Origin of the sequence: Clavibacter sp. VKM Ac-2873, from assembly GCF_015351075.1 — a bacterium.
Lineage (GTDB): Bacteria > Actinomycetota > Actinomycetes > Actinomycetales > Microbacteriaceae > Clavibacter.
Window position 1 is genome coordinate 439,712 of the sequence record NZ_JADKRS010000002.1, and the last position, 54,691, is coordinate 494,402.

General features: G+C 70.3%; 66 protein-coding genes (2 of these 66 cut by a window edge). 58 read left to right on the top strand and 8 right to left on the bottom strand.

All coding sequences use genetic code 11. The features are described from left to right. Together ITJ44_RS09405 and ITJ44_RS09410 are read left to right on the top strand one after the other, a co-directional pair. Positions 1-143, top strand: partial view of a 2-phosphosulfolactate phosphatase gene (locus ITJ44_RS09405; protein WP_194634878.1) — the 3' portion only. It extends 448 nt beyond the left edge of the window; 143 of the gene's 591 nt are visible here — the last part of the coding sequence; its start codon lies beyond the left edge, outside the window; its stop codon occupies positions 141-143. Between the two features lie 112 nt (positions 144-255). Continuing rightward, positions 256-558, top strand: coding sequence for a DUF427 domain-containing protein (locus tag ITJ44_RS09410; protein WP_194634881.1), 303 nt, complete (start codon positions 256-258; stop codon positions 556-558). A gap of 28 nt (positions 559-586) precedes the next feature. Here ITJ44_RS09410 and ITJ44_RS09415 read toward each other — a convergent pair whose 3' ends face one another. Genes ITJ44_RS09415 through ITJ44_RS09440 form a run of 6 tightly spaced genes read right to left on the bottom strand, consistent with a single transcriptional unit; the run spans position 587 to position 5,133 of the window. Continuing rightward, positions 587-1,255, bottom strand: coding sequence for a CGNR zinc finger domain-containing protein (locus ITJ44_RS09415; protein WP_194634883.1), 669 nt, complete (start codon positions 1,253-1,255; stop codon positions 587-589). After that, complete coding sequence (locus ITJ44_RS09420; protein ID WP_194634885.1) at positions 1,252-1,749, bottom strand: SprT-like domain-containing protein; 498 nt, start codon at positions 1,747-1,749, stop codon at positions 1,252-1,254. The genes ITJ44_RS09415 and ITJ44_RS09420 overlap by 4 nt, the downstream gene beginning before the upstream one ends. Positions 1,750-1,785: 36 nt before the next feature. Continuing rightward, positions 1,786-2,316 carry a hypothetical protein gene (locus ITJ44_RS09425; RefSeq protein WP_012297872.1) on the bottom strand — a complete coding sequence of 177 codons (531 nt, stop codon included), beginning with the start codon at positions 2,314-2,316 and terminating at the stop codon, positions 1,786-1,788. A gap of 10 nt (positions 2,317-2,326) precedes the next feature. Next, entirely contained in the window at positions 2,327-3,511 is a 1,185-nt protein-coding gene (locus ITJ44_RS09430; RefSeq protein WP_194634887.1) for a sorbosone dehydrogenase family protein, read from the bottom strand. Positions 3,512-3,553: 42 nt separating this feature from the next. Continuing rightward, a complete protein-coding gene (locus ITJ44_RS09435; RefSeq protein WP_194634889.1) occupies positions 3,554-4,411 on the bottom strand; it encodes a spermidine synthase in 858 nt (285 codons plus the stop codon). Positions 4,412-4,464: 53 nt separating this feature from the next. Beyond that, the gene (locus ITJ44_RS09440) at positions 4,465-5,133 is read right to left on the bottom strand and encodes an MBL fold metallo-hydrolase (protein WP_194634891.1); all 669 of its coding nucleotides are present in this window, start codon (positions 5,131-5,133) and stop codon (positions 4,465-4,467) included. Between the two features lie 305 nt (positions 5,134-5,438). Between ITJ44_RS09440 and rpoB the strand changes: the two genes are divergently transcribed. The 36 genes from rpoB to map all read left to right on the top strand — a co-directional run bounded on the left by rpoB (position 5,439) and on the right by map (position 36,289). Further along, positions 5,439-8,927, top strand: a complete 3,489-nt coding sequence (rpoB, locus tag ITJ44_RS09445) for a DNA-directed RNA polymerase subunit beta (RefSeq protein WP_194634894.1) — start codon at positions 5,439-5,441, stop codon at positions 8,925-8,927. 48 nt (positions 8,928-8,975) lie between these two features. After that, positions 8,976-12,875, top strand: coding sequence for a DNA-directed RNA polymerase subunit beta' (locus ITJ44_RS09450; RefSeq protein WP_045929308.1), 3,900 nt, complete (start codon positions 8,976-8,978; stop codon positions 12,873-12,875). 192 nt (positions 12,876-13,067) lie between these two features. Next, positions 13,068-13,547, top strand: a complete 480-nt coding sequence (locus ITJ44_RS09455; protein ID WP_228494955.1) for a hypothetical protein — start codon at positions 13,068-13,070, stop codon at positions 13,545-13,547. 193 nt (positions 13,548-13,740) lie between these two features. Further along, on the top strand, positions 13,741-14,589 hold the full coding sequence (locus tag ITJ44_RS09460) for an amino acid ABC transporter substrate-binding protein (protein ID WP_194634898.1): 849 nt from the start codon (positions 13,741-13,743) through the stop codon (positions 14,587-14,589). Between the two features lie 44 nt (positions 14,590-14,633). After that, positions 14,634-15,299 carry an amino acid ABC transporter permease gene (locus ITJ44_RS09465; RefSeq protein ID WP_194634900.1) on the top strand — a complete coding sequence of 222 codons (666 nt, stop codon included), beginning with the start codon at positions 14,634-14,636 and terminating at the stop codon, positions 15,297-15,299. Continuing rightward, positions 15,286-16,131, top strand: a complete 846-nt coding sequence (locus ITJ44_RS09470) for an amino acid ABC transporter ATP-binding protein (RefSeq protein ID WP_228494862.1) — start codon at positions 15,286-15,288, stop codon at positions 16,129-16,131. Before ITJ44_RS09465 ends, ITJ44_RS09470 begins: the two co-directional genes overlap by 14 nt. Positions 16,132-16,204: 73 nt before the next feature. Next, on the top strand, positions 16,205-17,188 hold the full coding sequence (locus tag ITJ44_RS09475; RefSeq protein WP_194634902.1) for a hypothetical protein: 984 nt from the start codon (positions 16,205-16,207) through the stop codon (positions 17,186-17,188). Positions 17,189-17,207: 19 nt separating this feature from the next. Then, positions 17,208-17,633: a DUF6121 family protein gene (locus tag ITJ44_RS09480; protein ID WP_370551661.1), complete on the top strand. Its 426-nt coding sequence runs from the start codon at positions 17,208-17,210 to the stop codon at positions 17,631-17,633. Positions 17,634-17,897: 264 nt separating this feature from the next. Continuing rightward, a complete protein-coding gene (rpsL, locus tag ITJ44_RS09485) occupies positions 17,898-18,272 on the top strand; it encodes a 30S ribosomal protein S12 (RefSeq protein ID WP_012039312.1) in 375 nt (124 codons plus the stop codon). Further along, positions 18,272-18,742 (top strand): 30S ribosomal protein S7, encoded by a 471-nt coding sequence (rpsG, locus tag ITJ44_RS09490; RefSeq protein ID WP_012039311.1) that lies wholly within the window; start codon positions 18,272-18,274, stop codon positions 18,740-18,742. The genes rpsL and rpsG overlap by 1 nt, the downstream gene beginning before the upstream one ends. 47 nt (positions 18,743-18,789) lie before the next feature. Then, the gene (gene fusA / locus ITJ44_RS09495; RefSeq protein ID WP_194634904.1) at positions 18,790-20,904 is read left to right on the top strand and encodes an elongation factor G; all 2,115 of its coding nucleotides are present in this window, start codon (positions 18,790-18,792) and stop codon (positions 20,902-20,904) included. 113 nt (positions 20,905-21,017) lie between these two features. Continuing rightward, a complete protein-coding gene (gene tuf / locus ITJ44_RS09500; RefSeq protein ID WP_043584326.1) occupies positions 21,018-22,211 on the top strand; it encodes an elongation factor Tu in 1,194 nt (397 codons plus the stop codon). A 147-nt stretch (positions 22,212-22,358) separates the two neighbouring features. After that, positions 22,359-23,327, top strand: a complete 969-nt coding sequence (locus ITJ44_RS09505) for a DNA topoisomerase IB (protein ID WP_194634906.1) — start codon at positions 22,359-22,361, stop codon at positions 23,325-23,327. 440 nt (positions 23,328-23,767) lie between these two features. Then, on the top strand, positions 23,768-24,076 hold the full coding sequence (gene rpsJ / locus ITJ44_RS09510) for a 30S ribosomal protein S10 (protein ID WP_012039307.1): 309 nt from the start codon (positions 23,768-23,770) through the stop codon (positions 24,074-24,076). A gap of 8 nt (positions 24,077-24,084) precedes the next feature. After that, the gene (rplC, locus tag ITJ44_RS09515) at positions 24,085-24,738 is read left to right on the top strand and encodes a 50S ribosomal protein L3 (protein ID WP_194634908.1); all 654 of its coding nucleotides are present in this window, start codon (positions 24,085-24,087) and stop codon (positions 24,736-24,738) included. A 2-nt stretch (positions 24,739-24,740) separates the two neighbouring features. Beyond that, complete coding sequence (rplD, locus tag ITJ44_RS09520) at positions 24,741-25,397, top strand: 50S ribosomal protein L4 (RefSeq protein WP_015491190.1); 657 nt, start codon at positions 24,741-24,743, stop codon at positions 25,395-25,397. After that, positions 25,394-25,693: a 50S ribosomal protein L23 gene (gene rplW / locus ITJ44_RS09525; protein ID WP_012039304.1), complete on the top strand. Its 300-nt coding sequence runs from the start codon at positions 25,394-25,396 to the stop codon at positions 25,691-25,693. The genes rplD and rplW overlap by 4 nt, the downstream gene beginning before the upstream one ends. Positions 25,694-25,715: 22 nt before the next feature. Next, positions 25,716-26,555, top strand: coding sequence for a 50S ribosomal protein L2 (rplB, locus tag ITJ44_RS09530; RefSeq protein ID WP_194634910.1), 840 nt, complete (start codon positions 25,716-25,718; stop codon positions 26,553-26,555). A 12-nt stretch (positions 26,556-26,567) separates the two neighbouring features. Further along, on the top strand, positions 26,568-26,849 hold the full coding sequence (gene rpsS / locus ITJ44_RS09535) for a 30S ribosomal protein S19 (protein WP_012039302.1): 282 nt from the start codon (positions 26,568-26,570) through the stop codon (positions 26,847-26,849). A 25-nt stretch (positions 26,850-26,874) separates the two neighbouring features. Continuing rightward, a complete protein-coding gene (rplV, locus tag ITJ44_RS09540) occupies positions 26,875-27,267 on the top strand; it encodes a 50S ribosomal protein L22 (RefSeq protein WP_012039301.1) in 393 nt (130 codons plus the stop codon). Continuing rightward, entirely contained in the window at positions 27,267-28,064 is a 798-nt protein-coding gene (gene rpsC, locus ITJ44_RS09545; RefSeq protein WP_012039300.1) for a 30S ribosomal protein S3, read from the top strand. Before rplV ends, rpsC begins: the two co-directional genes overlap by 1 nt. A gap of 2 nt (positions 28,065-28,066) precedes the next feature. Further along, positions 28,067-28,486 (top strand): 50S ribosomal protein L16, encoded by a 420-nt coding sequence (gene rplP, locus ITJ44_RS09550; protein WP_012039299.1) that lies wholly within the window; start codon positions 28,067-28,069, stop codon positions 28,484-28,486. After that, on the top strand, positions 28,486-28,812 hold the full coding sequence (gene rpmC, locus ITJ44_RS09555) for a 50S ribosomal protein L29 (protein WP_012039298.1): 327 nt from the start codon (positions 28,486-28,488) through the stop codon (positions 28,810-28,812). Before rplP ends, rpmC begins: the two co-directional genes overlap by 1 nt. Before the next feature lie 2 nt (positions 28,813-28,814). Then, positions 28,815-29,111 carry a 30S ribosomal protein S17 gene (gene rpsQ, locus ITJ44_RS09560; RefSeq protein ID WP_012039297.1) on the top strand — a complete coding sequence of 99 codons (297 nt, stop codon included), beginning with the start codon at positions 28,815-28,817 and terminating at the stop codon, positions 29,109-29,111. A gap of 27 nt (positions 29,112-29,138) precedes the next feature. Further along, positions 29,139-29,507 (top strand): 50S ribosomal protein L14, encoded by a 369-nt coding sequence (gene rplN, locus ITJ44_RS09565; RefSeq protein WP_012039296.1) that lies wholly within the window; start codon positions 29,139-29,141, stop codon positions 29,505-29,507. Positions 29,508-29,509: 2 nt separating this feature from the next. Continuing rightward, positions 29,510-29,869, top strand: coding sequence for a 50S ribosomal protein L24 (gene rplX, locus ITJ44_RS09570; protein ID WP_086507724.1), 360 nt, complete (start codon positions 29,510-29,512; stop codon positions 29,867-29,869). A gap of 2 nt (positions 29,870-29,871) precedes the next feature. Next, positions 29,872-30,468: a 50S ribosomal protein L5 gene (gene rplE, locus ITJ44_RS09575; protein ID WP_194634912.1), complete on the top strand. Its 597-nt coding sequence runs from the start codon at positions 29,872-29,874 to the stop codon at positions 30,466-30,468. A gap of 158 nt (positions 30,469-30,626) precedes the next feature. Further along, positions 30,627-31,025 carry a 30S ribosomal protein S8 gene (rpsH, locus tag ITJ44_RS09580; RefSeq protein WP_012039293.1) on the top strand — a complete coding sequence of 133 codons (399 nt, stop codon included), beginning with the start codon at positions 30,627-30,629 and terminating at the stop codon, positions 31,023-31,025. Between the two features lie 4 nt (positions 31,026-31,029). Then, positions 31,030-31,566 (top strand): 50S ribosomal protein L6, encoded by a 537-nt coding sequence (gene rplF / locus ITJ44_RS09585; protein WP_194634914.1) that lies wholly within the window; start codon positions 31,030-31,032, stop codon positions 31,564-31,566. A gap of 2 nt (positions 31,567-31,568) precedes the next feature. Next, positions 31,569-31,940: a 50S ribosomal protein L18 gene (gene rplR / locus ITJ44_RS09590; RefSeq protein WP_012039291.1), complete on the top strand. Its 372-nt coding sequence runs from the start codon at positions 31,569-31,571 to the stop codon at positions 31,938-31,940. 35 nt (positions 31,941-31,975) lie between these two features. Continuing rightward, a complete protein-coding gene (gene rpsE / locus ITJ44_RS09595) occupies positions 31,976-32,641 on the top strand; it encodes a 30S ribosomal protein S5 (protein WP_012039290.1) in 666 nt (221 codons plus the stop codon). Next, a complete protein-coding gene (gene rpmD / locus ITJ44_RS09600; protein ID WP_012039289.1) occupies positions 32,641-32,823 on the top strand; it encodes a 50S ribosomal protein L30 in 183 nt (60 codons plus the stop codon). Before rpsE ends, rpmD begins: the two co-directional genes overlap by 1 nt. Next, positions 32,823-33,401 carry a 50S ribosomal protein L15 gene (gene rplO, locus ITJ44_RS09605; protein WP_194634916.1) on the top strand — a complete coding sequence of 193 codons (579 nt, stop codon included), beginning with the start codon at positions 32,823-32,825 and terminating at the stop codon, positions 33,399-33,401. Before rpmD ends, rplO begins: the two co-directional genes overlap by 1 nt. Before the next feature lie 125 nt (positions 33,402-33,526). Then, on the top strand, positions 33,527-34,849 hold the full coding sequence (gene secY / locus ITJ44_RS09610) for a preprotein translocase subunit SecY (protein WP_194634919.1): 1,323 nt from the start codon (positions 33,527-33,529) through the stop codon (positions 34,847-34,849). Then, positions 34,846-35,448, top strand: a complete 603-nt coding sequence (locus ITJ44_RS09615) for an adenylate kinase (protein WP_194634921.1) — start codon at positions 34,846-34,848, stop codon at positions 35,446-35,448. Before secY ends, ITJ44_RS09615 begins: the two co-directional genes overlap by 4 nt. Before the next feature lie 4 nt (positions 35,449-35,452). Continuing rightward, entirely contained in the window at positions 35,453-36,289 is an 837-nt protein-coding gene (gene map / locus ITJ44_RS09620) for a type I methionyl aminopeptidase (protein ID WP_194634923.1), read from the top strand. A gap of 42 nt (positions 36,290-36,331) precedes the next feature. Here map and ITJ44_RS09625 read toward each other — a convergent pair whose 3' ends face one another. After that, entirely contained in the window at positions 36,332-38,332 is a 2,001-nt protein-coding gene (locus ITJ44_RS09625) for a transcription antiterminator (RefSeq protein WP_194634925.1), read from the bottom strand. 210 nt (positions 38,333-38,542) lie between these two features. On the opposite strand from ITJ44_RS09625, the gene ITJ44_RS09630 reads away from it, so the two are divergent. From ITJ44_RS09630 to ITJ44_RS09720, 19 genes are all read left to right on the top strand, one after another. Further along, positions 38,543-38,923, top strand: coding sequence for a PTS sugar transporter subunit IIB (locus ITJ44_RS09630; protein WP_194634927.1), 381 nt, complete (start codon positions 38,543-38,545; stop codon positions 38,921-38,923). A gap of 94 nt (positions 38,924-39,017) precedes the next feature. Beyond that, positions 39,018-39,284 carry an HPr family phosphocarrier protein gene (locus ITJ44_RS09635; RefSeq protein WP_012039282.1) on the top strand — a complete coding sequence of 89 codons (267 nt, stop codon included), beginning with the start codon at positions 39,018-39,020 and terminating at the stop codon, positions 39,282-39,284. Continuing rightward, on the top strand, positions 39,281-40,951 hold the full coding sequence (gene ptsP / locus ITJ44_RS09640; protein ID WP_194634929.1) for a phosphoenolpyruvate--protein phosphotransferase: 1,671 nt from the start codon (positions 39,281-39,283) through the stop codon (positions 40,949-40,951). The genes ITJ44_RS09635 and ptsP overlap by 4 nt, the downstream gene beginning before the upstream one ends. 114 nt (positions 40,952-41,065) lie before the next feature. Further along, positions 41,066-42,595 (top strand): PTS mannitol transporter subunit IICB, encoded by a 1,530-nt coding sequence (locus ITJ44_RS09645; protein WP_194634931.1) that lies wholly within the window; start codon positions 41,066-41,068, stop codon positions 42,593-42,595. A 112-nt stretch (positions 42,596-42,707) separates the two neighbouring features. Continuing rightward, positions 42,708-43,145: a PTS sugar transporter subunit IIA gene (locus ITJ44_RS09650; protein WP_194634933.1), complete on the top strand. Its 438-nt coding sequence runs from the start codon at positions 42,708-42,710 to the stop codon at positions 43,143-43,145. Beyond that, positions 43,142-44,311 (top strand): mannitol-1-phosphate 5-dehydrogenase, encoded by a 1,170-nt coding sequence (locus ITJ44_RS09655; RefSeq protein WP_194634936.1) that lies wholly within the window; start codon positions 43,142-43,144, stop codon positions 44,309-44,311. Before ITJ44_RS09650 ends, ITJ44_RS09655 begins: the two co-directional genes overlap by 4 nt. A 256-nt stretch (positions 44,312-44,567) precedes the next feature. Continuing rightward, complete coding sequence (gene infA / locus ITJ44_RS09660; protein WP_012039277.1) at positions 44,568-44,789, top strand: translation initiation factor IF-1; 222 nt, start codon at positions 44,568-44,570, stop codon at positions 44,787-44,789. Positions 44,790-44,861: 72 nt separating this feature from the next. Further along, positions 44,862-44,975 carry a 50S ribosomal protein L36 gene (rpmJ, locus tag ITJ44_RS09665; RefSeq protein WP_012039276.1) on the top strand — a complete coding sequence of 38 codons (114 nt, stop codon included), beginning with the start codon at positions 44,862-44,864 and terminating at the stop codon, positions 44,973-44,975. Positions 44,976-45,129: 154 nt separating this feature from the next. Further along, positions 45,130-45,504, top strand: coding sequence for a 30S ribosomal protein S13 (gene rpsM / locus ITJ44_RS09670; RefSeq protein WP_053775246.1), 375 nt, complete (start codon positions 45,130-45,132; stop codon positions 45,502-45,504). Positions 45,505-45,548: 44 nt separating this feature from the next. Further along, positions 45,549-45,947, top strand: a complete 399-nt coding sequence (gene rpsK, locus ITJ44_RS09675; RefSeq protein ID WP_012039274.1) for a 30S ribosomal protein S11 — start codon at positions 45,549-45,551, stop codon at positions 45,945-45,947. A gap of 161 nt (positions 45,948-46,108) precedes the next feature. After that, entirely contained in the window at positions 46,109-47,104 is a 996-nt protein-coding gene (locus ITJ44_RS09680; protein ID WP_012039273.1) for a DNA-directed RNA polymerase subunit alpha, read from the top strand. A gap of 52 nt (positions 47,105-47,156) precedes the next feature. Next, positions 47,157-47,714, top strand: coding sequence for a 50S ribosomal protein L17 (rplQ, locus tag ITJ44_RS09685; protein WP_194634938.1), 558 nt, complete (start codon positions 47,157-47,159; stop codon positions 47,712-47,714). Positions 47,715-47,823: 109 nt separating this feature from the next. Further along, entirely contained in the window at positions 47,824-48,912 is a 1,089-nt protein-coding gene (locus tag ITJ44_RS09690) for a GNAT family N-acetyltransferase (protein ID WP_228494863.1), read from the top strand. Then, positions 48,909-49,913, top strand: coding sequence for a tRNA pseudouridine(38-40) synthase TruA (locus ITJ44_RS09695; protein WP_194634940.1), 1,005 nt, complete (start codon positions 48,909-48,911; stop codon positions 49,911-49,913). Before ITJ44_RS09690 ends, ITJ44_RS09695 begins: the two co-directional genes overlap by 4 nt. 151 nt (positions 49,914-50,064) lie before the next feature. Next, positions 50,065-50,511 carry a 50S ribosomal protein L13 gene (gene rplM / locus ITJ44_RS09700; RefSeq protein ID WP_012039269.1) on the top strand — a complete coding sequence of 149 codons (447 nt, stop codon included), beginning with the start codon at positions 50,065-50,067 and terminating at the stop codon, positions 50,509-50,511. Between the two features lie 50 nt (positions 50,512-50,561). Then, complete coding sequence (gene rpsI / locus ITJ44_RS09705) at positions 50,562-51,047, top strand: 30S ribosomal protein S9 (RefSeq protein WP_194634942.1); 486 nt, start codon at positions 50,562-50,564, stop codon at positions 51,045-51,047. A gap of 22 nt (positions 51,048-51,069) precedes the next feature. Beyond that, the gene (gene glmM, locus ITJ44_RS09710) at positions 51,070-52,419 is read left to right on the top strand and encodes a phosphoglucosamine mutase (RefSeq protein ID WP_194634943.1); all 1,350 of its coding nucleotides are present in this window, start codon (positions 51,070-51,072) and stop codon (positions 52,417-52,419) included. Positions 52,420-52,535: 116 nt separating this feature from the next. Continuing rightward, positions 52,536-53,105 (top strand): hypothetical protein, encoded by a 570-nt coding sequence (locus tag ITJ44_RS09715; RefSeq protein WP_194634945.1) that lies wholly within the window; start codon positions 52,536-52,538, stop codon positions 53,103-53,105. Continuing rightward, the gene (locus ITJ44_RS09720; protein ID WP_045529589.1) at positions 53,102-53,482 is read left to right on the top strand and encodes a hypothetical protein; all 381 of its coding nucleotides are present in this window, start codon (positions 53,102-53,104) and stop codon (positions 53,480-53,482) included. The genes ITJ44_RS09715 and ITJ44_RS09720 overlap by 4 nt, the downstream gene beginning before the upstream one ends. Position 53,483: 1 nt before the next feature. On the opposite strand, the gene coaA is transcribed toward ITJ44_RS09720, so the two are convergent. Continuing rightward, positions 53,484-54,443, bottom strand: coding sequence for a type I pantothenate kinase (coaA, locus tag ITJ44_RS09725; RefSeq protein WP_194634947.1), 960 nt, complete (start codon positions 54,441-54,443; stop codon positions 53,484-53,486). Positions 54,444-54,549: 106 nt separating this feature from the next. On the opposite strand from coaA, the gene glmS reads away from it, so the two are divergent. Then, positions 54,550-54,691: the 5' end (the start) of a glutamine--fructose-6-phosphate transaminase (isomerizing) gene (glmS, locus tag ITJ44_RS09730; protein ID WP_194634949.1), read on the top strand. 1,709 nt of this gene lie beyond the right edge of the window; the window shows 142 of its 1,851 coding nt (coding positions 1-142); its start codon is at positions 54,550-54,552; its stop codon lies off the right edge, out of view.

A 54,691-nucleotide genomic window follows, 5' to 3' on the forward strand; every position in this document is an offset into this window, starting at 1 on the left:
TCCGACCGGCCGTCGGGCACCTGGTCACCGCGAGCGTCTCCGCGCGCCGGCTCGACGCCGCGGGACACGACGACCGGGTGGCCGAGGCGCTCGCCGCGGGCCCCGCCGACGTGGTCGTGCACCGCCTCCACCGCGACGCCTGAGGTCGCGAGCGATCCCGTCGCGCCGCGCGCGGAATGGGCACCCAGGAGCGCGTGTTCCCCTGGGCACCAGGCGCCGCACCGTGACGACGCCCCGCAACCGGAAGGTCATCACATGAAGGCAGTCATCAACGGCGTCACCGTCGCCGAGGCCCCCAAGGACGAGCTCATCGAGATCGAGGGCAACTGGTACTTCCCGCCCGCCAGCGTCGACATGTCGCTCCTCGCGGAGACCGCCACGCCGTACCACTGCCCGTGGAAGGGCGACACGCAGTACTACTCCGTGAAGGACGGCGACACCGTGCTGCAGGACCGGGCCTGGTCGTACCCGACGCCCATCCCGTCGTCGTTCGACCGCGTGGGCCAGGACTACAGCGGCTACGTCGCGTTCTGGAAGGAGGTCCGCGTCGGCGAGTGACGCGGATCCGCACGTGCGGCCCGGGGGCTCAGGCTCCCGGGCCGTCGTCGTCCCCGAAGGCGGGGACGGGTGCGACGCGCGCCGGGATCCCCGTCCGCCGCTCCCGCAGCTGCCTGGCGCGGTGGGCGCGCACCTTCGCGCGGTTGCCGCAGCGCCGCATCGAGCACCAGCGCCGGGTGCCCGAGCGCGTCGTGTCGAGGTAGAGCACGGTGCAGTCGTCGGCCGAGCAGCGGTGGATCCGCTCGGATCCCGCCCCGAACACCGCCACCGCGTCGCGCGCCGCCGATGCGAGCGCCTGCGCGGGCCGGGCGAGCGCGCGGCCGGCCTGGCGGGACCCGCCGTCGAGCGCGGGCGGCAGGTCGGGCGTGGCGGCGTAGAGGTTGAGCACGTCGACGTCCCGCGACGACGGCTCCCCGCCGTCCGCGATGGCGGCCGCGATGTCGCCGATGGTCTGCCGGAGCGTGCGGGCGTCCGCGAGGTCGCGCTCGCCGGGCTCCGACACGGGCGCGAGGTGCTCGCTCAGCCACGCGCCGAGGGCCGCGGCGTCGGGCAGCGTCTCGCGCGGCTCGGGATCCCCGAGCGCCCCCGTGTAGGCGAGGTCGAGGCTCACGGCGCCCGTGTCGAGGAACCAGCGCAGTCCGTCGGGGTCGGTGATCCACTGGCCGGTCGGCCGCTCGGATCCCGGTGCCCTGCTCACGCGGCGCCCTCGCGTCGAGCGGTGGTCGCGGCGGCGCCGGAGGGCACCTCGCGCTTCGTCCACGCGATGAGGTGCGCCCGGTCGAACCGCTTGGAGCACAGGCCGCACGCGAGCGGCCGGGTCGGCTTCCGGTAGCGGAAGTGCGCGTGGCCCGCCGGGCACGCGCCCACCCAGGGCGCGAGCTCCTCGGCGACGGCGCCCGAATGCAGCCGCGACCCCTCGTAGCCGAGCTCGGCGGCCGTCGCCTTCCACTTCGGGCCGTGCCCGGCGCGGGATCCGGCGAGCGCGTGCGCGACCTCGTGCAGCAGCACCTGGTGGATCTCGTCGTCCCCGAACCGCCCCGCGAGGTGCCGCGACACCGTGATGCGCTTGTCGCCGTAGTGGCAGGCGCCCGCGCGCGTGCGGGCGTGGTCGAATGCGAACGTCCACGAGGGGTCGAGGTGCAGCGCGATCAGGGCCTCGGCCCAGATCCGCACCCGGGCGAGGTCAGCCACGGCCGACCGCCCGGGGCCGGGATCGGAGGGAGCCCATCACGCGGGCTGGGCGGCGATGCGCTCCTTGGCGACGTCGATCGCGAGCGCCGAGCTCTCCAGCTGGTCGCTCGGCAGGCCCTCGCGCGTGCGGAGCGTGTACGCGTCCTCGAAGTCGGAGAGCGCGAGGCGGTAGTCGCCCCGGTCGAAGTGCACCTTGCCTCGGTGCTGCAGCGCGAACGCCTCCAGCGCGTACCACTCGTGCGCGCGGGCCTCGTCGACGCAGCCGCCGAGGTCCTGCAGCGCGATGTCGAGCTTGCCCTGGTACTGCTGCACCTGCGCGCGGCGGATGCGGCACGCGAGCAGCGTCTCCCGGTCGCCCGTGAAGCGCGCCTGGCGCACGGCGGCGTTCGCCATGTCCCACGCCTCGTCGAGCCGGCCCAGCATGCGCAGCAGCGCGACCTTCTCGGTGATGGCGGAGAGGCTGCGGAGGGCCTCGAGCTCGTCCAGGCGGTCGCCGGCCGCCCGCAGGTCCACCTTCTCCCGGAGGGTGTCCCTGTCGTAGCCGATGATGATCGCGGTGCCTGTCACGAGGTAGAGATTATCCCGCCTGGATCGGCATGAGCTCGACCCGGAGCAGCTTGTCGTCGCCCGCGCGCGGGGTCCCGCGGCCGTCGGTGTTGCCGGTGAGCATGCGCAGCGAGCCGTCGGGCGCGGCCTGCACGTCGCGGATCCGCCCGAACTCGCGCGTGTAGAACTCGGTCACGCGGTCGTCGGGGATGGGGTCGGTCACCACGGCGCCCGGCCGGATGACCCAGAGGCGCTGGCCGCCGAGGCCCGCCATGAAGATCGTGTCGCCGGAGATCGCGATGCCGCTCGGGCTCGCGTCGTCGGTGGCCCACTGGCGGACGGGGTCGATGTACGCGTCGTCCGCGGCGTCGTCCGTCGCGCCCTCGACGACCGGCCAGCCGTAGTTCCCGCCGGGCTCGATGAGGTTCAGCTCGTCCCAGGTGTCCTGCCCGAACTCCGCCGCCCAGAGGTTCCCCTCGGCGTCCCACGCGATCCCCTGCGGGTTCCGGTGGCCCATCGAGTAGACGGGGGATCCCGGCGTCGGGTTGTCCGACGGGCCCTGGCCGTCGGGCGTGAGGCGGAGGATCTTGCCCGCGAGCGAGATCGGGTCCTGCGCGGCGTCGCGGACGTTCGCATCGCCGGTGGTCGCGTAGAGCATGCCGTCGGGGCCGAACGCGATGCGGCCCCCGTTGTGGTTCGTGTCGCGGGGGATCCCCGTCACGATGTCCTCGGCCGCCCCGAGCCCGAGCGCTCCCGGCTCGCCCGTCACGTCCATGCGCGCGATGCGGTTGTCGGTGGCGCTGGTGAAGTAGGCGTAGAGCTGCGTGCCGCCCTCGGCCTCGCGCACCGCGATCCCGAGCAGCCCGCCCTCGCCCTGCGGTCCCACGCCCGCGATGGTGCCGGCGACGCGCGTCGTCCCGTCGGCCAGCACCTCGACGATGCGGGAGGTGTCGCGCTCGCTGACGAGGAGGGATCCGGATGGCAGCTCCGCGACGGACCACGGCGAGACGAGGTCGGACGCGAGCGCGGTCGGCGTGCCCGACGGGGCGACGCCCGTCGGGCCGTCGTCCGGGCCGGTGGGGGAGGGCGCGGGCGGCTCGGTGGCGCGCACGTCCACGGGCGCGCCGTCGTCGGTGGTGCAGCCCGTCAGCGCGACGAGGGCGGCGAACCCGATGGCGGCGACGCGCGCCGGGCGGGTGCGGGAGCGGCGGTTCATGGGGACTCCGGTGGATCGGCGGGCGTCGGTGCCCGGATGCGGTCAGGGCCGCGTCTGGAAGATGCTGCGGGCGGGGGAGGGGGACGGGACGGCGGTCGCGTCGGTGACGACGGACGCGCCCGCGATGAAGTCGCCGAGCTCGCGGCCCTCGACCACCTTGGCGGGATGCGGGCCCCCTGCCAGGAGGCGGGGCACGAAGTCGAGCGGCAGCGGGCTGGCGGACGCGGCGAACACGACGTTGCCGAACCGCCGGCCCTTGAGCACCTGCGTCTCGGCGAGCGCGGCCACGTGCGGCAGCACGTCCTGGATGGTGGCGGCCTGGCCGCGCGCGAACCGGAGCCCGTGGCCGTCGGCGACGTTGACCGTCATGATCCCGCCGGGCGCGAGGAAGGCCGCGGCCTCCGCGTAGAAGTCGCGGCTCGTGATGTGCGCGGGCGTGCGGGCGCCGCTGAAGACGTCCACCACGACGAGGTCGACGGATCCGCGCAGCCCCTGCGGCAGCCGCCCCATGACCTCGCGCGCGTCCCCGTAGCGCAGCCGGATGGAGGCCTTGCGCGACCACGGGAGGTGCTCGCGCACCAGCTCCACGAGGTCCTGCTCGAGCTCGATGACCTGCTGGCGGGATCCGGGCCGGGTCGCCTCCACGTACCGCGGGATGGAGAGCGCGCCCGCGCCGAGGTGCAGCGCGGTGACGGGCTGGCCCGGGTCGCCGACGAGGTCGATGACGTGGCCCATGCGCTGCACGTACTCGAAGAACAGCTCGCCCGGGTCGTCCATGTTGACGTGGGACTGCGGCGTCCCGTCGACCACGAGCTGGTAGGCGCCCGGCACGAACCGGTCGGGCTCGATGACGGCCCGGTGCCCGCTCAGGGACAGGACGGTCGAGGGGTGCTCGGGCATCTCCTCAGCCTAGGCGCCCGCCCTGCGCCGGCACCCGGGCGCCGGGCGACCCGTCACCAGCCGCGCGCCCGCCACGCGGCGAGGGACCCGCGCTCCGCGCCGAGCGTGGTCGCGTCGCCGTGGCCGGGGTGCACGTGCGCGTCGTCGGCGAAGCGCGCGAAGATCCGCTCCTCCGCGTCGTCGACCAGCTGCCGGAACCGGCCCGCGTCGCCCTGCGTGCTCCCGACTCCGCCGGGGAAGAGCGAGTCGCCCGTGAACAGGTGCGTGCTGCCGTCGCCCGGCTGGAGCACGAGCGCGACGCTGCCGGGCGTGTGCCCGCGGAGGGCGACCACCTCGAGCGTCACGCCGCCGAACGCGATCGCGTCGCCGTGCGCGAGCCGCCGCTCGGCGTCGACGGGCAGGTCGGCCGCGTCGGCGTCGCCCACGGCGGACGAGGCGCCCGTCGCGTCGAGCACGGCCGCGAGCGCGCCGTGGTGGTCCGCGTGGCCGTGGGTGGTGACGACGACGGCGAGGCGGCCGACGGGATCCGGCTCCGCCACGAGCGCCAGCAGCCGGTCGACGTCGGCGGCCGCGTCGACGAGCAGGCGCTCGCCGGAGTCGAGGTCGGTGAGGAGGTACGCGTCGTTGTCCATGGGGCCGACGGAGGCCTTCCGGATCTCCACGTCGCCCGCCACGTGCACGTGCGAGGGGCCGCCGGGGGACACGTGCCAGGGTGCGCTCATGCCCCGACGCTACGCGGGTGGAGGGGGCGTCCGGCAGGGCAGCCGCACGTTATACACCGAGACACGCCGAGGATGCAAGATTCCGCTGGACATGGCGCGTCGTGACCCGTATGGTGATCCTTTGCGCTCCCACTCCCTTTTGCCTTCATATTGCGGTCGGTCATCGTGTGCGCTCGGGTCCATCCCGAGCCCATCCCGCGAGGTGTGGCGAGCAACTCCATCAGGATCGGCACGGGTCACGTCCCGGGTCGGTCTCGGCGTATCGACGACATCGGAGCCCGACGGGGCCCACGGAGGTAATTTCCTTGGCTGCTGCGCGCAACGCAACTCCCACTCCCCAGAACGGTCGCGACGCATCGCGGCTCTCGTTCGCGAAGATCACTGACACCCTCACCGTCCCCGACCTGCTCGCCCTGCAGACCGAGAGCTTCGACTGGCTCGTCGGCTCGGACGTCTGGAAGCGGCGCGTCGAGGAGGGCACCAAGCAGGGTCGCACCGACCTGGCGCTCAACTCCGGCCTCGAGGAGATCTTCGAGGAGATCTCCCCCATCGAGGACCTGGGCGAGACCATGCAGCTCGGGTTCACGAACCCGTACCTCGAGGAGCAGAAGTACTCCATCGACGAGTGCAAGGAGCGCGGCAAGACGTACTCCGCCCCGCTCTACGTCGAGGCCGAGTTCATGAACCACCTCACGGGTGAGATCAAGACCCAGACCGTCTTCATGGGCGACTTCCCCCTCATGACGGAGAAGGGCACGTTCATCATCAACGGCACCGAGCGTGTCGTCGTGTCCCAGCTCGTCCGCTCGCCCGGCGTGTACTTCGAGCGCCAGCAGGAGAAGACCTCCGACAAGGACATCTACTCCGCCCGCGTCATCCCGTCCCGCGGCGCCTGGCTCGAGTTCGAGATCGACAAGCGCGACCAGGTCGGCGTGCGCATCGACCGCAAGCGCAAGCAGTCGGTCACCGTGTTCCTCAAGGCCCTCGGCCTCACCAGCGAGCAGATCCTCGAGGAGTTCAAGGGCGTCGCGTCCATCGAGCTCACGCTCGAGAAGGACTCCATCCTCACCAAGGAGGAGGCCCTCAAGGACATCTACCGCAAGCTCCGTCCCGGCGAGCAGGTCGCCGCCGAGGCCGCCCGCGCGCTGCTGGACAACTTCTACTTCAACCCGAAGCGCTACGACCTGGCCAAGGTGGGTCGCTACAAGATCAACCGCAAGCTCGGCATCGACAAGCAGCTCACCGACTCGGTGCTGACGGTCGAGGACATCCTCGCGACCATCAAGTACCTCGTCTCGCTGCACGCGAACGAGACGAAGATGAGCGGCACGCGCGACGGCAAGCCGGTCGAGCTGCGCCTCGACGTGGACGACATCGACCACTTCGGCAACCGCCGCATCCGCGCGGTCGGCGAGCTCATCCAGAACCAGGTCCGCACCGGCCTGTCCCGCATGGAGCGCGTCGTCCGCGAGCGCATGACCACGCAGGACATCGAGGCCATCACGCCGCAGACCCTGATCAACGTGCGCCCCGTCGTCGCCGCGATCAAGGAGTTCTTCGGCACGAGCCAGCTGTCGCAGTTCATGGACCAGAACAACCCGCTCGCGGGTCTCACCCACAAGCGCCGCCTCTCGGCGCTCGGCCCGGGTGGTCTGTCCCGTGAGCGCGCCGGCGTCGAGGTCCGCGACGTCCACCCGTCGCACTACGGCCGCATGTGCCCCATCGAGACCCCTGAGGGCCCGAACATCGGCCTGATCGGCTCGCTGGCGTCGTTCGCCCGCATCAACTCGTTCGGCTTCATCGAGACCCCGTACCGTCGCGTCGTCGACGGCGTGGTCACGGACACGATCGACTACCTCACGGCCAGCGAGGAGGACGAGTTCCTCGTCGCCCAGGCCAACGCGCCCCTCACGAAGGACTTCCGCTTCGCGGAGGACCGCGTCCTCGTCCGCCCCAAGGGCGGTGAGGTGGAGCTCGTCGCGAAGGAGAACGTCCACTACATGGACGTCTCCCCGCGCCAGATGGTGTCGGTCGCGACCTCGCTCATCCCGTTCCTCGAGCACGACGACGCGAACCGGGCCCTCATGGGCGCGAACATGCAGCGTCAGGCCGTCCCGCTGCTGCGCAGCGAGAGCCCGCTCGTCGGCACCGGCATGGAGGGCTACGCGGCGATCGACGCCGGCGACGTCCTCACCGCCGACGCCTCGGGCGTCGTGCAGGAGGTGTCGGCCGAGGTCGTCACCATCCAGCTCGACGAGGGCGGCACGCAGACCTACTACCTGCGCAAGTTCGACCGCTCCAACCAGGGCACGAGCTACAACCACCGCGTCCTGGTCTCGGCCGGCGACCGCATCGAGGCCGGCGAGGTCATCGCCGACGGCCCCGCCACGGAGAACGGCGAGCTCGCGCTCGGCAAGAACCTGCTCGTCGCGTTCATGCCGTGGGAGGGCCACAACTTCGAGGACGCGATCATCCTGAGCCAGAACCTGGTCAAGGACGACACCCTCTCCTCCATCCACATCGAGGAGTACGAGGTCGACGCGCGCGACACCAAGCTCGGCAAGGAGGAGATCACCCGCGACCTCCCCAACGTCAGCCCGGAGCTGCTCGCCGACCTCGACGAGCGCGGCATCATCCGCATCGGCGCCGAGGTCCGCCCCGGCGACATCCTCGTGGGCAAGGTCACGCCGAAGGGCGAGACCGAGCTCAGCGCCGAGGAGCGCCTGCTGCGCGCGATCTTCAACGAGAAGAGCCGCGAGGTCCGCGACACGTCCCTGAAGGTGCCCCACGGCGAGCAGGGCACGATCATCGGCGTCAAGGTCTTCGACTCGCAGGACGGCGACGACGAGCTCGGCTCCGGCGTCAACCAGCGCGTCGTGGTGTTCATCGCGCAGAAGCGCAAGATCACCGAGGGCGACAAGCTAGCCGGCCGTCACGGCAACAAGGGCGTCATCTCCAAGATCCTGCCGGTCGAGGACATGCCGTTCCTCGCCGACGGGACCCCGGTCGACGTCATCCTCAACCCGCTCGGCATCCCCGGCCGCATGAACTTCGGCCAGGTCCTGGAGACCCACCTCGGGTGGATCGCCAAGCAGGGCTGGGAGGTCGAGGGCAAGCCGAAGTGGGCCGAGCGCCTGCCGGACCACGCGCGCCAGGCTCCCGCCGGCACGAAGGTCGCCACCCCGGTGTTCGACGGAGCGCTCGAGGAGGAGATCGCCGGCCTGCTCGACTCGACGACGGTCACCCGCGACGGCGACCGCCTCATCGGGTCGAGCGGCAAGACGCGCCTGTTCGACGGCCGCTCCGGCGAGCCGTTCCCCGAGCCCGTCTCGGTCGGCTACATGTACATCCTGAAGCTGCACCACCTGGTGGACGACAAGATCCACGCGCGCTCGACGGGTCCCTACTCGATGATCACGCAGCAGCCCCTGGGCGGTAAGGCCCAGTTCGGCGGCCAGCGGTTCGGCGAGATGGAGGTCTGGGCGCTCGAGGCCTACGGCGCCGCGTACGCGCTGCAGGAGCTCCTCACCATCAAGTCGGACGACATCCTCGGCCGCGTGAAGGTGTACGAGGCCATCGTCAAGGGCGAGAACATCCAGGAACCGGGTATCCCCGAGTCCTTCAAGGTCCTGATCAAGGAGATGCAGTCCCTCTGCCTGAACGTCGAGGTCCTCTCGGCGGACGGCCAGGCGGTCAGCCTGCGCGACACGGATGACGAGGTCTTCCGCGCGGCGGAGGAGCTCGGCATCAACATCTCCACCCGCTTCGAGTCGTCCAGCATCGACGACATCTAAGCCCGCTCAAGACTTTCGACTCGAAGCTTTCCAAGGAGAGAAGGAAAATTGCTCGACGTAACAACTTTCGATGAGCTGCGGATCGGCCTGGCCACGGCCGACGACATCCGCCGCTGGTCGCACGGTGAGGTCAAGAAGCCCGAGACCATCAACTACCGCACGCTGAAGCCCGAGAAGGACGGCCTCTTCGGAGAGCAGATCTTCGGACCCAGCCGCGACTGGGAGTGCTCCTGCGGCAAGTACAAGCGGGTGCGCTTCAAGGGCATCGTCTGCGAGCGCTGCGGCGTGGAGGTCACCAAGTCCGCTGTCCGCCGCGAGCGCATGGGCCACATCGAGCTCGCTGCGCCCGTCACGCACATCTGGTACTTCAAGGGCGTCCCGTCGCGCCTCGGCTACCTGCTCGACATGGCGCCGAAGGACCTCGAGAAGGTCATCTACTTCGCCGCCTACATGGTGATCAGCGTGGACGAGGATGCTCGCCACGAGGACATGCCCGGCCTCGAGAACGAGCTCCGGCTCGAGATCAAGACCCTGCAGGACCAGCGCGACAGCCAGATCGCCGAGCGCCTCGGGCGTCTCGAGACCGACCTGGCCGCGCTGGAGGCCGAGGGCGCCAAGAGCGACCAGAAGCGCCGCGCGAAGGACGGCGCCGAGAAGGAGATGGGTCAGACGCGCAAGGCGTTCGACGAGGACATCTCCCGCCTCGAGCGCGTCTGGGAGGAGTTCCGCAGCCTCAAGGTCGGCGAGCTCAAGCCCGAGGACGCCGTCTTCCACGAGCTGCAGGACCGCTTCGGCATCTACTTCGAGGCCCACATGGGCGCCGAGGCGATCCAGAAGCGCCTGGAGGCCTTCGACCTCGAGGCCGAGGGGGAGCTGCTCCGCGAGCAGATCGCCACCGGCAAGGGCCAGAAGAAGATCCGCGCCATCAAGCGCCTGCGCGTCGTCAGCTCCTTCCTCGCCACCGGCAACTCGCCGGCCGCGATGGTGCTGCAGGTCGTCCCGGTCATCCCGCCGGAGCTGCGCCCGATGGTGCAGCTCGACGGCGGCCGCTTCGCGACCAGCGACCTGAACGACCTGTACCGCCGCGTGATCAACCGCAACAACCGCCTCCGTCGTCTGCTGGATCTCGGCGCCCCCGAGATCATCGTCAACAACGAGAAGCGCATGCTGCAGGAGGCCGTCGACGCGCTGTTCGACAACGGTCGCCGCGGTCGTCCCGTCACGGGCACCGGCAACCGCGCGCTCAAGTCCCTCAGCGACATGCTGAAGGGCAAGCAGGGCCGGTTCCGCCAGAACCTGCTCGGCAAGCGCGTGGACTACTCGGGCCGCTCGGTCATCATCGTCGGACCGCAGCTCAAGCTGCACCAGTGCGGCCTGCCGAAGCAGATGGCGCTCGAGCTGTTCAAGCCGTTCGTGATCAAGCGCCTGATCGACCTGAGCCACGCCCAGAACATCAAGGCCGCCAAGCGCATGGTCGAGCGCAGCCGCGGACAGGTCTGGGACGTGCTCGAGGAGATCATCCGCGAGCGCCCGGTGCTGCTCAACCGCGCGCCCACGCTCCACCGTCTGGGCATCCAGGCGTTCGAGCCCCAGCTCGTGGAGGGCAAGGCCATCCAGCTGCACCCGCTCGTCTGCGCCGCGTTCAACGCGGACTTCGACGGCGACCAGATGGCCGTCCACCTGCCCCTGTCGGTCGAGGCCCAGGCCGAGGCGCGCATCCTGATGCTCGCCTCGAACAACATCCTCAAGCCGTCGGACGGACGCCCGGTCACCCTGCCCACGCAGGACATGATCATCGGCCTGCACCACCTGACCACCCTCAAGGAGGGCGTCGCCGGTGAGGGTCGCGCGTTCAGCTCGGTGGCCGAGGCCATCCTGGCGAAGGACCAGCTCTCGCTGGACCTCAACGCCAAGGTGCGCATCCGCCTGCACGACATCTACTTCGGCGAGGGCGAGGCGCCCGAGGGCGTCGAGCTCGACGAGAAGGGCAAGACCGTCGGTCCCGTGCTGCTCGAGACCACCCTCGGTCGCGCGCTGTTCAACGAGACCCTGCCGGTCGACTACCCCTACATCGAGGCCGTCGCCGACAAGGGCAAGCTCTCCGAGATCGTCAACGACCTCGCCGAGCGCTACCCCAAGGTGGAGGTCGCGGCGGCGCTCGACCGGATCAAGGACGCGGGCTTCTACTGGGCCACGCGCTCCGGCGTCACGGTCGCGCTCTCCGACGTGCTGACCCCGCCCACCAAGGCGGCCATCCTGTCGGGCTACGAGAAGCAGGCCGCCAAGGTCCAGGGCCAGTTCGAGAAGGGCCTCACGACGAACGCCGAGCGTCGTCAGGAGCTCATCGAGATCTGGAACAAGGCCACGGCCGAGGTCGCGAAGGCGATGGAGGACAACCTCCCCGCCGACAACAACATCAACCGCATGGTGTCCTCCGGGGCGCGAGGCAACTGGATGCAGGTCCGCCAGATCGCCGGCATGCGCGGCCTCGTGTCGAACCCGAAGGGCGAGATCATCCCCCGCCCGATCGTCCACTCGTACCGCGAGGGCCTGACGGTGGCGGAGTACTTCATCTCCACCCACGGCGCCCGCAAGGGACTGGCCGACACCGCGCTGCGCACCGCCGACTCCGGGTACCTCACCCGTCGTCTGGTGGACGTGTCGCAGGACGTCATCATCCGCGAGGACGACTGCGGCACCGGTCGCGGGCTCGACCTGCCGATCGCCACGAAGGCCGCGGACGGCTCGTCCGTCCGCGACTCCAACGTGGAGAACTCGGTGTACGCCCGCTCGCTGGCCGCCGACGCGGTCAACGAGGCCGGCGAGGTCGTCGCCCCCGCGGGCAGCGACGTCGGCGACGTCATGATCGACCACCTGATCGCGGCCGGCGTGCACGAGATCAAGGTGCGCTCGGTCCTCACGTGCGAGTCCGCCGTCGGCGTGTGCGCGGCCTGCTACGGCCGCTCGCTCGCCACGGGCAAGCTCGTCGACATCGGCGAGGCCGTCGGCATCATCGCGGCCCAGTCGATCGGCGAGCCCGGCACGCAGCTCACGATGCGCACCTTCCACACCGGCGGTGTGGCATCGGCGGACGACATCACGCAGGGTCTGCCCCGCGTGCAGGAGCTCTTCGAGGCCCGCACCCCCAAGGGTGCGTCGCCCATCGCGGAGGCCGCCGGTCGCATCACGATCGAGGACACGGATCGCAGCCGCAAGGTGATCCTGACCCCGGACAACGGCGACGAGCCGCACATCTACCCGGTGCTCAAGCGCGCGACCCTCCTCGTCGAGGACGGCCAGCACGTCGAGCTCGGGCAGCAGCTGCACGTCGGCGCCATCGACCCGAAGGAGGTCCTCCGGGTCAAGGGCGTGCGCGAGGTGCAGAAGCACCTCGTGGGCGGTGTCCAGGGCGTCTACCGCTCGCAGGGCGTCCCGATCCACGACAAGCACATCGAGGTCATCGTGCGGCAGATGCTGCGCAAGGTCACGGTCGTCGAGCACGGCGACACGGACCTCCTCCCCGGTGAGCTGGTCGACCGGGCCCGCTACAACGAGGTCAACCGCGCCACGCTGACGGAGGGCAAGAAGACCGCCTCCGCCCGCCAGGAGGTCATGGGCATCACCAAGGCCTCGCTCGCGACCGAGTCGTGGCTGTCGGCCGCGTCCTTCCAGGAGACGACCCGCGTGCTCACGCAGGCCGCCATGGAGGGCAAGTCCGACCCGCTGATGGGCCTCAAGGAGAACGTCATCATCGGCAAGCTGATCCCGGCCGGCACGGGGCTCGCGAAGTACCGCGACGTCACCGTCACCGCGACGGAGGAGGCCAAGGCCGAGCGCTACCCGAACCGCATCTTCACGGATGAGTCGGTGTTCAACGAGTCCGACCTGAGCTTCGTCGACTTCGACAGCTTCAGCTCGGACGACTACACGCCCGGCACCTACAACTAGGAGAGCCGGCGCGTGAGCGCACGATGAGAAGGGCCCCGCTCCGGCGGGGCCCTTCCTCGTTCCCGGGGCGCGTCCGGCGCGCCCCCGTCCCGCGCCCTCGCGCGCTCCCGGCGCGGCACGATCGCGGGGCTACAGTGGGCTGACCCGGCGGCCCCCGACGCACGGGGAGGGACCCGAGGAGGCGTCGTGCGGATGCTGGAGGACGTGGTCCTGGCGTGGCGGGCGCACGCCCTCCGCCACGCGACCGAGGCGTCGACCGCGTCGAGCGGCGGATCCGGATCCTGCCCCGCCTGCGACGCCTCGGTCTTCACCGGTCAGGAGGCGATCCCGCGGGACGCGCCCCACACGGCGATCCACCCGCTCGTCGCCGCGCTCGAGGTCGCGCGCGCCGAGGCCGCCCGTGACGCGCGCGAGCGGCTCTACCGCGAGACCCGCGGGCCGGTCTACCGCGATCACCCGTTCGGCATGCCCGCCTTCGTCGACTACGGGGAGCGCGACGACGAGATCCAGCAGGCCGTGGACCAGGCGATGGCGCGCGAGCTCGCGCCGCTCGCGCCGGTGATCCGCCAGGCCCTCGACCGCGTCGTGAACCTCCGCCTGCAGGAGCTCGAGGGCGAGATCGGGCCGATCCCGGACGACCGCGACGGCACGGATCCCGAGCCGCTCTTCTAGCCGCGGCGCGGGCGTGCCGATGGCGCGGCCGCGTCATCCGGCGACATGGGAATACCGACACGACGAGGGCGTTGAGACCATGGCGGTCGGCGCACCCGGACGGGTTCCGGGCATCCCGCGCCGCAGCACCGCGCACAGCACCCGCACGAGGCGATCCCGCTCCCCGAGATCCGCCGTGACCGCAAGGACCCCCATGACGCTCCGCCCCCGCCTCCGCCCGTCCCTCGCCCTCACCGGCCTCCTGGCCGTCGCCGCCCTCGGTCTCGCGGGCTGCGCCTCGGGCGACGCGGGCAGCGGATCCGCGCCCGGCGCCTCCGGCACGCCCGCCGCCGCCACGAGCCTCTCCGACGTGAAGGCCAAGGGCGCGCTCGTCATCGGCACCGAGGGCACGTACTCGCCGTTCTCCTTCCACGAGGGATCCGGCTCGGGCGCGCTCACGGGCTATGACGTCGAGGTCGCGACCGCTGTCGCCGACAAGCTGGGCGTCAAGCCGGTCTTCGAGGAGACCCAGTTCGACGGCATCTTCGCGGGCCTCGAGGCGGGACGCTGGGACGTCATCGCGAACCAGATCTCCATCACCGACGACCGCAAGACGGTCTACGACTTCTCCGAGCCGTACACGGTCTCGCCCGGCGTGATCATCGTGAAGGGCTCCGACTCGGGCATCAGCTCCTTCGCCGACCTGGCCGGCAAGACCACCGCGCAGTCGCTCACGAGCAACTGGAACGACCTCGCCACGAAGAGCGGCGCCAAGGTCGAGGCCGTCGAGGGCTTCGCGCAGGCCGTGACGCTCCTCCAGCAGGGCCGCGTCGACGCGACGATCAACGACCGCCTCACCCTCCTCGACTACCAGAAGCAGCAGGGCGACTCCGACCTGCAGGTGGCGGCCGAGACCGACGACCCGTCGCTCAGCGCGCTCGTCTTCCGCAAGGGCAGCGACGACCTCGTGACCGCGGTCGACCAGGCCATCGCCGACCTCCGCGCCGACGGCACCCTCGCGTCGACCTCGGAGAAGTACTTCGGGGCGGACGTCTCGCAGTAGACCGCCGCGTACGCTGACGGACGAGGACGAGACGAGGGGATCGCATGTCGAGGGAGTGGGACCTGTTCTGGTCGTCCTTCGGGCCGCTCGCGCTCGAGACGGTCCGCGGCACCATCCCGCTCGCCCTCGTCACGTTCGCGCTGGGCCTCGCGATCGCGCTGGGCCTCGCGCTCATGCGGCTCTACGGCAACCGGCTGGTGTCGGGCATCGCGCGCTTCTACATCTCCCTGGTGCGCGGCACGCCGCTCCTGGTGCAGCTCTTCGTGATCTTCTACGGCCTGCCGTCCATCGGCATCGTGCTGCCGCCCTGGCCGAGCGCGGTCATCGCCCTGTCGGTGAACGTCGGCGGGTACGCGGCGGAGATCATCCGCGCGTCGATCCTGTCCGTCCCGCGCGGGCAGTGGGAGGCGGGCCACACCATCGGCATGTCCCGCGCCCTGACGCTGCGGCGCATCATCGTGCCGCAGGCCGCGCGCGTGTCCGTGCCGCCGCTGTCGAACACGTTCATCAGCCTCGTGAAGGACACGTCCCTCGCCTCGGTGATCCTCGTGACCGAGCTCTTCAAGCAGGCGCAGCTCATCGCGTCGTCCACGTTCGAGTACATGCTGCTGTACCTCGAGGCGGCCCTGATCTACTGGCTCGTCTGCCTCGTGCTCTCCTTCGCGCAGACCCGCCTCGAGAGGAGGCTCGACCGGTATGTCGCCCACTGATCCCGTCGATCCCGCGCCCGCTCCGGGTCCCCGCCGCGAGCCCGGCGAGCCCGTCCTCACCGTGCGCGGCCTCCGCAAGTCGTTCGGCGACAACGAGGTGCTCCGCTCCATCGACCTCGAGGTCCGGCGGGGTGGGGTGACGGCGCTCATCGGCCCGAGCGGATCCGGCAAGACCACCGTCCTCCGGTCGCTCAACGGGCTCGAGGTGCCCGAGGAGGGCGTCGTCGAGGTCGCGGCCGCGGACGCCGACTCGCGGTCCCGCACGACCGGCCCGCTCCGGGTGGACTTCGCGGCGAAGCCCCGGAACCGGGAGCTCCTCGCCCTCCGCGACCGCTCGGCCATGGTCTTCCAGCAGTACAACCTCTTCCCGCACAAGACCGTGCTGGAGAACGTCATCGAGGGTCCGGTGCAGGTCCAGCGGCGCCCCGTGGCCGAGGCGACCCGGGAGGCCGAGGCGCTCCTCGCCCGCGTGGGCCTCGCCGACAAGCGCGACCAGCACCCCTTCCAGCTGTCGGGTGGGCAGCAGCAGCGCGTGGGCATCGTGCGCGCGCTGGCGCTCCGGCCGCAGATCCTCCTCTTCGACGAGCCCACCTCGGCGCTCGACCCGGAGCTCGTGGGCGAGGTGCTCAGCGTCATCAAGGAGCTCGCGGACGAGGCGTGGACCATGGTCATCGTCACGCACGAGCTCGCGTTCGCGCGGCAGGTCGCCGACGAGGTGGTCTTCATGGACGGCGGCGTGGTCGTCGAGCGCGGGCACCCGTCCGAGGTCCTGCAGCACCCGAAGGAGGAGCGCACGCGCCGGTTCCTGCAGCGGCTCCTCGAGCCGTTCTAGCCGCTCGCCCCCATCTGGACGCTCCCCGGCACGCCGCCCGGGCGGCGGCACCCCGTCGAGGTAGGTTCGTGCCATGACCGACGACAGGCCCGCCCCGCACCGACAGCCCGACGAGGCCGACCAGCCGCTGGATCCCCGCACCCCGGACGAGCGCGCCGCCGCCGCGTTCGACGACGGCCCCGCGGATCGCCACGCCGACTCCGACACGTCGGCCTTCGACCAGACGGCGTTCGCCGCCCCCGTCGACGAGGACCACGAGGCGCGCGAGCGCGAGCGGCGCGAGTCCGAGGCCCGCGTCGCGGAGGCCCGGGCGCGCGACGACCGCGAGCGCGAGGCCCGTGAAGCGGAGGCCCACGAGGCCGAGGCGCGCGAGGCGGAGGCCCGCCAGCGCGACGTCGAGGACCGGGAGCGCCGCGAGCGCGAGGCCCGCGAGGCCGACGCCCGCGAGCGCGACGAGCGCGACCGCCGTGACCGCGACGAGGAGACTGCGCGCCAGTCGCAGTCGCAGCCCATCTACGTGCAGGCGCCCGTCCCGCCGGAGAAGCGCGGCAACCGCGGCTTCGGCGTGCTCATCGCGGTCGTGGCCGCCATCCTCTTCGCCCTGCTCTACTCGCTGGGCGCCGCCCTGCTCGGCTCGGTCCGTGACCCGGACGCGTTCGGCGAGTCCTTCGGCCGCTACATCTCGTCGCCTGTCTTCTACGTGCCCGCCATCGCGTTCCTGGTGTTCTTCGTGCTGCTCGCGCTCCTGGTGAACCGCGGCAAGTGGTGGGCGTTCGTCCTCGGCGGCCTGCCCGTCGCGGTCCTGGTCTACGCCGCCTACGTCGGCACGCGCCTCCTCCAGGGCGGCGTCATGGACCTGGCCCCGTCGGAGCAGGCCCTGCTGCTCCAGCGCACCGTGACCTTCCCCGACGGGATCCTCGCGGGCTTCCTCGCCCGCGAGCTCGTCACCTGGCTCGGCGCCGGCATCAGCGCGCGCGGCCGACGCGTCAAGGCCAAGAACGTCGAGGCCCGCGCCGAGTACGACCGCAAGCTGGCGGAGCAGCCGGACCACCGCTGACGCGTGTCAGGCTGGGGGAGTGATCCCCCTCCTGGCCGCCGTCATGCACGTCGCGCTCGTCGTGTGCGTCTTCGGCTTCGTCGCGCTGCTGGGCGGTGACGACGTGATCCCCGAGCGCGACGCCGGCGTCCTCCTCGGCCCCGTCATGGTCGTGAGCGCCACGCTGGTCTTCGCCGTCGGCCTCGTCCGCACCACGCGCGCCGCCGATCGGGAGCGGCGGATCCCCGTCCTGCCCGTGCTCGCCTGGGGCGCGAGCGCCTGGCTCGCCTACGGGATCCTCGGCGGCGTCCTCTACCTCCTGGGCGGCGCGGACGTGTTCGCGACCCTCGCGTTCGCGGTCCGGCACCTGGTGGATCCGTTCGGCATCGCCGTGCTCGGGATCTCGTGCCTGCTCGGCCTCGGCGCCGTCGCGCTGTCGGCTCGCGGCCCCTCGTCCACCGTTTGACCGGCGAGTCGCGGAACTGTATCGTGGCCGAGGTGTGCGCTCAGGCGTGCGCTCGTGTCGTGCCGTCGAGTCGGTGGGCCCGAGCGGGCCAGGAGCGCACCGATCAGGGTTCGTCCATTCGGCCGGCCCCCACGGCATACCCGCCGGCGCCTCCCACTCCCGTGGTCGGCGGACGCGCGGGTCCAGTTGAACTCGATCCCGCTCGCCGGGGTCGAATGCTGACCATCAACCCGCTGTCACCGTGCAGCATCGAGGAGTCCCGTAGTGCCCACCATCCAGCAGCTGGTCCGCAAGGGCCGCACGCCCAAGGTCGTCAAGACCAAGGCGCCCGCCCTGAAGGCGAACCCCCAGCAGCGCGGCGTCTGCACCCGCGTCTACACGACCACGCCCAAGAAGCCGAACTCGGCTCTGCGCAAGGTCGCCCGCGTCAAGCTCAGCAACGGCCAGGAGGTGACCGCCTACATCCCCGGTGAGGGCCACAACCTCCAGGAGCACTCCATGGTGCTCGTCCGCGGCGGTCGCGTGAAGGACCTCCCCGGCGTGCGCTACAAGATCGTCCGCGGCGCGCTCGACACCCAGGCCGTGAAGAACCGCAAGCAGGCTCGCAGCCGGTACGGCGCGAAGATGGAGAAGAAGTAATGCCTCGCAAGGGTCCCGCCCCCAAGCGCCCTGTCGTCGCAGATCCCGTCTACGGTGCGCCGATCGTCAGCCAGCTCGTCAACAAGATCCTGCTCGACGGCAAGAAGGGCCTCGCCGAGAAGATCGTCTACGACGCCCTCGCCGGCGTCGCCGCGAAGAACGGCCAGGACGCCGTCGTCACGCTGAAGAAGGCGCTCGACAACGTCCGCCCGGCCCTCGAGGTCCGCTCGCGCCGCGTGGGTGGCTCCACCTACCAGGTGCCGATCGAGGTCAAGCCGCACCGCGCGAACACCCTCGCGCTCCGCTGGCTCACGACGTACGCCAAGTCGCGTCGCGAGAAGACCATGACCGAGCGTCTCACCAACGAGATCCTCGACGCATCCAACGGCCTCGGTGCCGCGGTCAAGCGCCGCGAGGACACCCACAAGATGGCCGAGTCGAACAAGGCCTTCGCGCACTACCGCTGGTAGTCGACCACCTCGTTCGACAGCACCACCAACCCCTTTCGGAGGAACCTGTGGCACAGGACGTGCTCACCGACCTGAACAAGGTCCGCAACATCGGCATCATGGCTCACATCGATGCCGGCAAGACCACCACCACCGAGCGCATCCTGTACTACACGGGCATCACTCACAAGATCGGCGAGGTCCACGACGGCGCCGCCACGATGGACTGGATGGCCCAGGAGCAGGAGCGCGGCATCACGATCACGTCCGCCGCGACGACGTGCTTCTGGAACAAGAACCAGATCAACATCATCGACACCCCCGGGCACGTCGACTTCACCGTCGAGGTGGAGCGTTCGCTCCGCGTCCTCGACGGCGCGGTCGCCGTGTTCGACGGCAAGGAGGGCGTCGAGCCCCAGTCCGAGACGGTGTGGCGCCAGGCCGACAAGTACGACGTGCCGCGCATCTGCTTCGTCAACAAGATGGACAAGCTCGGCGCCGACTTCTACTTCACGGTCGACACGATCATCAACCGCCTCGGCGCGAAGCCGCTGGTCATCCAGCTGCCCATCGGGTCGGAGAGCGGCTTCGAGGGCGTCATCGACCTCGTCGAGATGCGCGCGCTGACCTGGCGCGGCGACTCCAAGGGAGACGTCGAGCTCGGTGCGAAGTACGACATCGAGGAGATCCCCGCGGATCTGAAGGACAAGGCGGACGAGTACCGGGCCAAGCTGCTCGAGACCGTCGCCGAGACCGACGACGCGCTGCTCGAGAAGTACTTCGGCGGCGAGGAGCTGACGGTGGCGGAGATCAAGGCCGCCATCCGCAAGCTCACGGTCAACAGCGAGATCTACCCCGTGCTCTGCGGCTCCGCGTTCAAGAACCGCGGCGTCCAGCCGATGCTCGACGCGGTGATCGACTACCTCCCCAGCCCGCTCGACGTGCCCCCCATGGAGGGCCACGACGTGCGCGATGAGGAGAAGATCATCATCCGCAAGCCCGACTCGACCGAGCCCTTCTCGGCGCTCGCGTTCAAGGTCGCGGTGCACCCGTTCTTCGGTCGCCTCACGTACGTCCGGGTCTACTCGGGCACCATCGCGAGCGGCTCGCAGGTCATCAACTCGACCAAGGGCAAGAAGGAGCGCATCGGGAAGATCTTCCAGATGCACTCCAACAAGGAGAACCCGGTCGACTCGGTCACCGCCGGTCACATCTACGCGGTCATCGGCCTCAAGGACACGACCACGGGCGACACGCTCTGCGACCCGCAGGACCAGATCGTCCTCGAGTCGATGACGTTCCCCGAGCCCGTCATCGAGGTCGCGATCGAGCCGAAGACCAAGGCCGACCAGGAGAAGCTGGGTGTCGCCATCCAGAAGCTCGCCGAAGAGGACCCGACCTTCCGCACGGAGCAGAACCAGGAGACCGGTCAGACGGTCATCAAGGGAATGGGCGAGCTCCACCTCGACATCCTGGTCGACCGCATGAAGCGCGAGTTCAACGTCGAGGCCAACGTCGGCAAGCCGCAGGTCGCGTACCGCGAGACCATCCGCGGCACGGTCGACAAGCACGACTTCACGCACAAGAAGCAGACGGGTGGATCGGGGCAGTTCGCCAAGATCCAGATCAAGATCGAGCCCATGGAGGTGACCGCGGAGAAGACCTACGAGTTCGACAACAAGGTCACCGGCGGTCGCGTCCCCCGGGAGTACATCCCGTCGGTGGACGCGGGCATCCAGGACGCGCTCCAGGTCGGCATCCTCGCCGGCTACCCGATGGTCGGCGTGAAGGCGACGCTGCTCGACGGCGCCGCGCACGACGTCGACTCCTCGGAGATGGCGTTCAAGATCGCCGGCTCGATGGCCTTCAAGGAGGCCGCGCGCAAGGCGAAGCCCGTGCTGCTCGAGCCGCTCATGGCCGTCGAGGTCCGTACGCCCGAGGAGTACATGGGCGATGTCATCGGCGACCTGAACTCCCGTCGCGGCCAGATCCAGGCCATGGAGGACGCGAGCGGCGTGAAGGTCATCACCGCCAACGTCCCCCTGTCGGAGATGTTCGGCTACGTCGGCGACCTGAGGAGCAAGACCTCGGGCCGCGCGGTGTACTCGATGAGCTTCGGCAGCTACGCCGAGGTCCCGAAGGCTGTCGCCGACGAGATCGTCCAGAAGAACAAGGGCGAGTAGCCCTCCAGTTCGAGCGGCATCCGCCGTTTCAGTACCATAAGCAAGATCTCCAACACGCAGGGCGTCCGGGAACACCCGGACGCCCCGCAACCGAGTCCTGAGGAGGACCCACAGTGGGTAAGGCCAAGTTCGAGCGGACCAAGCCGCACGTCAACATCGGAACGATCGGTCACGTCGACCACGGCAAGACGACGCTGACGGCAGCGATCTCCAAGGTCCTGGCGGACAAGTACCCGTCGGCGACCAACGTGCAGCGCGACTTCGCGTCCATCGACTCCGCTCCCGAGGAGCGCCAGCGCGGCATCACGATCAACATCTCGCACGTCGAGTACGAGACGCCCAAGCGTCACTACGCGCACGTCGACGCCCCGGGTCACGCTGACTACATCAAGAACATGATCACGGGCGCCGCCCAGATGGACGGCGCGATCCTCGTGGTCGCCGCCACCGACGGCCCCATGGCGCAGACGCGTGAGCACGTGCTGCTCGCGAAGCAGGTCGGCGTGCCGTACCTGCTCGTCGCGCTCAACAAGTCCGACATGGTCGACGACGAGGAGATCCTCGAGCTCGTCGAGCTCGAGGTCCGCGAGCTGCTCTCCAGCCAGGACTTCGACGGCGACAACGCCCCCGTCGTCCAGGTCTCCGGCCTCAAGGCGCTCGAGGGCGACGAGAAGTGGGTCGAGCAGATCGTCAAGCTCATGGAGGCGGTCGACGAGTCCATCCCCGAGCCCGTCCGCGACAAGGACAAGCCGTTCCTCATGCCCGTCGAGGACGTCTTCACGATCACCGGTCGTGGGACCGTCGTCACGGGTCGCGCCGAGCGCGGCACGCTCGCCATCAACTCGGACGTCGAGATCGTGGGCATCCGTCCCACCGTCAAGACCACCGTCACGGGCATCGAGATGTTCCACAAGCAGCTCGACGAGGCCTGGGCCGGCGAGAACTGCGGGCTCCTGCTCCGCGGCACCAAGCGCGAGGACGTCGAGCGCGGCCAGGTCATCGTCAAGCCGGGTTCGGTCACGCCGCACACCGACTTCGAGGGCACCGCGTACATCCTCTCCAAGGAGGAGGGCGGGCGTCACAACCCGTTCTACGCGAACTACCGTCCGCAGTTCTACTTCCGCACCACCGACGTCACCGGCGTCATCACCCTGCCCGAGGGCACCGAGATGGTCATGCCCGGCGACACCACCGACATGAACGTCGCGCTGATCCAGCCGATCGCCATGGAGGAGGGCCTCGGCTTCGCCATCCGTGAGGGTGGCCGCACCGTCGGCGCCGGCACGGTCACGAAGATCGTCAAGTAACCCAGCTCCACCCGCACCACCTCCGACAGGGTCGGGCCGTCATGGCCCGGCCCTGTCGGCCGTTAACGCGTGGGGATGTGTCACGGCTGGCCGGGAGCATTCGCATCGTGCCCTAATCGATGGGGGTGGTGCGCGTAGGTTCGGGGGATGGTCAGACTCCGGCGCAGCGACGCCACCGGCAAGGGCTACACGCGCAAGCGCTCCGGCAGGGGCTGGACCTACCTCGACGCCGACGGGAACCGCGTCACCGACCGGGCGCTCCGTGCCCGCATGGAGCACCTCGGGATCCCGCCGGCCTGGACCGACGTCTGGATCGCGCCGTACGAGAACGGCCACGTGCAGGCGACGGGCATGGACAGCGCCGGTCGGCGCCAGTACATCTACCATCCGACCTGGCGCGAGCAGAAGGACCGGATCAAGTTCGACCGCTCCCTGCAGCTCGCCGAGTCGCTCCCGGCCGCGCGCCGCCAGGTCACCATCCACCTCCGCCAGGACGGCTTCACGCGCGAGCGCGCGCTGGCCGCCGGCTTCCGGATGCTCGACACGGGCAGCCTCCGCGTCGGCAGCGAGCGCTACACGGAGTCGAACGGCAGCCATGGGCTCTCGACGCTGCTGTGCTCGCACGTGACCGTGCACGAGGACACCGTGCACCTCGAGTTCCCCGCCAAGAGCGGGCAGGAGTGGTCGAGCGACATCCGCGACCGCGACCTCGTGCAGGTCGTCAGGGGGCTGCAGGACCGGGGGCCGAACGCCCGGCTGCTGGCCTACGAGGACGGCGGCGAGTGGCACCCGCTAGGCGCGGCCGACATCAACGACTACGTGCGGGAGCGCACCGGCGGTGAGTTCACCGCCAAGGACTTCCGCACCCTGCACGGGACGGTCGCCGCGGCGATCAGCCTGGCGAAGCACGGGCCGGAGTCGACGAAGGGCACGCGGCAGCGGGCGCTCGCGCAGGCCTACCGCGACGCCGCCGAGGTGCTCAGCAACACCCCGACCATCGCGAAGAACAGCTATGTGGATCCGCGCCTCGTCGACGAGTACGTCCACGGCCGCACGATCGATCCGCAGCGTCTCGCGTCGGGGGAGACGGAGCTGCGGAACCTGCTGTTCCGATGACCGCGGCGGCGCCTCGACGCCCCCGGCGCGAGGCGCCGAGAGCCCCGGAATCACGGGGGAGTGAGCGCGACACGCCCGGGTTGCACGCGTGGCCGGACTATGACAAACTCGTCTAGTTCAACATTCCGGTGCACGCCGCCCTGCGCGCGAGACACCGGATCACTGCCAGGCAGTGCATAGCCGCCCGGAGCGCTCGTCGCTCCCGGAGCAGGTTAGGCCGCGGGCAGCAGAGCAGAAGCACACGACACCCACCGGATGAGCACCGCTCGTCCGCGCCCGCATGCGGGCGGGTGCACGAGCTGCCCGAGGCCGCGTCCCACGATGCGCGCCCGGGTGCACCACGGATGGAGCGTGCCACGAGGCGCGACCGTCCGAGCGAGGGACACACGCGTCCAATACGGTCCGAGGCCGCATGACGCACGAAAGAGAGAGAGTCACACATGGCGGGACAGAAGATCCGCATCCGACTTAAGTCGTACGACCACTCGGTCATCGACTCCTCGGCCCGGAAGATCGTCGACACGGTGACCCGCGCGGGCGCCACGGTCGTCGGCCCGGTGCCGCTGCCCACGGAGAAGAACGTGATCTGCGTGATCCGTTCCCCCCACAAGTACAAGGACAGCCGCGAGCACTTCGAGATGCGCACGCACAAGCGTCTGATCGACATCGTCGACCCGACGCCGAAGGCGGTCGACTCGCTCATGCGACTCGACCTCCCGGCCGACGTCAACATCGAGATCAAGCTCTAAGGGAACCCATGTCTACCGCTAACAGGACTTTCACCGGTCTGCTCGGCACGAAGCTGGGCATGACGCAGGTGTGGGATGAGAACAACAAGCTCATCCCCGTGACCGTCGTGCAGATCACCCCGAACGTCGTCACCCAGGTGCGCACGCCCGAGGTCGATGGCTACGGAGCCATCCAGATCGCCTACGGCCAGATCGACCCCCGCAAGGCCGACAAGCCGAGCACCGGCCACTTCGACAAGGCCGGCGTCACGCCGCGCCGCCACCTCACCGAGGTCCGCACGGCCGACTTCGCCGAGTACACGCTCGGCCAGGAGATCACGGTCGGCGCCTTCGAGCCCGGCACCAAGGTCGACGTCGTCGGCACCAGCAAGGGCAGGGGCTTCGCCGGCGTCATGAAGCGCCACAACTTCAAGGGCGTCTCGGCCTCGCACGGTTCGCACCGCAACCACCGCAAGCCCGGCTCCATCGGCGCCTCCTCGACCCCCAGCCGTGTCTTCAAGGGCATGCGCATGGCCGGTCGCATGGGCGGCGAGCGCGTCACCGTGCTGAACCTCGTCGTCCACAGCGTGGACGCCGAGAAGGGCCTCCTGCTCGTCAAGGGCGCAGTGCCCGGCGCGCGTGGCCGCATCGTCTTCGTCCGCAACGCAGTGAAGGGGAAGTAGTCATGGCTACCGACACCCAGCTCGACGTCCTCGACGCGACCGGTGCAGTCACCGGCTCCGTCGACCTGCCCGCGTCGCTGTTCGACGTGCAGACCAACGTCCCGCTCATCCACCAGGTCGTCGTCGCCCAGCTCGCCGCGGCGCGCCAGGGAACGCACAAGACCAAGGGTCGCGGCGAGGTCTCCGGCGCCGGTCGCAAGCCGTTCAAGCAGAAGGGAACCGGTCGCGCCCGTCAGGGCTCGATCCGCGCCCCCCAGATGACCGGCGGTGGCATCGTCCACGGACCCACGCCCCGCAACTACTCGCAGCGCACCCCCAAGAAGATGATCGCCGCGGCTCTGCTCGGCGCCCTCTCCGACCGCGCGCGCGGTGCCCGCCTCCACGTCATCGAGAGCCTCTCCGCCGGAGACGTCCCCTCGACGAAGACCGTGGTCGCGCTGCTCGAGGGCATCGCCACGAGCAAGCACGTCCTCATCGTCCTGGAGCGCACCGACGAGGTCAGCCTCCGCAGCGTGCGCAACATCCCGACGGTCCACGTGCTGTCCTACGACCAGCTCAACGCGTACGACGTGCTCGTGAGCGACGACATCGTCTTCACGAAGGGCGCGTACGACGCGTTCGTCGAGTCGAAGACGGCCAAGGAAGAGGTTGCCGCATGAGCGCCACCCAGAAGGATCCCCGCGACATCATCATCGCGCCGGTCGTCTCCGAGAAGAGCTACGGCCTGATCGACCAGGGCAAGTACACGTTCATCGTGGACCCCCGCTCGAACAAGACCGAGATCAAGCTCGCGATCGAGAAGATCTTCGGCGTGCAGGTCGCGTCGGTCAACACGCTCAACAAGCAGGGCAAGACCCGCCGGACCAAGTTCGGGATGGGCAAGCGCAAGGACACCAAGCGCGCCATCGTCTCCCTCAAGTCGGGCTCCATCGACATCTTCACGACTGTCGGCTGAGACCGGGACTAGGAAAACACCAATGGCCATTCGCAAGTACAAGCCCACGACCCCGGGTCGTCGCGGTTCGTCCGTCGCCGACTTCGCGGAGATCACGCGATCGACGCCCGAGAAGTCGCTCCTGCGTCCGCTGCCCAAGACCGGTGGTCGGAACAACCAGGGACGCATCACCACCCGTCACATCGGTGGTGGCGCCAAGCGCCAGTACCGGGTCATCGACTTCAAGCGCAACGACAAGGACGGCGTGCTCGCCACCGTCGCGCACATCGAGTACGACCCCAACCGCACGGCGCGCATCGCGCTCCTGCACTTCATCGACGGCTCGAAGCGCTACATCATCGCGCCGAACAAGCTGAAGCAGGGCGACAAGATCGAGTCGGGCCCCCAGGCCGACATCAAGCCGGGCAACAACCTGCCGCTGCGCAACATCCCCACCGGTACCGTCATCCACGCCATCGAGCTCCGCCCCGGCGGCGGCGCGAAGATGGGCCGCTCCGCCGGCGCATCCGTGCGCCTCGTGGCGAAGGACGGCCCCTACGCCCAGCTGCGCCTGCCCTCCGGCGAGATCCGCAACGTCGATGCGCGCTGCCGCGCGACCATCGGCGAGGTCGGCAACGCCGAGCAGTCGAACATCAACTGGGGCAAGGCCGGCCGCATGCGCTGGAAGGGCGTCCGCCCGACCGTCCGCGGTGTCGCGATGAACCCGGTCGACCACCCGCACGGTGGTGGTGAGGGCAAGACCTCCGGTGGTCGCCACCCGGTCAGCCCGTGGGGCCAGAAGGAAGGCCGCACGCGCCACATCAACAAGCCCAGCGACAAGCTCATCGTTCGCCGCCGCAACGCCGGCAAGAAGCGCAAGTAGGAGTTGTAGAAGATGCCACGCAGTCTGAAGAAGGGCCCCTTCGTCGACGACCACCTGCTCCGCAAGGTGATCTCGGCGAACGAGGCCAGCAGCAAGAACGTGATCAAGACCTGGTCGCGCCGCTCGATGATCATCCCGGCGATGCTGGGTCACACCATCGCGGTGCACGACGGGCGCAAGCACGTCCCCGTGTTCGTCACGGAGTCCATGGTCGGTCACAAGCTCGGCGAGTTCGCGCTCACGCGCACCTTCCGCGGCCACGTGAAGGACGACAAGAAGGGTCGTCGCCGCTAACGCGGCGACGAGAAGGAGGAGAGAAATGGTGGAGTCGATCGCACGCGTGCGTCACATCCGCGTCACCCCCCAGAAGGCCCGTCGCGTCGTGGACATGATCCGTGGCAAGCAGGCCGAGGAGGCCCTGGCCATCCTGAAGTTCGCGCCGCAGGGCGCGAGCGAGCCGATCTACAAGCTGGTGGCCTCGGCCATGGCGAACGCGCGGGTCAAGGCCGACGCGTCCAACAGCTTCCTCGCGGAGCAGGACCTCTACATCGCCAAGGCGTTCGTGGACGAGGGCACCACCCTCAAGCGGTTCCAGCCCCGTGCACAGGGTCGCGCATTCCGTATCAACAAGCGCACCAGCCACATCACGGTCGTCCTCGCGACGCCGGATGAGGCGGACGTGGCGACGACCACGAAGAAGGCGAGCAAGTAATGGGACAGAAGGTCAACCCGTACGGGTTCCGTCTCGGGATCACGACCGACCACGTGTCGCGTTGGTTCTCGGACAGCACGAAGAAGGGGCAGCGTTACAGCGACTACGTCGCCGAGGACGTGCGCATCCGCACCATGCTCAAGACGAGCCTCGACCGCGCCGGTGTGGCGCGCATCGAGATCGAGCGCACCCGTGACCGTGTCCGCGTGGACATCTACACGGCGCGTCCCGGCATCGTCATCGGCCGCCGCGGCGTCGAGGCCGAGCGCATCCGCGCCGACCTCGAGAAGCTCACGGGCAAGCAGATCCAGCTGAACATCCTCGAGGTGAAGAACCCCGAGGCCGAGGCCCAGCTGGTCGCCCAGGGCATCGCCGAGCAGCTCGCGGGTCGCGTGGCGTTCCGCCGTGCGATGCGCAAGGGCCTGCAGGGCGCCCAGCGCGCCGGCGCCAAGGGCGTCCGCATCCAGGTGTCCGGCCGTCTCGGCGGCGCCGAGATGAGCCGTTCGGAGTTCTACCGCGAGGGCCGCGTGCCGCTGCACACCCTCCGCGCGAACATCGACTACGGCTTCTACGAGGCCCGCACGTCCTTCGGCCGCATCGGCGTGAAGGTCTGGGTCTACAAGGGCGACATCACGAACAAGGATCTCGCTCGGGAGCAGGCGAACCAGAAGTCGTCGCGCCCGGAGCGTCGTAACGACCGTTCCGACGGTCGAACCGGAGATCGCCGCACCAACGCGCCGCGCACCGCGCCGGCCGCCGAGGCAGCGCCGGTCGCCGCAGCAGGAGTTGAGGCGTAACCATGTTGATCCCCCGCAAGGTCAAGCACCGCAAGCAGCACCACCCGGGTCGTACCGGCCACGCGACCGGCGGCACCGTCGTCTCGTTCGGCGAGTACGGCATCCAGGCGCTCACGCCCGCGTACGTCACCAACCGCCAGATCGAGTCCGCTCGAATCGCCATGACGCGTCACGTGAAGCGCGGCGGGAACGTGTACATCAACATCTTCCCGGACCGCCCGCTCACCAAGAAGCCCGCCGAGACCCGCATGGGTTCCGGCAAGGGCTCGGTCGAGTGGTGGGTCGCCAACGTCAAGCCGGGTCGCGTGCTCTTCGAGCTCTCCGGCGTCGACGAGGCCACGGCGCGCGAGGCGCTCACCCGGGCCATCCACAAGCTGCCCCTCAAGGCACGCATCATCAAGCGCGAGGAAGGCGACGCATAATGGCGATCGGTTCCAAGGAGCTCGCCCCCGTCGAGCTGGACACTTTCGAGGACGAGCGACTCGTCGAAGAGCTGAAGAAGGCCAAGGAGGAGCTGTTCAACCTGCGCTTCCAGTCGGCCACCGGTCAGCTCGACAGCCACGGCCGCCTCCGCGCGGTCAAGCGCGACATCGCTCGGATCTACACGGTCATCCGCGAGCGCGAGCTGGGCATCCGTGCCACGCCCGCCCCCGTCGAGGTCCCCGAGAAGCCCGAGAAGAAGAAGGCGACGAAGAAGGCCGCGAAGGCCGACGACGCCGCCGTCACCGAGAAGGCTGAGGAGGCTTGATCATGGCGAACGCCGAAGAGAAGAACACGGCTGACACCGCGACGGCCGACCGCGGCTACCGCAAGTCCCGCCGTGGCTACGTCACCAGCGACAAGATGGACAAGACCATCGTCGTCGAGGTCGAGGACCGCGTGAAGCACCCGCTGTACGGCAAGGTCATCCGCCGCACCTCCAAGGTCAAGGCGCACGACGAGGCGAACACCGCCGGCATCGGCGACCTGGTCCTGATCAACGAGACCCGTCCCCTCAGCGCCTCCAAGCGCTGGCGCCTGGTCGAGATCCTCGAGAAGGCCAAGTAGCCCCGGCTGCTTGGATAAGGAGCAACAGTGATTCAGCAGGAATCCCGCCTCAAGATCGCGGACAACACGGGTGCCAAGGAGATCTTGACCATCCGCGTGCTCGGTGGCTCGGGTCGCCGCTACGCCGGTCTGGGCGACGTCATCGTCGCGACCGTCAAGGACGCGATCCCCGGCGGAAACGTCAAGAAGGGCGAGGTCGTCAAGGCGGTCATCGTCCGCACCAAGAAGGAGACGCGCCGTCCCGACGGCTCGTACATCAAGTTCGACGAGAACGCCGCCGTCATCCTGAACAGCAACGGGGAGCCCCGCGGCACCCGCATCTTCGGACCGGTGGGCCGCGAGCTCCGGGACAAGAAGTTCATGAAGATCATCTCGCTGGCACCGGAGGTCATTTAGTCATGGCGAACATCAAGAAGGGTGACCTCGTGCAGGTCATCACGGGTCGCACGCAGGCCAAGGGCGGCGACCGGGGCAAGCAGGGCCGCGTCCTGTCCGTCCTGGTCGAGCGCAACCGCGTCGTCGTCGAGGGCGTGAACTTCATCACGAAGCACGTCCGCGTCGGCCAGACGCAGCGTGGCTCCAAGACCGGCGGCATCGAGACCGTCGAGGCGCCCATCCACATCTCCAACGTCGCGCTCGTCGACCCCGAGTCCAAGAAGCCCACGCGAGTCGGCTTCCGGACCGAGCAGGTCGAGAAGGACGGCGTCTCCAAGACCGTCCGCGTCCGCTACGCCAAGAAGTCAGGTAAGGACCTCTAGCAATGACCGACACCGCAACCGCTGGCACGGCCGAGAGCACGCAGCTCCCGCGCCTGAAGCAGAAGTACCGCACCGAGATCGTCAGCCAGCTGACCGCTGATCTCGGCTTCACGAACGTGCACCAGGTGCCCGGGCTCACGAAGATCGTCGTGAACATGGGCGTCGGCGACGCGGCTCGCGACGGCAAGATCATCGACGGCGCGGTCGCCGACCTCACCAAGATCACGGGCCAGAAGCCGCAGGTCACGAAGGCCCGCAAGTCGATCGCCCAGTTCAAGCTGCGTGAGGGCCAGGCCATCGGCACCCACGTGACGCTGCGCGGCGACCGCATGTGGGAGTTCCTCGACCGCCTGCTGTCCCTCGCCCTGCCCCGCATCCGCGACTTCCGCGGGCTCAGCCCGAAGCAGTTCGACGGCAACGGCAACTACACGTTCGGTCTCAACGAGCAGTCCATGTTCCACGAGATCGACCAGGACCGCATCGACCGGGTCCGCGGCATGGACATCACGGTCGTCACGACCGCTCGGACGGACGACGAGGGACGCGCGCTGCTCAAGGCGCTCGGCTTCCCGTTCCAGACGCCCGAGAACACGCCGTAACCAGCTGCGCCAGGCGCAGCACCAGCTCCACCCGCACGACCAGCACGACCGCATAGCCGCACGATCGGCGCCGGGCACCTCCGCCCGGCGCCGCCACCACCACAGGTCGTCATCCGTGTCCGGATGAACGAAACCAGGCGAGAGAGGCACCACCAGATATGACAATGACCGACCCGGTCGCTGACATGCTGACCCGACTCCGGAACGCGAACTCCGCGCACCACGACACGGTCTCCATGCCGCACTCCAAGCTCAAGTCGCACATCGCCGACATCCTCAAGTCCGAGGGCTTCATCGCCGGATGGGACGTCGCGGACGCCCGCGTCGGCCAGACGCTGACGCTCAGCCTCAAGTTCGGTCCCGACCGCGAGCGCTCCATCCGGGGCATCAAGCGCGTGTCGAAGCCCGGACTGCGCGTGTACGCGAAGTCCGCGGAGATCCCCCAGGTCCTCGGCGGCCTCGGGGTCGCCATCCTGTCCACCTCCTCGGGGCTCCTCACGGACCGCCAGGCTGCGAAGAAGGGCGTGGGTGGGGAAGTCCTCGCCTACGTGTGGTAACGCCATGTCACGTATCGGAAGACTCCCCATCGACGTCCCCGCAGGGGTCGACGTCGCCGTGGACGGCCAGCTCGTCACGGTGAAGGGCCCGAAGGGCGAGCTCAGCCTCACCATCGCGCAGCCCATCCGCGCCGAGGTCCAGGACGGACAGGTGCTCGTCACCCGTCCCGACGACGAGCGCGAGTCGCGCTCGCTCCACGGCCTCACGCGCAGCCTCATCGCGAACAACATCGTCGGCGTCACCACCGGCTACACCAAGGGCCTCGAGATCGTCGGCACGGGTTACCGCGTCGCGCTCAAGGACAAGGGCGTCGAGTTCGCGCTCGGCTTCTCCCACCCGGTGTACGTCGAGGCGCCCGCGGGCATCAGCTTCACCGTCGAGGGCGTCAACAAGATGACCGTCGTCGGCATCGACAAGCAGCTCGTCGGCGAGACGGCCGCCAACATCCGCAAGATTCGCAAGCCCGAGCCCTACAAGGGCAAGGGCGTCCGCTACGCCGGCGAGAACGTTCGCCGCAAGGCCGGAAAGAGTGGTAAGTGATCATGGCTCTCGGAGTTAGAGGAAAAAGCAAGTCCGCCGCCCGCGGCCGCAGGCACGCACGCCTGCGCAAGAAGGTCGAGGGCACCGAGCTGCGTCCGCGCCTGGTCGTCACCCGTTCGGCCCGTCACGTCTTCGTGCAGGTCGTCGATGACAGCCGTGGTCACACCGTCGCGTCCGCGTCGACCCTCGAGGCCGACATGCGCACGTTCGACGGCGACAAGACCGCCAAGTCGCGCAAGGTCGGCGAGCTCGTCGCCGAGCGCGCCAAGGCGGCCGGCGTGGAGAGCGTCGTATTCGATCGTGGTGGCAACCGCTACGCAGGACGCGTCGCGGCCATCGCCGAAGGAGCTCGAGAGGGTGGTCTGAGCCTGTGAGCGCAGCCGAGAACAACAACAAGGAGCCCGAGGTCGTGGCAGTGGCGGAGACGCCCGTCGAGACCGCGGCGTCCACCGCACCCGCGCAGAACGAGGGCCGCGAGGGCCGTCGTGGCGGACGCGACCGGAACCAGGGCGGCCGCGACAGCCGCGGTGGCCGTGATGCCGACAAGAGCCAGTTCCTGGAGCGCGTCGTCACCATCAACCGCGTGTCCAAGGTCGTCAAGGGCGGTCGTCGCTTCAGCTTCACGGCGCTCGTGATCGTCGGAGACGGCAACGGACTGGTGGGCGTCGGATACGGCAAGGCCCGCGAGGTCCCGACCGCCATCTCCAAGGGCGTCGAGGAGGCGAAGAAGAACTTCTTCCGCGTCCCCCGCATCGGCCTGACCATCCCGCACGCCGTGCAGGGTGAGGCGTCCGCCGGAGTCGTGCTGCTGCGCCCCGCGTCCGCGGGTACCGGCGTCATCGCCGGTGGCCCCGTCCGCGCGGTGCTCGAGTGCGCCGGCATCCACGACGTCCTGAGCAAGTCGCTCGGCTCGTCGAACACGATCAACATCGTGCACGCCACGGTCGAGGCGCTCAAGCAGCTCGAGGAGCCGCGCGCCGTCGCAGCCCGTCGAGGGCTCGAGCTGGAGCAGGTCGTCCCGGCCCGCATCCTCCGCGCCCAGCGTGCCGAGGCCGACGCGAAGGCAGGTGTCTGATGGCTCAGCTCCGAGTGACGCAGATCAAGTCCAAGATCAGCGAGAAGCAGAACCAGCGCGACACCCTGCGGAGCCTCGGGCTCCGTCGCATCGGTGCCGTGGTGGTCCGAGAGGACAACGCCCAGAACCGCGGCTACGTCAACACCGTCGCGCACCTGGTGAAGGTGGAGGAGATCGACTGATGGCTGAGAAGAACGAGTCGGCCGAGACGCCCGTGAAGGCGTCCAAGGCCGCACCCAAGAAGACCGCGAAGGCGCCCGCCGCCGCTGCGGCCGCTTCCGCCGAGACGACCACGGTCGGCTCGACGGAGACGGTCAAGCGCGAGCAGGTCCTCAAGGTCCACCACCTCCGTCCCGCCGCCGGGGCCAAGAAGGCACGCCAGCGTGTCGGCCGCGGTGAGGGCTCGAAGGGCAAGACCGCGGGTCGTGGCACCAAGGGCACGAAGGCCCGCTACACGGTCCGCGTCGGCTTCGAGGGTGGGCAGATGCCGCTGCACATGCGCACCCCGAAGCTCCGCGGGTTCAAGAACCCGTTCCGCGTCGAGTACCAGGTCGTGAACCTGGAGAAGCTCGCCGTGCTCTACCCCGACGGCGGCGACGTCACCACGAGCGACCTGGTCGCCAAGGGTGCCGTGCGCAAGAACGAGAAGGTCAAGGTCCTCGGGGACGGCGACATCTCGGTTAAGCTGACGGTTGCGGTCGACAAGGTCTCCGGCTCCGCAGCGGAGAAGATCGTCGCAGCAGGCGGCTCCGTCAAGTAGCACTTCAGGACGCAACGGCAGGGGCGGTCGGGCAACCGACCGCCCCTACCGGCACCTGGGGCCGCATCGGGTCGGCCCGACCCCCGCCTCCCGGCGGACCTCCCACAGAAAGCAGGACACCCTCCGTGTTGAGCGCCGTCGTCAGGATCTTCCGCACCCCCGATCTGCGTCGCAAGATCGGGTTCACGCTGGGCATCATCGCCCTCTTCCGCCTCGGATCGTTCATCCCGGCGCCGTTCGTCGACTTCGCCAACGTGCAGTCGTGCCTCGCGGCCAACCAGGGCACCTCGGGCCTCTACGAGCTCGTCAACCTCTTCAGCGGCGGCGCGCTGCTGAAGCTCTCCATCTTCGCGCTGGGCATCATGCCGTACATCACGGCGTCGATCATCGTCCAGCTGCTCCGCGTGGTCATCCCGCACTTCGACACCCTCTACAAGGAGGGCCAGTCCGGCCAGGCCAAGCTCACGCAGTACACGCGCTACCTCACGATCGCCCTCGCGGTGCTCCAGTCCACGACGCTCATCACGGTCGCGCGCAGCGGGGCGCTCTTCGGCCAGACCAACGTCAGCGCCTGCACGCAGCTCGTCACGAACGACGCCTGGTACGCGATCATGCTCATGGTCATCACCATGACCGCCGGCACCGGCCTCATCATGTGGATGGGCGAGCTCATCACCGAGCGCGGCATCGGCAACGGCATGTCGCTCCTCATCTTCACGTCGGTCGCCGCCGCGTTCCCGACCTCGCTCATCGCGATCCAGCAGAGCCGCGGCTGGGAGGTCTTCCTCCTGGTCATCGCCGTCGGCCTCCTCGTCGTGGCCGCCGTCGTCTACGTCGAGCAGTCGCAGCGTCGCATCCCCGTGCAGTACGCCAAGCGCATGGTCGGTCGCCGCACCTACGGCGGCAACAACACCTACATCCCCATCAAGGTGAACATGGCCGGCGTCGTGCCCGTCATCTTCGCGTCGTCGCTGCTGTACCTGCCCGCGCTGGTCGCGCAGTTCAACCAGCCCGCCGTCGGCCAGGCGCCGGCGCCGTGGGTGCAGTGGATCACCGACAACCTCACGACGGGCGACCACCCGCTCTACATGGCGATGTACTTCCTGCTCATCGTCGGCTTCACGTACTTCTACGTCGCCATCACCTTCAACCCGGAGGAGGTCGCCGACAACATGAAGAAGTACGGCGGCTTCATCCCCGGCATCCGCGCGGGACGCCCGACGGCCGAGTACCTCGACTACGTGCTCACCCGCATCACGCTGCCGGGCTCGCTGTACCTCGGGCTCATCGCGCTCCTGCCGCTCATCGCCCTGTCGATCGTCGGCGCGAACCAGAACTTCCCGTTCGGCGGCGCGAGCATCCTGATCGTGGTCGGCGTCGGCCTCGAGACGGTGAAGCAGATCGACTCGCAGCTGCAGCAGCGGCACTACGAGGGGCTGCTCAAGTGACCCGGCTCCTGATCGTGGGCCCGCCCGGCGCGGGCAAGGGCACGCAGGCGAAGCGCATCGCCTCCGAACACGGCATCCCCGACGTGTCCACCGGCGACATCTTCCGCCAGAACATCAAGGACCGCACGGAGCTCGGCCAGCAGGTGCAGGCGCTCGTGGACGCGGGCAACTACGTCCCCGACGAGCTCACCAACAGCCTCGTCACCGCGCGCCTCCAGGAGGAGGACGCGCAGGCGGGCTTCCTGCTCGACGGCTACCCGCGCACGCTCGACCAGGTCGCGTACCTCGAGGAGCTGCTGCAGGGGTGGGGCCAGGAGCTCGACGCCGTGATCCAGCTCGTCGCCGACGAGGAGGAGGTCATCGCCCGCCTGACCCGTCGCGCCGCCGAGCAGGGGCGCGCCGACGACGGCGAGGAGGAGATCCGGCACCGCCAGGAGGTCTACGTCCGCGAGACCAGCCCCCTCATCGACGTGTACCGCGAGCGCGGGCTCCTCGTCGAGGTCGACGGGCTGGGCGAGGTCGACGAGGTCGCCGAGCGCATCCGCACGGCCCTCGCGGGTCGCGGCGTCCGTCCCTCCTCCGACGCCGGCCGCGCGTAGCGCCGTGGGCGCGCTCCGCCGCACGCCGGGGATCTACAAGACCCCGGACGAGATCCGCCGCATGGTCGCGCCCGGCCTCGCGACCGCCGCGTCGCTCGACGCCGTCCGCGGGCTCATCGCCCCGGGTGTGACCACCGGCGAGCTCGACGCCGCAGCCGACGCCGCCATCCGCGCGCTCGGCGGCCACTCCAACTTCCAGCTCGTGCCGGGCTACCGCCACACCGTCTGCGTCTCCGTGAACGACGAGGTCGTGCACGGCATCCCCGGCGACCGCGTGCTGCAGCCGGGCGACATCGTCTCGGTGGACAGCGGCGCCGAGATCGACGGCTGGAACGGCGACTCGGCGATGACCGTCGTCGTGCCGGATCCCGCGCGCCCCGACATCGTCGAGGCCCGCGAGCGCCTGTCGCGCGTGACCGAGGACTCGCTCTGGGCGGGCATCGCCCGGCTCGCGACCGCGTCGCACCTCAACGAGGTGGGCGAGGCCGTCGAGGAGAGCGTGGAGGCGGCCGGCTCCTTCGGCATCGTCATGGACTACACGGGGCACGGCATCGGCCGGAGCATGCACGAGGATCCGCCGGTGTTCAACTACCGCGTGCGCGGCCGCGGGCCCGCCGTGAAGCCCGGGTTGGTCGTCGCGATCGAGCCGATGATCACCGACGGCGACGCGGAGACGCGCGTGCTCGACGACGACTGGACGGTCGCCACGGTGGACGGCAGCATGGCCTCGCACTGGGAGCACTCCGTCGCGGTGCACGCGGGCGGCATCTGGGTGCTCACGCTCGCCGACGGCGGGGCGTCGCGCCTCGTGCCGCTCGGCGTCACGCCCGTCGCGCCCTGACGCGCTGATCGGCGGACCACCGGCGGCGCACGCGCCGGCCGGTCAGGTGTCCATGACGTGCACGAGCTCCTCGATGAAGGAGCCGTGCGAGCCGGACGCCCGCATGATCGCCTGCACGTCGCGGTGGTCGGAGAAGACCTCGACGAACTGGTCGAAGACGTGCTGGAAGCTCGTGCGGCCGCTCGCGCTGAACGCCACGAGCGCGACCACGTGCACGCGGTTGCCGCCCCACTGCATCGCCTCGTCGTTGACCACGATGGCGATGGCGGTGCGATGGGCGGTCATGTCGAGGGAGTGCGGCACGGCGAGCGTGTCGGTGAACGCCGTCGACGACAGGCGCTCGCGCTCGATCGCGCCCTCGATGTACTCGGGCTCGATGATGCCCTGCTCGACCATGCGCTGGCCGAGGAGCCGGATCATCGCCTCCTCGTCGGGCGCGTGCAGGTCGCGGAAGAACAGCGACTCGTCGAGGAAGCGCAGCAGGTCGTGCTTCATGGAGCTGCGGCGCGCGTGGCGGCGGACGCGGGCGACGGCCCGGCGGATCGCCTCGATGTCGTCGGGCGTCGGCAGTGGCTGGACGACGACGACGTCATCGCCGGGCGGACGCGTGCCGGTGGCGTCGATCACGAGCTGGACCCCGAGGGCGTCCGCGTCGACGTCGGTGCGGGTGACCACGGCGTCCACGCTGATGTCGGCGCCCAGCGCCTGCTCGATGCGCTGGCGCATGATCTGGTGCAGGTCGTAGTAGTTGGGGCACACCAGCGCGCACGCGACCCGGTCGTCGCGCCGCGCGACGCGCTCCCGGTGCGATCCCACGTGCAGCGCGATGTACGCGATCTCGTCGTCGTTGATCGCGATCCCGCGCCGCCGCTGCACCTCGCTCGCGATGAACACGGCGATCTCGTACGTCATCGGATAGGAGGTCTTGATGGAGCGGGCGAGCGGGTTGCGGGAGAACGAGCGGTCGGCGGCGCGGGCGACGAGGTTGCCGAGGTGCAGCGAGAAGCGCACCGTGAAGTCCTCGTCCTCGAGGTCGACCAGGTACTCCTGCTTCACGCGGCGGACGATGGCGCGCACCACGTCGAGGTCGCTCTCGACGACGTGCTCGCGCATCACGGTCGCGAGCGACTGCTCGTTGCCGGGCGTGACGACGCGCGTGCGGACGAGGAGCGCGAGGTAGGCGACGTCGCCGGCGGGCACCGGCACGTCGAAGTGCGCCCGCAGGAGGCCTCCGAGCACGTCGCGGATCGCGAGGGCGGTGGGGTCGGCGGAGGGCACGGGCGACGACGCGTCGCCGTCGGCGGCGGTCGGCCCCCCGGATGCGGGCGCGTCGTCGAGCCCGGCGCCCGCGGCGGGATCCCCGTCCTCGTCCGTGCGTCGTGGCGCCCGGGCCAGCCGGTCGACCGCGATCGCCACGTGCAGGAGCACGTTGTCGACCCCGTACTCGTTGACGAAGAAGCCGCCCGCGGTCAGCTCGCGGATCAGGTCCGTCTTGAACGCGCGGAGCGAGTCGGACGCGAACTCCCGCTGCACCGTCTCGAGCGGCAGGAAGCCCTGCGCGCTCTCGTCGCGGAACATGCGCGACAGCAGCCGGCGGAAGTCGCGCTCCGAGCCCTCGAGCACGACGGTGGATCCGGTGCGGCGGAGGGCGAGCCCGGCGTCCTCGACGAGGGCGCGCACCTTGCGCAGGTCCGCCTCGATCGTGGACTCGCTCACGTGCAGCTCGCCGGCGAGCGCGAAGACGTCGAGGCCGTCGGGCGCGTCGCCCAGCCGGCGGACGAGGGCATGCAGGCGGTCGCGCGGCGTGCCCTGCGGATCGCCGCCCGTGCGCGTCCCGAGGTGGCGGGCGTAGCTGCCCGCGTCGATCCTGTACCCGTCGGGGGAGGAGGCGATGGCCACGCTCGAGCGCTCCCGCACGGCGGTGACGTAGTTGCGGACGCTGCGCGTCGTGACGCCGAGGCGGTCCGCGAGCTCGCCGGCCTCGACCCAGCGGTCGGCCGTGGACAGGTAGTCCAGCAGCCTCTCCTGGTTCTCGCTCAGCATCGTCGTCTCCCTGCGCGACGGATCGCGTCCCCGGGCGGCGGACGGAGCCTGCCGCTCTCGGAGACGAGTCAACCATCCGCGCCCGCGCGCCATGCCCGCCGGGGCGCCCGCCGGCCACCTCTTCCTACCCCGCGGAAGCGGATCTGCTGGCACGCGCGGCCCCCCGCGGAGCACCATGGGACGACCAGCGACGACGCGAGGAGGCACAGCATGACCGGGAGGATCCTCGTCGTCTGCGGCTCCGGCGCATCCAGCACCTTCCTCGCCCAGCGCCTCCGTGCGCTCGCCGAGGCCGACGGGCTCGAGATCGAGGCGGTCGCCGGATCCCTCGCCCAGGTGCGCCTCGACGCCGCCGGCATGGACGTCGTCCTCCTCGGCGCCCACCTCGCCGACCGGCTCGACGCCGTGCGCGCCGCGGCCGAGGACGAGGGTGCGACCGCCGTGCTCCTCGACGCCGACGCGGCGCAGCCCGAGGGCGCGCGCGCCGCGCTCGACCGGGCCATCGCCGCCATGCGCCAGGGCGCCCGCGCGCTCCGTCTCTCCCCGGGGCTGCACGGCCGTCCCGTCGGGGGATCCCCGCCCGTCGCCTGAACCCGGAGCCCGCCGCCGACACCGCACGACCCGCACCACCGCACGACGCCCGCCCACCAGGGCCCCGACGACGGGGCCGACCGAAGGAGCCACCATGGCAGAACGCACCGTCACCATCGCCTCGTCGCACGGGCTGCACGCCCGCCCCGCCTCGCTGTTCACGCAGGCCGCCGCGAAGGCCGGGATCCCCGTGCAGCTCGCCAAGGGCGACCGCAGCGTCAACGCCGCGAGCATCCTCGGCGTGATCTCGCTGGGCGTCGACACGGGCGACGAGGTCGTCGTCTCCGCCGAGGGCGAGAACGCCGAGCAGGTCGTCACCGACCTCGCCACGCTCCTCGAGTCCGACCTGGACGCCGCATGAGCTCCCGCACCCTGAACGGCATCGGCATCGGCCGGGGATCCGCCGTCGGCCCCGTCATCCGGATGCCCGACCCGCTCCCCGAGCCCGCCGACACCGCGAGCGCGCTCACCGCCGACGAGGAGCGGATCCGCGTGAGCGCGTCCCTCGCCGCGACCGCGGCCGACATCCGCATCCGCGGGGAGAAGGCCGGCGGCGCCGCCAAGGACGTCCTCGAGGCGCAGGCGTTCATGGCCGAGGACCCGACGCTCGTCGAGGACATCACCGCCCGCCTCGCGTCGGGCCGCACCGCCGAGCGCGCCGTGCACGAGGCGTTCGCCGGGTTCCGCGACCTGCTCCTCAGCATGGGCGGCTACATGGGCGAGCGCGCCACCGACCTCGACGACGTCTCGCAGCGCGTCGTCGCGCACCTGCAGGGCGTCGCCGCCCCCGGCGTGCCGGATCCCGACCACGCCTTCGTGCTCGTCGCCCGCGACCTCGCCCCCGCCGACACCGCGCTCCTCGACCTCGACAAGGTGCTCGCCCTCATCACGACCGACGGTGGCCCGACCTCGCACACCGCGATCCTCGCCCGCGAGAAGGCGATCGTCGCGGTCGTCGGCGTCGCGGCCGCGAAGGACCTCGCCGACGGCGAGACCGTCGTGGTCGACGCGCTCACGGGTGCCGTCACCGTCGCGCCCACGCCCGAGGAGGAGTCCGCCGCGCGCGACGCCATCGCCGCCCGGAAGGCGCGCGTCGCCGTGCCCACCGGCCCGGGCGCGCTCGCCGACGGCACCGCGATCCCGCTGCTCGCCAACCTCGGATCCGCCGACGGCGCGGCAGACGCCGTCCAGAAGGGCGCCGAGGGCGTCGGCCTCTTCCGCACCGAGTTCCTCTTCCTCGACGCCACCAGCGCGCCGACGGTCGACGAGCAGCGCGCGCACTACACGCGCCTGCTCGAGGCGTTCCCGGGGCAGAAGGTCGTCGTCCGCGCGCTCGACGCCGGCGCCGACAAGCCGCTGAGCTTCCTCAACGACGCCGACGAGGAGAACCCGGCCCTCGGGCTCCGCGGGCTCCGCGCGCTACGGGCCAACGAGCAGATCCTCCGCGACCAGCTCACCGCGCTCGCGCAGGCCGACGCCGCGACCGACGCCGACCTGTGGGTCATGGCGCCCATGGTCTCGACCGTCGAGGAGGCGCGCTACTTCACGGCCCTCGGCCGCGAGCTCGGCCTGACGACGGTCGGCGTGATGGTGGAGGTCCCGTCCTCCGCGCTCCTCGCGGACCGGATCCTCGCCAACGCCGACTTCGCGAGCATCGGCACCAACGACCTGACGCAGTACACGCTCGCGGCCGACCGGCTCCTGGGATCCGTGGCCGCGTTCCAGGACCCGTGGCACCCCGCCGTCCTCCGCCTCGTGCAGGAGGTCGGCACCGCGGGTCGCGCGCTCGGCAAGCCGGTGGGCATCTGCGGCGAGGCCGCGGCCGACCCGCTGCTCGCCGTCGTGCTCGTCGGCCTCGGCGCCACCAGCCTCTCGATGTCGCCCGCGGCCCTCGCCGACGTGCGCGCCGAGCTCGCCATCCACACGCGCGAGGAGGCGGAGGCCCTGGCCGCCGTCGCCCTCGCCGCCGACAGCGCCGTCGAGGCGCGCGCCGCGGTCACCGCGGCATCGGCGCCCGCCACCGTCTGACCCGCACCACCGACCCACCCGCACGGCCCTCTCCACCGCACCACCGCACATCCCTCCACCGCAGCACGCGGGCCGCAGCAGGCCCGCCATCACCACGACAGGAGCACCACCCCCATGACGACGACGTCACCCACCCGCAGCACGGGACAGTCCGTGCGGCTCGGCGTGCAGAAGTTCGGCACGTTCCTCAGCGGCATGATCATGCCCAACATCGCGGCGTTCATCGCCTGGGGCCTGCTCACGGCCCTGTTCATCCCGACCGGCTACCTGCCCAACGCCGACATCGCGCAGCTGATCAGCCCGATCCTGTTCTTCATGCTGCCGCTGCTCATCGCGAACACCGGCGGCCGCATGGTCTACGACACCCGCGGCGGCGTGGTCGCGACCATCGCGACCATGGGCGTCATCGTCGGCACCATCGGCACGCCGTACTACGACGGCGGCAGCCCGATGTTCCTGGGCGCCATGATCACGGGCCCGCTCGCGGCGTACCTGCTGAAGGTCATCGAGCGGCTCTGGATCGACCGGATCCGCCCCGGCTTCGAGATGCTCGTCAACAACTTCTCGGCCGGCATCCTCGGCGCGGTCTTCGCGGTCGGCGCCTTCTTCGGCCTCACGCCCGTGATCCGGGGGATCACGTCGGTCCTCGGCGGCGGCGTCGGCTTCCTGGTCGACAACGGCCTGCTGCCCCTCACGAGCATCGTGATCGAGCCCGCCAAGGTCCTCTTCCTCAACAACGCCATCAACCAGGGCATCCTCACGCCGCTCGGCACCGCCGAGTCGCTGGAGAAGGGCAAGAGCATCCTGTTCCTGCTCGAGGCGAACCCCGGCCCGGGCCTCGGCGTCCTCCTCGCCTTCGCCATCTTCGGCGCGGGCGCGGCGCGCTCCACCGCCCCCGGCGCGATCCTCATCCAGTTCGTCGGCGGCATCCACGAGATCTACTTCCCGTACGTGCTCTCCAAGCCGCTCCTGTTCCTCGCGGTCATCGCGGGTGGCGCGTCCGGCGTCGCGACCAACGTCGCCTTCGGTTCCGGCCTCCGCGCCCCGGCCTCGCCCGGCAGCATCATCGCCGTGCTCGGCCAGACCGCCAGCGACAGCTTCCCCGGCGTGATCCTCTCGGTCATCATCTCGGCGGCGGTCACCTTCGTCGTCGCCGCGGTCATCCTCCGCACCGGCAAGAAGTCCGACGGCGACTTCGGCGCCGCGGTCGCCGCGACGCAGGCCAACAAGGGCAAGGAGTCCTCGATCCTCTCGGGCCTCGGCGCGGAGACCGGCACGGCGGGCACGGTCGGCGGCCTCGCCGACGGCGCGACGGGCGCGGGCACGGACGGCGGCACGGCCACGGCCACCCGCATCCAGGACATCGTGTTCGCCTGCGACGCCGGCATGGGCTCGTCCGCCATGGGCGCCTCGGTGCTCCGCAACAAGATGAAGAAGGCCGGCGTCACCGACGTCACGGTCGTCAACAAGGCGATCGCGGCCCTCGACGGCACGGCCGACCTCGTGATCACGCAGCGCGAGCTCACCGACCGCGCCCGCCAGAAGAGCCCGTCCTCGGAGCACGTGTCCGTCGACAACTTCATGAACTCGCCGCGCTACGACGAGATCGTGGAGCTGGTCCAGAAGCAGCGCTCGGACAGCTGATCACGTAGGGTCCGCCCTCGCGGCGGACCCCGCACCACCGCACCCGCGGGGGCCGGGCCGGGCCGCACGGCACCGCCCGGCCCCCGCACCACGCACACACGTCAGGAGCATCATGTCGAACGTCCTCGAACCCGCCCAGATCCGCGTCGGCGGCACCGCCTCGAGCGTGGAGGATGCCATCGCCGAGGCGGCGGGCATCCTCGTCGCCGCGGGCGCCGTCACCCCCGAGTACCAGGGCTTCATGCTCGAGCGCGAGAAGAGCGTCTCGACCTACATGGGCAACCTGCTCGCGATCCCGCACGGCACCAACGAGGGCAAGGACACGATCCTCGACTCCGCGCTCTCCTTCGTGCGCTACGACGCCCCCATCGACTGGGCGGGCAACGAGGTCCGCTTCGTCGTCGGCATCGCCGGCAAGGACGACGGCCACCTCGACATCCTCAGCAAGATCGCCATCATCTTCAGCGACGACGACGAGGTGCAGAAGCTCCTCGACGCCCCCGACGCCGAGGCGCTGTACGCCCTCCTGGCCGAGGTGAACGAGGCGTGAAGGCGGTCCACTTCGGCGCCGGCAACATCGGCCGCGGCTTCGTCGGGCTGATCCTGCACGAGGCCGGCTACGAGGTCGTGTTCGCCGACGTCAACGCCGAGCTCATCGGCCACCTGGACTCCGCCGACTCCTACCGCGTCACCGAGGTCGGGCCGCACGCGCGCGATTGGACGGTGACGGGCTTCCGCGCGATCGACAGCGCGACCGACGGCGAGGCGCTCATCGCGGAGATCGCGACGGCCGACGTCGTCACCACAGCGGTGGGCCCGGCCATCCTCCGCTTCGTCGCCCCCGCGATCGCCGCCGGCCTCCGCGCGCGTTCGGCCGACCTCGGCCCCGTCGCCGTCATGGCGTGCGAGAACGCGATCAACGCGACCGACACCCTCCGCGACGAGATCGCGAAGGCGCTCGGCGACGAGACCGACGCCCTCGGACGAGCGGTCTTCGCGAACACGGCTGTCGACCGCATCGTGCCGAACCAGGATCCCGCCGCGGGCCTCGACGTCACCGTCGAGGACTTCTCGGAGTGGGTCGTGGAGCGCGGGCCGTTCGGCGACGCCGTGCCGGCGATCCCCGGTGCCACGTTCGTCGACGACCTCGCGCCCTACATCGAGCGCAAGCTCTTCACGGTGAACACGGGCCACGCGACCGTGGCGTACCACGGCTACGCGCGCGGCGCCGTGAGCCAGTCGGACGCGATGGCGATCCCCGAGGTCGCCGACGAGGTCCGCCAGGTGCTCGAGGAGACGAGCGCGCTGCTCGTCGCGAAGCACGGGCTCGACGAGGCCGAGCAGGCCGCGTACCGCGAGAAGAACCTCGCGCGCTTCGCCAACCAGGCGCTCGCCGACACCGTCGAGCGCGTCGGCCGCCAGCCGCTGCGCAAGCTCTCCCGCGAGGAGCGCTTCGTCGGCCCCGCGTCGCAGCTCGCCGAGCGCGGGCTGCCGCACGCGGCGCTCGTGCGCGCGATGGGGCAGGCGCTCCGCTTCGATCCCGCGGGCGACCCGCAGGCGCTCGAGCTGCAGGAGCTGCTGGCGACGGACACCGCGGCCGATCTCGTGCGCCGCGTGACGGGCCTGGACGACCAGCACCCGCTCACGGCCGACCTGGTCGCCGTCGTCGACGCCGCCCAGGCCGACCGCCGCAGCGCGCCGCGCCACCGCGCCTAGACCGCGCGACACCGGCACGACCACGGCATGCGATCCGCACGGGCCGGACGGGCGACCGCCCGGCCCGTCGTGCGTCCGCTAGCGCAGGATCCGCGGATCCGGACGCGACACGCGGGGAGAATTGCGACACGCCCGGGGATGCCGTACTCTCGACCCTTGGTGCTCGGCCGCCTCCCGGCGTGCCATGGGCACCTGCGTCTCACCATGATGCGCATCCGCACGAACAGCAGACACCACCTCTAGCGACAGTGAGTATATGGCCAAGAAAGACGGCGTCATCGAGATCGAAGGCGGAGTTGTCGAAGCTCTGCCGAACGCGATGTTCCGCGTTGAGCTGAGCAACGGGCACAAGGTCCTCGCCCACATCTCGGGCAAGATGCGTCAGCACTACATCCGCATCCTCCCCGAGGACCGCGTGATCGTGGAGCTGAGCCCGTACGACCTCACCCGCGGCCGGATCGTCTACCGCTACAAGTAGGCCTGCTGCACAAGGAACGGCCCCGCATCCGCGGCGGCACGAGGCCAGCGAGAACGAAAGCAAGGAAGCATCATGAAGGTCAACCCCAGCGTCAAGAGGATCTGCGAGAAGTGCAAGGTCATCCGACGCAACGGGCGCGTGCGCGTCATCTGCGACAACCCCCGCCACAAGCAGGTCCAGGGCTAGTCCGCACGACCGCACGGCACCACCAGCACCATCTGAAGAAGAACGACAGCAGCGCCGGAAGCCGGGGTCCTGAGGGATCCGGGGGACACCATCGGTCGGAGGCCGATGCACAGGCTCTGCTGCAGACCTCCATCCATCACCAGGAGAAGCCTCAATGGCACGTCTAGCAGGCGTCGACCTCCCGCGCGACAAGCGCGTCGAGATCGCACTCACGTACATCTACGGCGTCGGCCGCACCTCGAGCGTCAAGACCCTCGCGGACACCGGCATCGACAAGAACATCCGCGTCAAGGACCTGAGCGACGACCAGCTCATCGCCCTCCGCGACTACATCGACGGGAACTTCAAGGTGGAGGGCGACCTCCGCCGCGAGGTGGCCGCCGACATCCGACGCAAGGTCGAGATCGGCAGCTACGAGGGCATCCGCCACCGCCGCGGCCTCCCTGTCCACGGGCAGCGCACGAAGACCAACGCTCGCACCCGCAAGGGCCCGAAGCGCACCGTAGCCGGCAAGAAGAAGGCGCGCTAGGCCCTCGGCCCGCGCCTCGCCACCCGTAGACACAGGAGAATTCCATGGCAGCACCCAAGTCGGCCGTTCGCAAGCCGCGCCGCAAGGACAAGAAGAACATCGCCGTGGGCCAGGCCCACATCAAGAGCACCTTCAACAACACCATCGTCTCGATCACGGACCCGACCGGTGCCGTCATCAGCTGGGCGTCCTCGGGCGTCGTCGGCTACAACGGCTCGCGCAAGTCGACGCCGTTCGCCGCGCAGCTCGCCGCCGAGTCGGCCGCCCGCCAGGCGCAGGAGCACGGCATGAAGAAGGTCGACGTGTTCGTCAAGGGACCCGGCTCCGGCCGTGAGACCGCGATCCGCTCGCTCCAGGCCGCCGGCCTCGAGGTGGGCTCGATCAACGACGTCACCCCGCAGGCGCACAACGGCTGCCGCCCGCCCAAGCGCCGCCGCGTCTAGCTCGCGCTGATCGGCCGCTGCCGTCCCGCTCCACGAGGAGGGGACGGCGTCGGCCGATCCGCCGTGTGTCCGATCGACCAATTCACTACCCGCCCGGGCCGCCACCCGGGGGGCATCGCAGGCGTCATATAGCGGACGCCTCGCCGAAAGGAAACAACACAGTGCTCATTGCGCAGCGCCCCACCCTCACCGAGGAGTCCATCTCGGAGTTCCGCTCGCGGTTCGTCATCGAGCCGCTCGAGCCCGGCTTCGGCTACACGCTCGGCAACTCGCTCCGCCGCACGCTCCTCTCGTCCATCCCCGGCGCGGCCGTCACCAGCATCCGGATCGACGGCGTGCTGCACGAGTTCAGCACCGTCCCCGGCGTGAAGGAGGACGTGACCGAGATCATCCTCAACATCAAGGGCCTCGTCGTCTCCAGCGAGCACGACGAGCCGATCACGGCGTACCTGCGCAAGCAGGGTGCCGGCCAGGTCACGGCCGCCGACATCTCGGCTCCGGCCGGCGTCGAGATCCACAACCCCGAGCTCGTCATCGCCACGCTCAACGAGAAGGCGAAGTTCGAGCTCGAGCTCACGATCGAGCGCGGCCGCGGCTACGTCTCGGCGACCCAGAACCGCAGCGAGTTCAGCGAGGCCGGCCAGATCCCGGTCGACTCGATCTACTCGCCCGTGCTCAAGGTCACCTACCGCGTCGAGGCCACCCGTGCCGGCGAGCGCACCGACTTCGACCGCCTCGTGGTCGACGTCGAGACCAAGTCGGCCATCACGCCGCGCGACGCGATCGCATCCGCCGGTCGCACGCTCACCGAGCTGTTCGGCCTGGCGCGCGAGCTCAACTCGGCCGCCGAGGGCATCGAGATCGGCCCCGCGCCGGTCGACGCCGTCCTCAGCTCCGAGCTGTCGATGCCCATCGAGGACCTCGACCTCTCGGTCCGGTCGTACAACTGCCTCAAGCGCGAGGGCATCAACAACGTCAGCGAGCTCGTCGCCCTCTCGGAGACGCAGCTCATGAACATCCGCAACTTCGGACAGAAGTCGGTGGATGAGGTCAAGGACAAGCTGGTCGAGCTCGGTCTGTCGCTGAAGGACGCCGTCCCCGGCTTCGACGGCGCGCACTACTACAGCTACGACGAGGACGAGACCACCACCAACTGATCCGTCCGGCCTCGGCCGTACGCCTTCTTTCGACACTTACGGAGACAAGACCATGCCCAAGCCCACCAAGGGTCCCCGCCTCGGAGGCGGCCCGGCGCACGAGCGCCTCATGCTCGCGAACCTGGCCCAGAGCCTCTTCGAGCACAAGTCCATCAAGACGACCGAGACGAAGGCCAAGCGCCTGCGTCCCGTCGCCGAGCGCCTCGTGACGTTCGCCAAGCGCGGCGACCTGCACGCCCGCCGCCGCGTCATGGGCATCATCCCCTCGAAGAGCGTCGTGCACGAGCTCTTCACGGAGATCGCGCCCCTCGTCGCCGAGCGCGACGGCGGCTACACCCGCATCACGAAGCTCGGCTTCCGCAAGGGCGACAACGCCCCCATGGTGCAGATCGAGCTCGTGCTCGAGCCCGTGACCCCGAAGGTGCGCGCCTCGCGCACCTCCACCGCGACGGCTCCGGCCGCCGCGGCCCCGGTCGCCGAGGCCGAGGAGACCGAGGTCCCCGTCGAGGAGACCGACGCCGTCGAGCACACCGACGAGACCCCCGCGGAGACGACCGATGAGGCCGCCGCCGAGGTCGAGGCCGACGCCGCGGAGAAGTCCGACAAGTAGCAGCCGCACCACCGCATCACCCCGAGAGCCCCCGCCGCCCTGCGCGTCGGGGGCTCTCGTGCGTCCGGGCACCCCCCGCCCGTCCGCACCTCCCCGGTACCCTGGGGGGATGACCGACAGCAGCACGACCATGCCGGACGCCCCCTCCTCCGCGCCGATCCCGCTCCCCGAGGGGCCCGAGGGGATCACCTGGCGCCCCATCTCCCCTGGCGACGTCGACGCGCTCGTCGAGCTCATGAGCGTGGTGGCCGACGCCGACCACCCCGACCACCGCGCCACGCGCGAGGAGATCGAGATGGCGCAGGGCTTCTCCTTCGTCGACCTCGCGCGCGACACGATCGTGGCGGTCGACGCCGACGGGCGACTCGTGGCCGAGGGCGTCGCCGTCGTCAAGCCGGATGACGAGACCGTCGTCCGCGCGAACGTGTCCGGCTCCGTCCGTCCCGAGGTCCGGCGGCGCGGCATCGGCGGGCGGCTGCTCGACTGGCAGATCGCGCGCGCGACGCGGTCGCTGACCGTGGCGCAGCCGGCCCCGCACATCACGGAGCCGGTGCCGACGCGCATGGGCGCGGACGTGCAGGTCGACTCCGCGGGCGCCGTCGCCCTGCTGGAGTCGCGCGGGTTCACCCCGAGCCGCTACTTCATCGAGATGCACCGCGACCTCGCGCAGGACCTCCCCGACGTGCCCGTGCCGGAGGGCCTCCGCCTGATCCCCGTCACGCGCGAGTGGTGGGAGCGCGCGCGCCTCGCCAAGAACGAGGTGTTCCGCGACCACTGGGGATCCGAGCCCGTCAGCGTCGAGCGCTGGGAGGCCTTCCTGTCGCTGCCGACCGCGCGCGACGACCTCTCCGTGATCGCCGTCACGGGCGACGGCGAGGACGCGGTCGTGGCCGGGTTCGCGATGGCCGAGGTCACGCCGGAGAACTGGGAGGCGGCGGGCTACAGCTCCGCGTACGTCGCCCTCGTCGGCGTGCGCCGCGAGTTCCGCGGCCGCGGCCTCGCGCAGGCGATCCTCTCCGCCGCCCTCGCGGGCTTCCGCGCGGAGGGCGTCCTGCGCGCCGTGCTCGACGTCGACTCCGACAGCCCCACGGGCGCGCTCGGCCTGTACGAGCACCTCGGCTTCACGCAGGCGAGCCGCTCGGCCGTCTACGAGCGCGAGGTCGGCATGACGCCGCCGCGGGGATCCGCCGCCCGATGAGCGCGGATGCCGGAGCGGGGGACGCCGGCGCGCGCCTCCGCCTCGACATCGCCTACGACGGCACGCGGTTCGCCGGCTGGGCGAAGCAGCCCGGGCTGCGCACCGTGCAGGGCGCGCTCGAGGACGCGCTGGCGCAGCTGCTCGCGCGGACGCCGCCGGCGCCGACGCTCGTCGTCGCCGGGCGGACCGATGCGGGCGTCCACGCCACCGGGCAGGTCGCGCACCTCGACCTCACGGACGCGCAGATCGCGTCCCTCGACCGGCCGTCGCGGGGTCGCGCGGTCGCGGCGGACGCGGGGGAGGGGCGGCACATCCCCTCGGCCGAGCGCGCCGCGGCGGCCCTCGCGCGCCGGATGAACGGCGTGCTCGGCGCCAGATCCGACGTCGTGGTGCTCGCCTGCGCCCCCGCGCCCGACGGGTTCGACGCCCGCTTCTCCGCGACCTGGCGCGCGTACCGGTACCGGATCTCCGACGCCGCCGGTCCCCGCGACCCGCTGCAGCGGCACCGCACCGTCGAGATCCCGGTCGCGCTCGACGCGGTGGTGCTGCAGCAGGCGGCCGACGCCCTCCTCGGCCTCCACGACTTCGCCGCGTACTGCAAGCCGCGCGAGGGGGCGTCGACCATCCGCACGCTGCAGGAGCTGACCTGGACCCGCACGGCCGATGGTGCGCTCGAGGCCGCGGTGCGGGCGGACGCGTTCTGCCACAGCATGGTGCGCGCTCTCGTGGGCGCGTGCGTCGCGGCGGCGTCCGGACGCGTCGGCGTCGCGCGGCTCCGCGAGCTGCTGGAGCTCCGCGAGCGGACGAGCGAGTTCGCCGTGATGCCCGCGCGCGGGCTGGTGCTCGAGCGGGTCGGCTACCCGCCCGACGCGGAGCTCCGGGCGCGGAACGAGATCACCCGGAACCGTCGCGCGGCGCACGAGGTGGATCCCGTCGTCGAGGGCGCGGCGACGGCCGCCCGCGACCTGGCCCGCCTCCTCGACACGCCCGGGATTGCCTGATCGCCCGGGATCGCGTACTCTGAACCGGTTGTCTGCACGTCAGCGTGCGGCGACGTACAAGGTTGAGCCCTCCACCGGATGCGTTCTCGTCAGAACGCCCACGGAGCGGGATCCACGACCATCTCACCTCGAAAAGAAGGCAGTCAGATCAATGACGCGCACCTATTCCCCCAAGGCCAGTGAGGTCCAGCACGACTGGGTCGTCATCGACGCCACGGACATCGTCCTCGGCCGTCTCGCCAGCCACGCCGCCGCGCTCCTGCGCGGCAAGCACAAGGCCACGTTCGCCCCCCACATGGACATGGGCGACTTCGTGATCATCGTCAACGCCGAGAAGGTGGCGCTCACGGGCCAGAAGCTCGAGAAGAAGCTGGCCTACCGCCACTCCGGCTACCCGGGCGGCCTCACGGCCACCACCTACGTCGAGATGCTCGAGAAGCACCCCACGCGCGCGGTCGAGAAGGCCATCCGCGGCATGCTGCCGAAGAACTCGCTGGGTGCGGCTCAGCTGAAGAAGCTCAAGGTCTACGCGGGCCCCGAGCACCCCCACGCTGCTCAGCAGCCCACCCCGTACACCCTCGGCCAGGTCGCTCAGTAGCTCCGGCTGCCGACAGCGACGACCAAAGACCTCAGAAGGAATCGAACCCAGTGGCTCAGATCTCAGACTCCCTCGACGTGGCTCCCGAGAGCTTCTCGACCGAGACCCCGAACGAGGAGGCCCCCAAGGCCCCCCGCGCGGTCCTCAACGTGTCCGGCGGCGCCGTAGGACGACGCAAGCAGGCCATCGCCCGCGTGCGCCTCGTCCCCGGCTCCGGCTCGATCACGGTCAACGGCCGTGAGTTCGCGGACTACTTCCCCAACAAGCTGCACCAGCAGCTCGTGAACGACCCGTTCAAGGTGCTCGACCTCCTCGGCAGCTACGACGTCGTCGCGCGCATCTCCGGTGGTGGCCCCTCCGGCCAGGCCGGTGCCCTGCGCCTCGGCATCTCCCGCGCGCTCAACGAGATCGACGAGGAGAACAACCGCGCCGTGCTGAAGAAGAACGGCTTCCTCAGCCGCGACGCGCGCGTCAAGGAGCGCAAGAAGGCCGGACTCAAGAAGGCCCGCAAGGCGCCCCAGTTCTCGAAGCGCTAAGGCGCTCGGGCACCCGGCAGCCATGCCCCGGCTCTTCGGCACGGACGGCGTCCGCGGACTCGCCAACGGCGAGACCATCACCGCGGACCTCGCCCTGCGCCTGGCCCAGGCCGCCGCGCACGTGCTCGGCCAGGACGCCCGGGATGCCGGGCGACGACCCACCGCGGTCGTCGCCCGGGATCCCCGGGTGTCCGGCGAGTTCATCGCGGCCGCCGTGGCCGCCGGCCTGGCGAGCTCCGGCGTCGACGTGTTCGACGCCGGGGTCATCCCCACGCCGGCCACGGCCTACCTCATCGCGGACTTCGACGCCGACTTCGGCGTCATGATCTCCGCGTCGCACAACCCCGCTCCCGACAACGGGATCAAGTTCTTCGCCGCAGGCGGACGGAAGCTCGCCGACGAGCTCGAGGACCGCATCGAGGCGCAGCTGAGCCAGCCCGTCCTGCTCCCCACGGGAGCCGACGTCGGCCGCATCCGCCGCTTCGCCGACGCCGAGGACCGCTACGTCCTCCACCTGCTCGGCACGCTGCAGCACCGGCTCGACGGGATCCACGTGGTCCTCGACTGCGCGCACGGCGCCGCCGCGGGCATCAGCCCCGAGGTCTTCACCGACGCGGGCGCGCGCGTCACCGTCATCGGCAACGACCCGGACGGCATGAACATCAACGACCGGGTCGGGTCCACGCACCTCGACCTGCTGGCCGAGGCCGTCCTCGCGCACGGCGCCGACGTCGGCATCGCGCACGACGGCGACGCCGACCGCTGCCTCGCGGTCGACCACACCGGCCGGATCATCGACGGCGACCAGATCATGGCCGTCCTCGCGCTCTCCATGGCGCGCCGCGGCCTGCTGGCCGATCGCACGCTCGTGGCGACCGTCATGAGCAACCTGGGCCTCCGCATCGCGATGGCCGAGAACGACGTCACCGTGCTGCAGACGCGCGTCGGCGACCGCTACGTGCTCGAGGCCATGAACGAGGGCGGCTACTCCCTCGGCGGCGAGCAGTCGGGGCACCTCGTCATCGCGGAGCACGCGACGACGGGCGACGGGATCCTCACGGGCATCCAGCTGCTCGGCGAGATGGCCGCGACCGGCAAGAGCCTGCACGAGCTCGCCTCGGTCATGACCGTCTACCCGCAGGTCATGATCAACGTGCGCGGCGTCGACCGCGATCGGGTGGGCGACGACGCCGAGCTGAACGCCGCCGTCGCGCGCGCCGAGGCCGAGCTGGGCGACACGGGCCGGATCCTCATGCGGGCGTCGGGCACCGAGCCGATGATCCGCGTGATGGTGGAGGCCGCCGACCAGGCGACCGCCGAGCGGCACGCGCAGGAGCTGGCCGCCCTCGTCACGGAGCGCCTGGCGATCTAGCCGGCCCGCGCCAGGGCGCTCCCTTCAGGAGTCGCTGTGGAGGAGATCGTCGGGGCATCCCGGCCTCCCCCACCATGTCCTCATCAGCAATTGAGGAGGGCCATCCCCTGAAGATCATGAAGCGCTCGGTGCGAAGCGTGATTCTCGTAGCCGTAGTCATTGCGGCCGCAAGTCCGTCTCCGGCGTTCGCCGACGCATCAGGGCGCGCACAGGACGTCAACGTCGTTCGGATATGCGCGGGTCAAGCCATCGATCTCGATGATGCGAATGGCTTGCCGCTCCCGGTCGAGCGGCAGCAGAGCCTTCGGGACCATGCGGAGTTCCGCTGTGCTCATCCTGAGCTGGCGTCCCGGGGCAGTAGCTCGACAGCCTCGTCGCCCGAGGTCGTGCACGTGGACTCAGACGGCTATTATCCGGTGGCGAATCTCGACATTCAGCCGGGTCAGGTCACTTGGCTGGCGACAGTCGGTGGAATGCCGGTCGGCCCGTATAAGACGCTGTCCTGCGAATGGCGTATCGACAACGGAGCTTGGCAAGACTGTGGAACGGCGTCGGGGTCCGGCAGCGGACTGCGAACCCGCACGAATCAGTATTGCCCTTTCCCGGGCCTCCTGTTCGAAGTGGAGGCGTTTCTTCACGTGAACGGCGTGGATTACTTTGACAATGCGGACGGGATAACGCAATGAGCAGTCTGTTCTGCATCGTCAAGTCGACGAGCTGCACTTCTGACGTCACGTTACGGACCCTGGATGTCCGACCGGGGGCGTGGCTGTGCATCCGCGCCGAGACGCCCACGGCTCCGGTGGGCCCTCACGCGACGGAGCGCTCGACGTCCTACGCGGTGCTGCCATCGCTGGAGGACGGTCGAGGGCATCGTGTCGTCGCGGAACGCGTGATGAGCGGAGGCGGCGAGCCGCTCACCGGCGTCGTCGACTGGATCTTCCGATGGCCCTTCGAGGTAGACCTCACGGGTGCGTTCCGCCTGAGCGACGGAGACAGCTGGTCCATCTCGTTCACGTGCATCGACGTGGACGGGATCGTCGCCGACAGGGTCCTCGAGTAGGTCAGAGCTTGCGGAGCAGGACGTTCGCGACGGAGTGGTCGGCGTCCTTGCGCAGCACGAGGGTCGCCCGCGAGCGGGTCGGCCGGATGTTCTGCTCGAGGTTCGGCTCGTTGATGGCCGTCCAGATCCCGCGCGCGCGCGCCACCGCCTCGGCCGGGCTCAGCTCCGCGTACCGGTGGAAGTACGAGCGCGGGTTGCTGAACGCCCCGCGCTGGAGGCTCAGGAACCGCTCCTCGTACCACTGCGCGATGTCGTGGGTGCGGGCGTCCACGTAGATCGAGAAGTCGAAGAGGTCGCTCACGGCCAGCTTCGCGCCGGACGCCGCCGGCTGCAGGACGTTGAGGCCCTCGATGATGAGCACGTCCGGTTGCCGGACGACCACCTCGGCGCCCGGGACGATGTCGTACGCGAGGTGCGAGTAGAACGGCGCGCGGACCTCGGGGACGCCGCTCTTGACCTGCGTCACGAACCGCAGCAGGGCCCGTCGGTCGTACGACTCCGGGAACCCCTTCCGCTCCATGAGGCCGCGGCGCTCCAGCTCGGCGTTCGGGTGCAGGAAGCCGTCGGTGGTCACGAGCTCGACGCGCGGGGTGTCCTCCCAGCGCGCCAGCATCTCGCGCAGCAGGCGGGCGACGGTCGACTTGCCGACGGCCACGGAACCCGCCACGCCGATGATGAACGGCGTGCTCTTGGCGCGCTCGCCGAGGAACGCGCTCGTGTCCCGGTGCAGCTTCTTCGTGCCCGTGACGTAGAGGTTGAGCAGGCGGCTGAGCGGGAGGTAGACGTCCTCGACCTCGTGCATGTCGAGCCGGTCGCCGATGCCACGGAGCTGCACCAGCTCGGTCTCGCGGAGCGGGAGCTGCGTGGCGGGGGCGAGGGCGGCCCAGTCGGCCCGGGCGATCTCCACGAACGGGGAGACGTGCCCATGGCTCGTCGGGTGTCCCGTCGCGGTGTCTGGCATGGCCCCTCATCCTACGGCGGGGTCGGAGCGGCGCCGGATGCCCGGGCGCGCCCGGAGCGCGCCGCGCGCAGGGGATCCGGGATCCCCGACGGTAAACTCGTGCCCCATGTGCGGAATCGTGGGTTACGTCGGTGAGGCCAGGAGCCTCGAGGTCCTCCTCGGAGGGCTGCGGAGGCTGGAGTACCGCGGGTACGACTCCGCGGGCGTGGCCGTCCTCGACGCGGAGGGGACGCTCGGCGTACGCAAGC

What these genes read in the sequence shown, in the direction of transcription:
- glmM (WP_194634943.1), top strand. Translation starts at nt 51,070, where the DNA reads ATGCCCCGGCTCTTCGGCACGGACGGCGTCCGCGGACTCGCCAACGGC.
- rplC (WP_194634908.1), top strand. Translation starts at nt 24,085, where the DNA reads ATGTCTACCGCTAACAGGACTTTCACCGGTCTGCTCGGCACGAAGCTG.
- ITJ44_RS09715 (WP_194634945.1), top strand. Translation starts at nt 52,536, where the DNA reads ATGAAGCGCTCGGTGCGAAGCGTGATTCTCGTAGCCGTAGTCATTGCG.
- rplF (WP_194634914.1), top strand. Translation starts at nt 31,030, where the DNA reads ATGTCACGTATCGGAAGACTCCCCATCGACGTCCCCGCAGGGGTCGAC.
- ITJ44_RS09630 (WP_194634927.1), top strand. Translation starts at nt 38,543, where the DNA reads ATGACCGGGAGGATCCTCGTCGTCTGCGGCTCCGGCGCATCCAGCACC.
- infA (WP_012039277.1), top strand. Translation starts at nt 44,568, where the DNA reads ATGGCCAAGAAAGACGGCGTCATCGAGATCGAAGGCGGAGTTGTCGAA.
- rplO (WP_194634916.1), top strand. Translation starts at nt 32,823, where the DNA reads ATGGCTGAGAAGAACGAGTCGGCCGAGACGCCCGTGAAGGCGTCCAAG.
- ITJ44_RS09650 (WP_194634933.1), top strand. Translation starts at nt 42,708, where the DNA reads ATGTCGAACGTCCTCGAACCCGCCCAGATCCGCGTCGGCGGCACCGCC.
- rpsM (WP_053775246.1), top strand. Translation starts at nt 45,130, where the DNA reads ATGGCACGTCTAGCAGGCGTCGACCTCCCGCGCGACAAGCGCGTCGAG.
- rplE (WP_194634912.1), top strand. Translation starts at nt 29,872, where the DNA reads ATGACCGACACCGCAACCGCTGGCACGGCCGAGAGCACGCAGCTCCCG.
- rplD (WP_015491190.1), top strand. Translation starts at nt 24,741, where the DNA reads ATGGCTACCGACACCCAGCTCGACGTCCTCGACGCGACCGGTGCAGTC.
- ITJ44_RS09720 (WP_045529589.1), top strand. Translation starts at nt 53,102, where the DNA reads ATGAGCAGTCTGTTCTGCATCGTCAAGTCGACGAGCTGCACTTCTGAC.
- rplQ (WP_194634938.1), top strand. Translation starts at nt 47,157, where the DNA reads ATGCCCAAGCCCACCAAGGGTCCCCGCCTCGGAGGCGGCCCGGCGCAC.
- rpsK (WP_012039274.1), top strand. Translation starts at nt 45,549, where the DNA reads ATGGCAGCACCCAAGTCGGCCGTTCGCAAGCCGCGCCGCAAGGACAAG.
- rplP (WP_012039299.1), top strand. Translation starts at nt 28,067, where the DNA reads ATGTTGATCCCCCGCAAGGTCAAGCACCGCAAGCAGCACCACCCGGGT.
- ITJ44_RS09465 (WP_194634900.1), top strand. Translation starts at nt 14,634, where the DNA reads ATGTCGAGGGAGTGGGACCTGTTCTGGTCGTCCTTCGGGCCGCTCGCG.
- ITJ44_RS09625 (WP_194634925.1), bottom strand. Translation starts at nt 38,332, where the DNA reads ATGCTGAGCGAGAACCAGGAGAGGCTGCTGGACTACCTGTCCACGGCC.
- rpmC (WP_012039298.1), top strand. Translation starts at nt 28,486, where the DNA reads ATGGCGATCGGTTCCAAGGAGCTCGCCCCCGTCGAGCTGGACACTTTC.
- rpsJ (WP_012039307.1), top strand. Translation starts at nt 23,768, where the DNA reads ATGGCGGGACAGAAGATCCGCATCCGACTTAAGTCGTACGACCACTCG.
- rplW (WP_012039304.1), top strand. Translation starts at nt 25,394, where the DNA reads ATGAGCGCCACCCAGAAGGATCCCCGCGACATCATCATCGCGCCGGTC.
- rplB (WP_194634910.1), top strand. Translation starts at nt 25,716, where the DNA reads ATGGCCATTCGCAAGTACAAGCCCACGACCCCGGGTCGTCGCGGTTCG.
- rpsS (WP_012039302.1), top strand. Translation starts at nt 26,568, where the DNA reads ATGCCACGCAGTCTGAAGAAGGGCCCCTTCGTCGACGACCACCTGCTC.
- rplX (WP_086507724.1), top strand. Translation starts at nt 29,510, where the DNA reads ATGGCGAACATCAAGAAGGGTGACCTCGTGCAGGTCATCACGGGTCGC.
- ITJ44_RS09695 (WP_194634940.1), top strand. Translation starts at nt 48,909, where the DNA reads ATGAGCGCGGATGCCGGAGCGGGGGACGCCGGCGCGCGCCTCCGCCTC.
- ITJ44_RS09430 (WP_194634887.1), bottom strand. Translation starts at nt 3,511, where the DNA reads ATGAACCGCCGCTCCCGCACCCGCCCGGCGCGCGTCGCCGCCATCGGG.
- ptsP (WP_194634929.1), top strand. Translation starts at nt 39,281, where the DNA reads ATGAGCTCCCGCACCCTGAACGGCATCGGCATCGGCCGGGGATCCGCC.
- ITJ44_RS09455 (WP_228494955.1), top strand. Translation starts at nt 13,068, where the DNA reads ATGCTGGAGGACGTGGTCCTGGCGTGGCGGGCGCACGCCCTCCGCCAC.
- ITJ44_RS09475 (WP_194634902.1), top strand. Translation starts at nt 16,205, where the DNA reads ATGACCGACGACAGGCCCGCCCCGCACCGACAGCCCGACGAGGCCGAC.
- rplM (WP_012039269.1), top strand. Translation starts at nt 50,065, where the DNA reads ATGACGCGCACCTATTCCCCCAAGGCCAGTGAGGTCCAGCACGACTGG.
- ITJ44_RS09635 (WP_012039282.1), top strand. Translation starts at nt 39,018, where the DNA reads ATGGCAGAACGCACCGTCACCATCGCCTCGTCGCACGGGCTGCACGCC.
- ITJ44_RS09690 (WP_228494863.1), top strand. Translation starts at nt 47,824, where the DNA reads ATGACCGACAGCAGCACGACCATGCCGGACGCCCCCTCCTCCGCGCCG.
- ITJ44_RS09460 (WP_194634898.1), top strand. Translation starts at nt 13,741, where the DNA reads ATGACGCTCCGCCCCCGCCTCCGCCCGTCCCTCGCCCTCACCGGCCTC.
- rplV (WP_012039301.1), top strand. Translation starts at nt 26,875, where the DNA reads ATGGTGGAGTCGATCGCACGCGTGCGTCACATCCGCGTCACCCCCCAG.
- ITJ44_RS09435 (WP_194634889.1), bottom strand. Translation starts at nt 4,411, where the DNA reads ATGCCCGAGCACCCCTCGACCGTCCTGTCCCTGAGCGGGCACCGGGCC.
- rpsC (WP_012039300.1), top strand. Translation starts at nt 27,267, where the DNA reads ATGGGACAGAAGGTCAACCCGTACGGGTTCCGTCTCGGGATCACGACC.
- ITJ44_RS09645 (WP_194634931.1), top strand. Translation starts at nt 41,066, where the DNA reads ATGACGACGACGTCACCCACCCGCAGCACGGGACAGTCCGTGCGGCTC.
- ITJ44_RS09505 (WP_194634906.1), top strand. Translation starts at nt 22,359, where the DNA reads ATGGTCAGACTCCGGCGCAGCGACGCCACCGGCAAGGGCTACACGCGC.
- rpmJ (WP_012039276.1), top strand. Translation starts at nt 44,862, where the DNA reads ATGAAGGTCAACCCCAGCGTCAAGAGGATCTGCGAGAAGTGCAAGGTC.
- ITJ44_RS09410 (WP_194634881.1), top strand. Translation starts at nt 256, where the DNA reads ATGAAGGCAGTCATCAACGGCGTCACCGTCGCCGAGGCCCCCAAGGAC.
- rpmD (WP_012039289.1), top strand. Translation starts at nt 32,641, where the DNA reads ATGGCTCAGCTCCGAGTGACGCAGATCAAGTCCAAGATCAGCGAGAAG.
- rpsQ (WP_012039297.1), top strand. Translation starts at nt 28,815, where the DNA reads ATGGCGAACGCCGAAGAGAAGAACACGGCTGACACCGCGACGGCCGAC.
- coaA (WP_194634947.1), bottom strand. Translation starts at nt 54,443, where the DNA reads ATGCCAGACACCGCGACGGGACACCCGACGAGCCATGGGCACGTCTCC.
- ITJ44_RS09470 (WP_228494862.1), top strand. Translation starts at nt 15,286, where the DNA reads ATGTCGCCCACTGATCCCGTCGATCCCGCGCCCGCTCCGGGTCCCCGC.
- rplR (WP_012039291.1), top strand. Translation starts at nt 31,569, where the DNA reads ATGGCTCTCGGAGTTAGAGGAAAAAGCAAGTCCGCCGCCCGCGGCCGC.
- ITJ44_RS09440 (WP_194634891.1), bottom strand. Translation starts at nt 5,133, where the DNA reads ATGAGCGCACCCTGGCACGTGTCCCCCGGCGGCCCCTCGCACGTGCAC.
- rpsH (WP_012039293.1), top strand. Translation starts at nt 30,627, where the DNA reads ATGACAATGACCGACCCGGTCGCTGACATGCTGACCCGACTCCGGAAC.
- rpsG (WP_012039311.1), top strand. Translation starts at nt 18,272, where the DNA reads ATGCCTCGCAAGGGTCCCGCCCCCAAGCGCCCTGTCGTCGCAGATCCC.